51 protein-coding genes and 1 tRNA gene (2 of these 52 running past the window's edge) are annotated in these 57,671 nt (G+C 71.6%); 35 read left to right on the plus strand and 17 right to left on the minus strand.

Annotation, left to right across the window (positions count from 1 at the left end; all coding sequences use genetic code 11):
• The 5 genes in view from EDF63_RS07310 to EDF63_RS07330 are tightly spaced (at most 57 nt apart) and all read right to left on the minus strand, a layout consistent with a single transcriptional unit that may run on beyond the window.
• Nucleotides 1–432, minus strand: partial view of an ABC transporter ATP-binding protein gene (locus tag EDF63_RS07310; protein ID WP_123312369.1) — the 5' portion only. It extends 393 nt beyond the left edge of the window; only the first 432 of its 825 coding nucleotides appear in the window; it begins with the start codon at nucleotides 430–432; its stop codon lies off the left edge, out of view.
• The gene (locus EDF63_RS07315; RefSeq protein WP_123312370.1) at nucleotides 429–1,316 is read right to left on the minus strand and encodes an ABC transporter permease; all 888 of its coding nucleotides are present in this window, start codon (nucleotides 1,314–1,316) and stop codon (nucleotides 429–431) included. The genes EDF63_RS07310 and EDF63_RS07315 overlap by 4 nt, the downstream gene beginning before the upstream one ends.
• A complete protein-coding gene (locus tag EDF63_RS07320) occupies nucleotides 1,313–2,266 on the minus strand; it encodes an ABC transporter permease (protein ID WP_123312371.1) in 954 nt (317 codons plus the stop codon). The genes EDF63_RS07315 and EDF63_RS07320 overlap by 4 nt, the downstream gene beginning before the upstream one ends.
• 28 nt (nucleotides 2,267–2,294) lie before the next feature.
• Nucleotides 2,295–3,848: an ABC transporter substrate-binding protein gene (locus tag EDF63_RS07325; RefSeq protein WP_123312372.1), complete on the minus strand. Its 1,554-nt coding sequence runs from the start codon at nucleotides 3,846–3,848 to the stop codon at nucleotides 2,295–2,297.
• A gap of 57 nt (nucleotides 3,849–3,905) precedes the next feature.
• A complete protein-coding gene (locus tag EDF63_RS07330) occupies nucleotides 3,906–4,847 on the minus strand; it encodes an alpha/beta fold hydrolase (protein ID WP_185021332.1) in 942 nt (313 codons plus the stop codon).
• A gap of 66 nt (nucleotides 4,848–4,913) precedes the next feature.
• Here EDF63_RS07330 and EDF63_RS07335 point away from each other — a divergent pair, with 66 nt between their 5' ends.
• Together EDF63_RS07335 and EDF63_RS07340 are read left to right on the plus strand one after the other, a co-directional pair.
• Entirely contained in the window at nucleotides 4,914–5,846 is a 933-nt protein-coding gene (locus tag EDF63_RS07335; RefSeq protein ID WP_260233012.1) for a siderophore-interacting protein, read from the plus strand.
• 29 nt (nucleotides 5,847–5,875) lie between these two features.
• On the plus strand, nucleotides 5,876–6,652 hold the full coding sequence (locus EDF63_RS07340; RefSeq protein ID WP_395871593.1) for an ABC transporter ATP-binding protein: 777 nt from the start codon (nucleotides 5,876–5,878) through the stop codon (nucleotides 6,650–6,652).
• Nucleotides 6,653–6,827: 175 nt separating this feature from the next.
• Here EDF63_RS07340 and EDF63_RS07345 read toward each other — a convergent pair whose 3' ends face one another.
• The 5 genes from EDF63_RS07345 to EDF63_RS19060 all read right to left on the minus strand — a co-directional run bounded on the left by EDF63_RS07345 (nucleotide 6,828) and on the right by EDF63_RS19060 (nucleotide 12,223).
• Entirely contained in the window at nucleotides 6,828–7,184 is a 357-nt protein-coding gene (locus EDF63_RS07345) for a Fe-S oxidoreductase (RefSeq protein WP_123312375.1), read from the minus strand.
• Between the two features lie 2 nt (nucleotides 7,185–7,186).
• Nucleotides 7,187–8,590, minus strand: a complete 1,404-nt coding sequence (locus EDF63_RS07350; RefSeq protein WP_123312376.1) for an NAD(P)/FAD-dependent oxidoreductase — start codon at nucleotides 8,588–8,590, stop codon at nucleotides 7,187–7,189.
• Between the two features lie 55 nt (nucleotides 8,591–8,645).
• Nucleotides 8,646–9,467 carry an arginase family protein gene (locus EDF63_RS07355; protein ID WP_123312377.1) on the minus strand — a complete coding sequence of 274 codons (822 nt, stop codon included), beginning with the start codon at nucleotides 9,465–9,467 and terminating at the stop codon, nucleotides 8,646–8,648.
• A 42-nt stretch (nucleotides 9,468–9,509) separates the two neighbouring features.
• Nucleotides 9,510–10,235: a PspA/IM30 family protein gene (locus EDF63_RS07360; RefSeq protein ID WP_123312378.1), complete on the minus strand. Its 726-nt coding sequence runs from the start codon at nucleotides 10,233–10,235 to the stop codon at nucleotides 9,510–9,512.
• Between the two features lie 80 nt (nucleotides 10,236–10,315).
• Nucleotides 10,316–12,223: a YgcG family protein gene (locus tag EDF63_RS19060; protein WP_221180541.1), complete on the minus strand. Its 1,908-nt coding sequence runs from the start codon at nucleotides 12,221–12,223 to the stop codon at nucleotides 10,316–10,318.
• A gap of 302 nt (nucleotides 12,224–12,525) precedes the next feature.
• Here EDF63_RS19060 and EDF63_RS07370 point away from each other — a divergent pair, with 302 nt between their 5' ends.
• Both EDF63_RS07370 and EDF63_RS07375 read left to right on the plus strand, forming a co-directional pair.
• Nucleotides 12,526–12,729, plus strand: coding sequence for a hypothetical protein (locus EDF63_RS07370; protein WP_071255966.1), 204 nt, complete (start codon nucleotides 12,526–12,528; stop codon nucleotides 12,727–12,729).
• A gap of 45 nt (nucleotides 12,730–12,774) precedes the next feature.
• The gene (locus EDF63_RS07375) at nucleotides 12,775–13,359 is read left to right on the plus strand and encodes a 4'-phosphopantetheinyl transferase superfamily protein (protein ID WP_123312381.1); all 585 of its coding nucleotides are present in this window, start codon (nucleotides 12,775–12,777) and stop codon (nucleotides 13,357–13,359) included.
• Here EDF63_RS07375 and map read toward each other — a convergent pair.
• Nucleotides 13,343–14,110, minus strand: a complete 768-nt coding sequence (map, locus tag EDF63_RS07380) for a type I methionyl aminopeptidase (RefSeq protein ID WP_123313081.1) — start codon at nucleotides 14,108–14,110, stop codon at nucleotides 13,343–13,345. The two genes, EDF63_RS07375 and map, sit on opposite strands and share 17 nt — an antisense overlap.
• A 32-nt stretch (nucleotides 14,111–14,142) precedes the next feature.
• Between map and EDF63_RS07385 the strand changes: the two genes are divergently transcribed.
• A complete protein-coding gene (locus EDF63_RS07385; RefSeq protein ID WP_123312382.1) occupies nucleotides 14,143–14,412 on the plus strand; it encodes a helix-turn-helix domain-containing protein in 270 nt (89 codons plus the stop codon).
• A gap of 71 nt (nucleotides 14,413–14,483) precedes the next feature.
• On the opposite strand, the gene EDF63_RS07390 is transcribed toward EDF63_RS07385, so the two are convergent.
• The 3 genes from EDF63_RS07390 to EDF63_RS07400 are packed head-to-tail and all read right to left on the minus strand — an operon-like array spanning nucleotide 14,484 to nucleotide 20,824.
• Nucleotides 14,484–15,812 (minus strand): M1 family metallopeptidase, encoded by a 1,329-nt coding sequence (locus EDF63_RS07390; protein ID WP_260233013.1) that lies wholly within the window; start codon nucleotides 15,810–15,812, stop codon nucleotides 14,484–14,486.
• A 26-nt stretch (nucleotides 15,813–15,838) separates the two neighbouring features.
• Nucleotides 15,839–19,723, minus strand: coding sequence for a Pls/PosA family non-ribosomal peptide synthetase (locus tag EDF63_RS07395; protein ID WP_123312383.1), 3,885 nt, complete (start codon nucleotides 19,721–19,723; stop codon nucleotides 15,839–15,841).
• A gap of 42 nt (nucleotides 19,724–19,765) precedes the next feature.
• Complete coding sequence (locus EDF63_RS07400) at nucleotides 19,766–20,824, minus strand: Gfo/Idh/MocA family protein (protein WP_260233014.1); 1,059 nt, start codon at nucleotides 20,822–20,824, stop codon at nucleotides 19,766–19,768.
• A gap of 167 nt (nucleotides 20,825–20,991) precedes the next feature.
• Between EDF63_RS07400 and EDF63_RS07405 the strand changes: the two genes are divergently transcribed.
• Together EDF63_RS07405 and EDF63_RS07410 are read left to right on the plus strand one after the other, a co-directional pair.
• Nucleotides 20,992–21,816, plus strand: a complete 825-nt coding sequence (locus tag EDF63_RS07405) for an alpha/beta hydrolase (protein WP_123312384.1) — start codon at nucleotides 20,992–20,994, stop codon at nucleotides 21,814–21,816.
• A 51-nt stretch (nucleotides 21,817–21,867) separates the two neighbouring features.
• Complete coding sequence (locus EDF63_RS07410; RefSeq protein ID WP_123312385.1) at nucleotides 21,868–22,248, plus strand: VOC family protein; 381 nt, start codon at nucleotides 21,868–21,870, stop codon at nucleotides 22,246–22,248.
• A 56-nt stretch (nucleotides 22,249–22,304) separates the two neighbouring features.
• Here the strand turns inward: EDF63_RS07410 and EDF63_RS07415 are convergent.
• Both EDF63_RS07415 and EDF63_RS18640 read right to left on the minus strand, forming a co-directional pair.
• Nucleotides 22,305–22,379: transfer RNA gene (locus EDF63_RS07415), tRNA-Arg, on the minus strand.
• 416 nt (nucleotides 22,380–22,795) lie between these two features.
• A complete protein-coding gene (locus tag EDF63_RS18640; protein WP_185021333.1) occupies nucleotides 22,796–23,377 on the minus strand; it encodes a hypothetical protein in 582 nt (193 codons plus the stop codon).
• 59 nt (nucleotides 23,378–23,436) lie between these two features.
• Here EDF63_RS18640 and argS point away from each other — a divergent pair, with 59 nt between their 5' ends.
• From argS to prmC, 9 genes are all read left to right on the plus strand, one after another.
• Nucleotides 23,437–25,107, plus strand: coding sequence for an arginine--tRNA ligase (argS, locus tag EDF63_RS07425; protein ID WP_123312386.1), 1,671 nt, complete (start codon nucleotides 23,437–23,439; stop codon nucleotides 25,105–25,107).
• Between the two features lie 189 nt (nucleotides 25,108–25,296).
• A complete protein-coding gene (locus EDF63_RS07430) occupies nucleotides 25,297–26,052 on the plus strand; it encodes an LmeA family phospholipid-binding protein (protein WP_123312387.1) in 756 nt (251 codons plus the stop codon).
• Nucleotides 26,053–26,110: 58 nt separating this feature from the next.
• A complete protein-coding gene (gene lysA, locus EDF63_RS07435; protein WP_123312388.1) occupies nucleotides 26,111–27,535 on the plus strand; it encodes a diaminopimelate decarboxylase in 1,425 nt (474 codons plus the stop codon).
• A 43-nt stretch (nucleotides 27,536–27,578) separates the two neighbouring features.
• Nucleotides 27,579–28,886, plus strand: a complete 1,308-nt coding sequence (locus EDF63_RS07440) for a homoserine dehydrogenase (RefSeq protein ID WP_111083859.1) — start codon at nucleotides 27,579–27,581, stop codon at nucleotides 28,884–28,886.
• Nucleotides 28,887–28,956: 70 nt separating this feature from the next.
• A complete protein-coding gene (gene thrC / locus EDF63_RS07445; protein ID WP_123312389.1) occupies nucleotides 28,957–30,036 on the plus strand; it encodes a threonine synthase in 1,080 nt (359 codons plus the stop codon).
• 77 nt (nucleotides 30,037–30,113) lie between these two features.
• On the plus strand, nucleotides 30,114–31,052 hold the full coding sequence (gene thrB, locus EDF63_RS07450; protein ID WP_111084152.1) for a homoserine kinase: 939 nt from the start codon (nucleotides 30,114–30,116) through the stop codon (nucleotides 31,050–31,052).
• A gap of 193 nt (nucleotides 31,053–31,245) precedes the next feature.
• Nucleotides 31,246–33,516, plus strand: a complete 2,271-nt coding sequence (gene rho, locus EDF63_RS07455) for a transcription termination factor Rho (RefSeq protein ID WP_123312390.1) — start codon at nucleotides 31,246–31,248, stop codon at nucleotides 33,514–33,516.
• A gap of 3 nt (nucleotides 33,517–33,519) precedes the next feature.
• Entirely contained in the window at nucleotides 33,520–34,602 is a 1,083-nt protein-coding gene (gene prfA, locus EDF63_RS07460) for a peptide chain release factor 1 (RefSeq protein WP_111083862.1), read from the plus strand.
• A gap of 14 nt (nucleotides 34,603–34,616) precedes the next feature.
• Nucleotides 34,617–35,492: a peptide chain release factor N(5)-glutamine methyltransferase gene (prmC, locus tag EDF63_RS07465; protein WP_123312391.1), complete on the plus strand. Its 876-nt coding sequence runs from the start codon at nucleotides 34,617–34,619 to the stop codon at nucleotides 35,490–35,492.
• A 36-nt stretch (nucleotides 35,493–35,528) separates the two neighbouring features.
• Here prmC and EDF63_RS07470 read toward each other — a convergent pair whose 3' ends face one another.
• Nucleotides 35,529–36,179 (minus strand): HAD family phosphatase, encoded by a 651-nt coding sequence (locus tag EDF63_RS07470; protein ID WP_185021334.1) that lies wholly within the window; start codon nucleotides 36,177–36,179, stop codon nucleotides 35,529–35,531.
• Nucleotides 36,180–36,216: 37 nt separating this feature from the next.
• Between EDF63_RS07470 and EDF63_RS07475 the strand changes: the two genes are divergently transcribed.
• The 19 genes from EDF63_RS07475 to EDF63_RS07565 all read left to right on the plus strand — a co-directional run.
• Nucleotides 36,217–36,891, plus strand: coding sequence for an L-threonylcarbamoyladenylate synthase (locus EDF63_RS07475; protein WP_123312393.1), 675 nt, complete (start codon nucleotides 36,217–36,219; stop codon nucleotides 36,889–36,891).
• Complete coding sequence (locus EDF63_RS07480) at nucleotides 36,888–38,114, plus strand: MraY family glycosyltransferase (protein ID WP_123312394.1); 1,227 nt, start codon at nucleotides 36,888–36,890, stop codon at nucleotides 38,112–38,114. Before EDF63_RS07475 ends, EDF63_RS07480 begins: the two co-directional genes overlap by 4 nt.
• Nucleotides 38,111–38,602, plus strand: coding sequence for a hypothetical protein (locus EDF63_RS07485; protein WP_260233015.1), 492 nt, complete (start codon nucleotides 38,111–38,113; stop codon nucleotides 38,600–38,602). Before EDF63_RS07480 ends, EDF63_RS07485 begins: the two co-directional genes overlap by 4 nt.
• Before the next feature lie 107 nt (nucleotides 38,603–38,709).
• Nucleotides 38,710–39,570, plus strand: coding sequence for a F0F1 ATP synthase subunit A (gene atpB / locus EDF63_RS07490; RefSeq protein WP_333925860.1), 861 nt, complete (start codon nucleotides 38,710–38,712; stop codon nucleotides 39,568–39,570).
• Between the two features lie 61 nt (nucleotides 39,571–39,631).
• Nucleotides 39,632–39,868: an ATP synthase F0 subunit C gene (gene atpE / locus EDF63_RS07495; protein ID WP_027465781.1), complete on the plus strand. Its 237-nt coding sequence runs from the start codon at nucleotides 39,632–39,634 to the stop codon at nucleotides 39,866–39,868.
• A 9-nt stretch (nucleotides 39,869–39,877) separates the two neighbouring features.
• A complete protein-coding gene (locus EDF63_RS07500) occupies nucleotides 39,878–40,432 on the plus strand; it encodes a F0F1 ATP synthase subunit B (protein WP_123312395.1) in 555 nt (184 codons plus the stop codon).
• Between the two features lie 2 nt (nucleotides 40,433–40,434).
• The gene (locus EDF63_RS07505; RefSeq protein ID WP_123312396.1) at nucleotides 40,435–41,229 is read left to right on the plus strand and encodes a F0F1 ATP synthase subunit delta; all 795 of its coding nucleotides are present in this window, start codon (nucleotides 40,435–40,437) and stop codon (nucleotides 41,227–41,229) included.
• Nucleotides 41,230–41,336: 107 nt separating this feature from the next.
• Nucleotides 41,337–42,965 (plus strand): F0F1 ATP synthase subunit alpha, encoded by a 1,629-nt coding sequence (gene atpA, locus EDF63_RS07510; RefSeq protein ID WP_123312397.1) that lies wholly within the window; start codon nucleotides 41,337–41,339, stop codon nucleotides 42,963–42,965.
• Entirely contained in the window at nucleotides 42,966–43,868 is a 903-nt protein-coding gene (locus tag EDF63_RS07515; protein WP_123312398.1) for a F0F1 ATP synthase subunit gamma, read from the plus strand. It abuts the gene before it with no gap.
• 47 nt (nucleotides 43,869–43,915) lie between these two features.
• A complete protein-coding gene (atpD, locus tag EDF63_RS07520; RefSeq protein WP_065959250.1) occupies nucleotides 43,916–45,370 on the plus strand; it encodes a F0F1 ATP synthase subunit beta in 1,455 nt (484 codons plus the stop codon).
• Between the two features lies 1 nt (nucleotide 45,371).
• Entirely contained in the window at nucleotides 45,372–45,635 is a 264-nt protein-coding gene (locus EDF63_RS07525) for a F0F1 ATP synthase subunit epsilon (protein ID WP_027465776.1), read from the plus strand.
• 5 nt (nucleotides 45,636–45,640) lie between these two features.
• Complete coding sequence (locus tag EDF63_RS07530; RefSeq protein ID WP_123312399.1) at nucleotides 45,641–46,402, plus strand: YaaA family protein; 762 nt, start codon at nucleotides 45,641–45,643, stop codon at nucleotides 46,400–46,402.
• Nucleotides 46,403–46,506: 104 nt separating this feature from the next.
• Nucleotides 46,507–47,085 carry a hypothetical protein gene (locus EDF63_RS07535; protein ID WP_123312400.1) on the plus strand — a complete coding sequence of 193 codons (579 nt, stop codon included), beginning with the start codon at nucleotides 46,507–46,509 and terminating at the stop codon, nucleotides 47,083–47,085.
• Nucleotides 47,086–47,182: 97 nt separating this feature from the next.
• A complete protein-coding gene (locus tag EDF63_RS07540; protein WP_123312401.1) occupies nucleotides 47,183–47,878 on the plus strand; it encodes an FHA domain-containing protein in 696 nt (231 codons plus the stop codon).
• A gap of 3 nt (nucleotides 47,879–47,881) precedes the next feature.
• On the plus strand, nucleotides 47,882–48,703 hold the full coding sequence (locus EDF63_RS07545; protein WP_123312402.1) for a PP2C family serine/threonine-protein phosphatase: 822 nt from the start codon (nucleotides 47,882–47,884) through the stop codon (nucleotides 48,701–48,703).
• Between the two features lie 138 nt (nucleotides 48,704–48,841).
• Nucleotides 48,842–50,254, plus strand: coding sequence for a serine/threonine-protein kinase (locus EDF63_RS07550; protein WP_123312403.1), 1,413 nt, complete (start codon nucleotides 48,842–48,844; stop codon nucleotides 50,252–50,254).
• Nucleotides 50,227–56,139: an Ig-like domain-containing protein gene (locus EDF63_RS07555; protein ID WP_123312404.1), complete on the plus strand. Its 5,913-nt coding sequence runs from the start codon at nucleotides 50,227–50,229 to the stop codon at nucleotides 56,137–56,139. The genes EDF63_RS07550 and EDF63_RS07555 overlap by 28 nt, the downstream gene beginning before the upstream one ends.
• A 69-nt stretch (nucleotides 56,140–56,208) precedes the next feature.
• A complete protein-coding gene (locus EDF63_RS07560; protein ID WP_123294288.1) occupies nucleotides 56,209–57,180 on the plus strand; it encodes a MoxR family ATPase in 972 nt (323 codons plus the stop codon).
• On the plus strand, nucleotides 57,177–57,671 hold the 5' portion of the coding sequence (locus tag EDF63_RS07565; RefSeq protein WP_123312405.1) for a DUF58 domain-containing protein. 918 nt of this gene lie beyond the right edge of the window; 495 of the gene's 1,413 nt are visible here — the first part of the coding sequence; its start codon is at nucleotides 57,177–57,179; its stop codon lies beyond the right edge, outside the window. Before EDF63_RS07560 ends, EDF63_RS07565 begins: the two co-directional genes overlap by 4 nt.

The following is a 57,671-nucleotide window of genomic DNA, read 5'->3' on the forward strand; positions in this document are numbered from 1 at the left end:
GTCCGCCGCCAGCGCGGTCGCCGCCGCACGCGCCGCCCGCCGGTCGAGTCCCCGGTGCAGCCGCAGGGGCTCGGCGATCTGCGTGCCGACGCGACGCAGCGGGTCGAGGGCGGTGCCGGGCTCCTGGAAGACCATGCCGATGCCGGCCCCGCGGAGCCGTGCGCGCTGCCGGTCGGGCAGGCCGACGAGTTCGGTGCCGTCCAGGCGGATGCTGCCGGTGACGGTCGCCCCGGTGGGCTCCAGTCCCATCAGGGCGAGCGAGGTCATCGACTTGCCGGATCCGGACGCGCCGATCACGCCCACGCGTTCGCCGGGAGGCACGGTGAACGTCACGTCGTCCAGGATCGTCCGCCCCGTGATGCGGACGGAGAGCCCCACCACCTCGAGCCCGCCGGTGCCGGTGTCGCTGCGGCTGTGGCTGCGGTCGGTCATGCGGTCACCCCGGGGGCGGTCGTGGCCGCGTCCGGACGGCGGTCGCCGTCCGCTGCGCGGTCGTTCGTCGTCAGACGCGGGTCGGTGGCGTCTCGGATCGCGTCGCCGAGCAGGGAGAGCGCGGCGACGACCAGCGCGATCGCGGCTCCGGGCCAGGTGGCGCTCCACGGGTGCACCCCGATGTAGGTCTGCAGGTCGGACAGCAGGCTGCCCCACGACGCCGTGTCCGACCCGGCGCCGTAGCCCAGGTACGACAGGCCGGCCTCGGCGAGGACCGCGGTGGCCATCGCGAGCGAGAGCTGCACGGTGAACAGCGGCGCGGCGTTCGGCACCAGGTGGCGGAACAGCACCCCGGCACCACCGACACCGGAGGCGCGGGCCGCGGTGACGTAGTCGCTGCGGGCGATGCGGCGGATCTCGCCGCGGGCGACCCGGGCGATCGTCACCCCGAAGGACAGCCCGACGCTGACGATGACGACCCCGAGCGACCCGCCGAACACCGCGGTCAGGAGCATCGCGGTCAGCAGGGTCGGGAACGCCACCAGGATGTCGAGCAGGACGGCCGTGCCCTCGCGCACCCAGCGGGCGGTGAGCGACCCGATCGCGGTCAGGACGATGCCGACGACGCTGGCGATCACCCCGGCCCCGACGGCGACGAGCACGGTGGTGCGGGTGCCGGCGAGCAGGTAGCTCGCGATGTCGCGGCCGGCGGCGTCGGTGCCGAACCAGTGCGCGGCGCTCGGACCCTCCCACTGGTGGAACGGGTCGGCGCGGAACGGGTCCTGCGGCGTCCACACGAGCGACACCGCGGCGAGCACCACGAGCAGACCGAGCACGACGACGGCGAAGACCCCGGTGGGGCGGGACAGCAAACGGCGGATCACCCGGACACCTCGCGTTGGCGTGGGTCGAGGGTGCGGTGCACGACGTCGACGGCGAACCCGACGAGCAGCACCAGTCCGGTGAGCACGAGGAGCTCGGACTGCACCTTGGTGATGTCGCGGCGGCCGACGTCGGTCACGAGCATGCGCCCGACCCCGGGCAGCGAGAACAGCTGCTCGACGACGACGGCCCCGACCAGCAGCCCGGCGATCTGCACCCCGAGCACGGCGAGCACCGTGAGGGCGACCGACGGCAGCCCGTGCCGGAGCAGTGCCTGCGTGCGGGTGAGGCCGATCGCGGCAGCGGTGCGGACGTGGTCCGCGTCGAGCACCGACAGGGTCGCCGACCGGGTGAAGCGCAGGATGACGGCACCCTCGACCGCGCCGATGGTCAGGGCGGGGAGCACGAGCGAGGCGAACGCCCGGCCCGGCTCGGACCAGCCGTCGAGCGGGAAGCCCTGCGTCGGCAGCCAGTGCAGCGTGACGGCGAACAGGGCGACGAGCAGCATGCCGGCCCAGACGACCGGGACGGCGGCGACGGCCTGCGCGACGAACCCGATGACGGCGCCGCCCGGCCGACGGCGGAGCACCGCGGCGACGACCCCGAGGGGGACGCCGATCACGAGCGCGGTCGCGAGCGACATGCCCGCGAGCGGCAGGGTGATCGCCAGTTTCTGCGCGATCTCCGGCGCGACCTGCCCGTTCGTCACGAGGGACCGACCGAGGTCGCCGCGGAACACCCCGCCGATCCAGTCGAGGTACTGCACCACGACCGGCCGGTCGAGGCCGAGCTGCTGCCGGAGCTGCTCGACCTGCGCCGGGGTCGACTGGGTGCCGGCGACGACCTGCGCGACGTCGCCGGGCAGCACCCGCAGGGTCGCGAAGATGATGACGCTCGCGACGAGCAGCCCGACGACGAGCAGCAGCAGCCTGCCGACCAGGAACCGGGTCACGTGCTCGGAGCTCCGGCAGCGGGTCGGCTCACTTGACGGCGAGCTTCGACAGGTCGAGCCTCGAGTTGCCGCCGTCGACGGGGAAGCCCGTGACGCCGGTCCGCACCGCGGTGATCTCGGTGGCCGTGTAGAGCCACTCGCCGGCGGCGTCCTCGCTCACGATCTTCGCGGCCTTGCGCAGGGCCTCGGTCTTGGTGGCCTCGTCGGTCGCCGCGATCGACTCGGCGTAGAGCGACTGCACTTCGGCGTTGTCGTAGCCGAAGTAGTAGTCGGGGTTCGCCCAGTTGCCGAAGTCGCGGGCCTCGACGTGGTCGACCATCGACAGGTCGAAGTCACGTTCGCCCGACTTCGGTGCCTGGAACACCGAGGACAGCCAGGTCGCGAAGTCGACGCGCTTGACGGTCAGGGTGATCCCGACGTCGGCGAGCTGCGACTTCAGCACGTCGCCGATGGTCGCCGGGTAGACGTTCGCGTAGGTGAGCGTGAGCTCGAGGTCCTGTTGCCCGGCAGCGGCGAGGAGCCGCTTCGCGTTGTCGGGGTCGTACGCGTCGATGTCGGTCAGGTCCTCGTACCCGGGGTCGAGTTCCGGGATCGGACCGCCCTGCTCGACGCCCGTGCCGCCGATGGCCTTGATGAGCGCCTTCGGGTCGATCGCCTGCCGGATCGCCTGGCGCACCCGCTTGTCGGTGAACGGTTCCTTGCGGTCGTTGAACGCCAGCGTGTACTTGTCCGTCGTCTTGCCGCTGTGCAGCGCGATGTCGGCGTTCCCCTGGAGCTGGCTCTTCAGCGTGCCGTCGACCGGGTTGAGGACGTCGAGGTCCCCGTTCGCCATCGCGTTGACGGCCGTCGACGGGTCGGTGATGTACCGGAAGACGATCTTCGCGACCTTCGCCTTCGCGCCCCAGTAGTCGTCGTTGCGCTCGAAGGTGAGCGAGTCGCCCTGCTTCCAGCTCGCGACCTCGTAGGGGCCGGTGCCGTTGGCGGTGTCCGACAGGTCGTTCGTCGCGGCCTTCTCGAGCACCAGTCCGGAGCGGCCGGTCAGGTTCCAGAGCAGGTCCGAGTCGGGCTTCGCCAGCTCGAGCTGGACCACACCGGTCGACGGGGAGGTGATCGAGGTGACGCCGGCGAGCTTGGCGGAGTCCACGTAGGTCTCGTTCGACTTGACCTGCTCGAGCGACCACACGACGTCGGCCGCGGTGACGTCCTTGCCGTCCTGGAACGTGATGCCGTCGCGCAGCGTGAACGTGTAGGTCAGGCCGTCGTCGGAGACCTCGTGCTCGGAGGCCAGCACGTCGCGGATGTCGCCGTCGGCGGTCCGGCCGACGAGGCCCTGGTACACGTTGTCGATGAGCACCTGGTCGAGCGCTGCACCGGACTGCGTGCGGATGTCGAGGCTGGTCGGTTCGAGCACCAGGCCGACGCGCACGGTGGCGTCGGCGCCGCCGTTCTCGTTCGACGAGCCGGAGCAGCCGGTCAGCGCGAGGGCGGAGACGACGGCGACCGCGGTGGCGGCGAGGGCAGCACGTCCGATGCGCGTGGTGCGCGCAGCCCGGGCGGTACGGCGGTGCAGGAGCGGACTCATGGGGTGTGGGTTCCTTCCGGACGCGAGGCGATGGTCACAGCTCGCGCTCGCACGAGGTTACCGGGGGCCGGTACGGTCCCGCGACGGTTCATCGATCCGGTGCAACAAACCGTGACGTCCCGCCCATGCCCGGATCGCCGCAGCGAGTTCGAGGGGCGCCTGGTTCTGCACCGCGTGCCGTGCGGTGACCGTCACGATCTCGGCGTCCGGCAGGCGCTCGGCGAACGCGGCGTGCAGCTTCGGTGAGACGTACCCGCGGTCGCCGCGGACGAGCAGGATCGGCACCCGCAGGGCCTCGAGGTCGGGCCAGGCGTCGGCGAAGCGCCCCACCGACGACGTGCGGCCGGCGGGCAGGTGCGGGAAGTGGTGCCGCCGGACGAGCGCGCCGTCGTCGCCGAGCCGCGTGGTGTGGCGAGCCTCGCGGAGCAGCACGTGCCGGTCGTCGCCGACGCGTGCCTCGATCGCCCGGTCGACGACCTGGTCCAACGTGGCGAAGGGCTCCTCGGCCTCGAGCGCCCGGGCGATCCGGTCGACCGCCCGCTGCGCGAAGTCCGGCGACATGTCGACGAGCACGAGCCCGGTGACCCGCTCCGGTGCCGTGGCCGCGAGCCGTGCCGCCAGGATCGCGCCGAGGGAGTGCCCGACGACGATCCCCGGCGGGACCTGCAGGGCGTCGAGCGCGGCGAGCACGGTCGGCGCCGTCACGGACGCCCCGTAGTCCGCGTCGTCCCGCCACGACGACCGGCCGTGTCCCGGCAGGTCGAGGGCGACCGCCGGCTCGCCGACGGCGAGCGCGGTCTGGTCGAAGCTGTGGGCGTCGATGCCGAGCCCGTGCAAGTAGGTGATCCGTGCCTCCCGGTCTCCCCACCGGATGGCGGACGTCTCCTGTCCGTCGTGGGTGCGGACCACCTGCCTGGAGGCGCGGAGCGGCTCCGTCACGCCGCTCGCGCGGGCGAGGGCGGCCAGGTCTGCGAATTCGTCGTCGGGGGCATCGGGCACGGAAGCGATCTTCGCACCGTCCGCGGGCTCTGGAGCTGTTAGGTAAGGCATGCCATACTCGGATCCGTGGCAACCCGGTACCGCGTCTTCTCCGTCCGTGTGGCAGCGGTCACGTCCCTCACCCCGCACTTCGTCCGGGTGACGCTGACGGGCGATGCCCTGGCGGACTTCTCCTCGGTCGGGCTCGACCAACGGATCAAGGTCGTGCTGCCGCTGGACGGCGTGGGCTTCTCCGAACTGCCGGAGGACGAGGACTGGTACGCCGCCTGGCGTGCCCTGCCGGACGCGGAACGGAACCCGCTGCGCACGTACACGGTCCGCTCGTTCCGGCCCGACGCCCGCGAGCTCGACATCGACTTCGTCGCGCACGGCGACGCCGGACCCGCATCGCGGTGGGTGTCGTCCTGCCGCGTCGGTGACGAGCTCCGGATCGTCGGGCCCCGCGTGCCGGAGTCGCCCGAGGACCTGCCGACCGGTGCCGCCGAGTTCGCACCCGGGCACGCGAACCGCATCCTGCTCGCCGGGGACGAGACCGCCGCCCCGGCCATCTGCGCCATCCTCGAGGCGCTCGACGTCTCGACCGTCGGCCACGTCTTCATCGAGGTGCCGACCGACGCCGACCGGCTGCCCGTGACCGCGCCCGCCGGGGTCGAGGTCCGCTGGATCGCCCGGAACGGCGCGACGCACGGCGTCCGCATGACCGACCAGGTGCACGCCTGGGCGTCGACGGTCGTCGCCGGTTCCGCGTCCGTCGCCGGTCCTGCGTCCGTCGCCGGTCCCGCCTGCGGGGACGCCGTCGAGCTGACCGACGTCGACGTCGACGAGCAGGTGCTCTGGGACGTCCCCGCGCCGGTGGACGAGCGTCCGGTGTACGCGTGGATCGCGGGGGAGGCCGGCTGCGTCAAGGAGCTTCGTCGGCACCTGGTGCGCGGCGTCGGGATCGACCGGAAGCAGGTCGCGTTCATGGGGTACTGGCGGCACGGCAAGGCCGAGAACTGAACGCCGCAGCCGAGCTCCCCACGACCGCGTTGGGCGTGCGTGGGCTGACGCTCGCGTACGACGACCGCATCGTGGTGGACGCGCTCGACGTGGACGTCCCCGACGGCGAACTGACCGTCATCGTCGGCCCGAACGCGTGCGGCAAGTCGACGCTGCTGAAGTCGTTCGCTCGCACCCTCAAGCCGCGCGCCGGCACCGTGTACCTCGACGGCGCGCCGATCGACTCGTACCGACCGAAGGCCGTGGCCCGACGGGTCGGCATGCTCCCGCAGACGCCGATCGCCCCCGACGGCATCACCGTCCGCGACCTGGTGTCCCGCGGGCGCTTCCCGCACCAGGACCTGCTGCACCCGTCCTCCGGGTCCGACCGGCGGGCCGTGCAGGCCGCCCTCGAGCAGACCGAGACCCTCGACCTGGCCGACCGCAGCGTCGACGAGCTCTCCGGCGGGCAGCGGCAACGGGTGTGGATCGCGATGGTCCTGGCCCAGGAGACCGACATCGTGCTGCTCGACGAGCCCACGACGTTCCTCGACATCGCCCACCAGTACGACGTGCTCGAACTGGCCTCCGCGCTGCACGCCGCCGGTCGGACGGTGGTCGCGGTGCTGCACGACCTGAACCAGGCGGCGCGCTACGCCACCCACGTCATCGCGATGCGCCAGGGGTCGATCGTGGCCGCGGGGCCGCCGTCGTCCGTGCTCACCGCCGACCTGGTGGAGGACGTCTTCGGTCTGCCGTGCGTGGTCGTCCCCGACCCCGAGACCGGCACGCCCCTCATCGTCCCGCGTCGCCCCGCCGCAGCCTGACGCCCGCCCGCCCCGCCCGGCCCCGCCGCGCCGCGCCCGGCGGGTTCCCCGAGGTTCCGAAATCTCGGCATCTCACCGCGCCCACGAGTCGCCCGTGGAACCTCGGCGGGACGCAGGCCGCATGTCGTGGAACCTCGGCGGCAGGGGGAGCCGTCGCCCTCGCCGACGCAGGGGCTCAGCGGTAGCCGCCGTCCTCCAGACCGGCCTCGACCTCGAAGCGGTTCCGGAGTGGATCACGGCCGGCGGCGGCGTACAGCACGGGCATGAGCATGCCGTACCGCCGCCACTGCGCGACGTGCACCCGCTCGTGCCGGAGCACCCTGGGCCCGTCGTTGTCGCGGGTCAGGTAGACCGAGCCCACGCAGGTGCCACCGCGGCGGAACACCCACCGCGGCAGCCCCGTGCAGACGATCAACCCGTCGACGACCCGGACGGGCCCGGTCGACAGCGGCAGGCCCACCGCGAGGCCGACCGCGGTCGCGAACAGCCAGCCCGCGCGGGACACCGGGGAGTCCAGGAGCGGGTTGCGCACCCCTACTCCGGTCGACCGTAGGTCTCGAGCAGGCGGAGCCAGATCTCGTTCATCGTCGGGTAGGCCGGCACCGCGTGCCAGAGGCGGTCGACCGGGACCTCGCCGACGACCGCGATCGTCGCCGCGTGCAGCATCTCGGCGACGTCCTGGCCGACGAAGGTGACCCCGACGACGACCCCTCGGTCCTCGTCGACGACCATCTTGGCCCGCCCGGTGTACCCGTCGGCCTGCAGTGCGGACCCCGCGACCCCGCCGAGGTCGTACTCCACGGCACGGACGTTCAGCCCCTGCTCGCGGGCGGCACGCTCGGTCAGGCCGACGCTCGCGACCTCGGGGTCGGTGAACGTGACCTGGGGGACCGCGGCGTGGTCTGCCGTCGCGACGTGGGCACCCCACGGCTCGGTGTGCAGCGGCGTGCCCTGGTACCGGGCCGCGATGGCCTCGCCGGCTGCGCGGGCCTGGTACTTGCCCTGGTGGGTGAGGAGCGCGCGGTGGTTGGCGTCGCCGACGGCGTACAGCCAGTCGGTGCCGTGCACGAGCATGGTGTCGTCGACCTCGAGCCAGTCACCGGCGGTGAGCCCGACGGACTCGAGCCCCAGGTCGGCGGTGTGCGGGGTGCGGCCGGTGGCGGCCAGGACCTCGCTCGTGATGACGGTGGTGTCGTCGTCGAGTGTGGTGGTGACGAGCCCGTGCTCGTCGCGGTCGACCCGCACGGGGCTCACACCGGTGCGGACGTCGACGCCGAGTTCGCGGAGCGCGTCGGTGACGAGCTCGCCGGCGAACGGCTCCATGCCGCCGAGCAGCCCGTGGCGGGCGACGAGGGTGACCTTCGCACCGAGCGACGCCCAGGCGGTGGCGAGCTCGGAGCCGGCGACGCCGCCGCCGATCACGAGCAGGCTCTCGGGAACCTGCTGGGCGCTGGTGCCCTCGCGCGTGCCCCACGGCTTCGCGTCGGCGAGTCCCGGCACGTCGGGGAGCGCGTGCAGCGACCCGGTCACGACCGCGACGGCGGCGCGGGCCGTGTGCGTCTCGCCGCCGACCTCGATCGTCTTCTCGCCGGTGATGCGGGCGTGGCCGCGGATCAGGGCGATGTCGGCGGACTCGAGCCAGGACACCTGGCCGTCGTCCTTCCAGTCCGAGGTGAACGAGTTGCGGCGCGCGAGCACGTGGGCCGCGTCGAGTTCGCCGGTGACGGCCTGCTTCGCACCGTCCAGGCGCTTCGCCGCGGCCAGGGCGTGGCCGCTGCGCAACAGTGCCTTCGACGGCATGCACGCCCAGTAGGAGCACTCGCCGCCGACCAGTTCGGACTCCACGATCGCGACCGCCAGGCCGCGCTTGTGGGCGTAGTCCGCCACGTTCTCGCCGACTGCGCCGGCGCCGATCACGATGAGGTCGTAGTCCGTCATGGGCCCGAGCGTACGCGGACCGGCATGGGGTGCGCCCGGCGCGCCGGTTCGGCTCTCAGGCCACCCGGGAGGCGCTGGTCAACGCCCCGACGACGCGCAGGATCACGCCGAGGTCGTCCACTGCACGGTCCGGGTCGACGGGAGCGAATCCGGTGAGCGCGGCGCCGGCCAGGCGCCGGCCGCGGGTCGCGGCCTGGATCCGCTCGACCAGCCCGGCGCCGTCGAGTCCGAACGGCACGGGTTCGAGCAGGCCGTCGACCTCGGACGGGTCGAGGACGTCGAGGTCGACGTGCACGAACACCGACGTGGCACCGGTGGCGTCGACGGCGGCGGCGAGGGCGTCCGGGGTGGCGGCGTCGACGTCGAGCCGGGCGATCCCGGCACGGTCGAGCGCTGCTTCCTCGGCGTCGTCGAGACCCCGGACCCCCGCGACCACGACCGACGAGGCGGGGAGCACGGGCAGGGCGGGGAACAGCTCGTCGGCGCGGTCGACGAGGATCCGCAGGGCTGCGGTCTCGGCGGCGACGGGTTGCGCACGATTGAGTGGCCGGTACCCGCTGGACCCCGCGATCCGCACGAACGCGGTGTCGGGGCCGAGGCCCACGGTCGCGCCGAGGACGCTCGCACCGTCCCCGCCGACCACGAGGACCGGTTCGCTCGCGACGCCGGTCTCCTCTGCCACGCGGTCGGCGACGGCGAGCACGGAGGTGTAGCGGGCGACGGCCGTCTCGAGGCGGTCGCCGGCACCGGTGGGGACGTCGACCACGGTGGTGGACGCTCGGGGGAGGTCGGCCGCGATCGCGGTCGCTCCGTCCCCGAGGCGCATCGCGCGCGACGACGCCGAACCCTGCCACTGACCGACCACGAGGAACTGCATCGTCTCAGTCTGTCAGGTGGGGTCCGGCGTCGTCCGGGAAGGTCAGAGGCTCGACGAGCCGCCGGACTTCAGCGCGGCGAGTCGTGCTTCGACCTCGGCGTCCTTGCCCACGTCCTCGAGGCTCTCGAACTGGGCGTCGAGGCTCGACGACTGCAGCTCCTGCTGCCCGAGGACCTTCGCTTCTTCACGACGGACCTTCTCCTCGAAGCGACCGAGGTCGCTCGTCGGGTCGAGCACGTCGATGTTGCCGAGCGCGTCGTTGACCTTGGACTGCGCTTCGGCCGTCTTGGAGCGGGCGACGAGGTTGTCGCGCTTCGCCCGGAGTTCCTCGAGCTTCTGCTCCATGCCGGCGAGCCCGGTCTTGAGCTTCTCCACCGCTTCGTTCTGCGAGGCGAGGTTCGGCTCGGCGTCCTTGACCTCCTGCTCGGCGGCGATCTGCTTGCCGATCGCGATCTTGGCGAGGTTGTCGAACTTGTCCGCCTCGGCCGTCTTGCCCTCGGCGCGGTACTTGTCCGCGGCGGAGGACGCGTTGGCCGCCTTCTGGCCCCACTCGGTCGAGGCGCGCTTGTCCTCTTCGTGGTCCTGCTCGAGCAGACGGACGTTGCCGATGGTCTGCGCGATCGCCGTCTTCGCGTCGGCGATGTTGTTCGTGTAGTCGCGCACGAGCTGGTCCAGCATCTTCTGCGGGTCCTCGGCGTCGTCGATGAGCTGGTTGATGTTCGCCCGCACGAGGGTGGAGATGCGGCCGAAGATCGTCTGCTTTGCCATTGCTGTTCCCTTTCCTGGAAGGTCTGACGTGGTGTGTCTGGTCTGTCGGGTGTGTGGTCTGTTCGTCGGCTGGGGCGGGGTCAGAAGCGGCCGCCGCCGGAGAACCCGCCTCCGCCGCCTCCGCCGCCCCCACCACCGAAGCCGCCGCCCCCGCCGAAGCCCCCGCCGCCGCCCCCGAAGGAACCGCCGCCGAAGCTGCCGCCGCGGCCGCCGAGCAGGCCGCCGAGCACGATGCCGGTGACGAGGCCGCCGAGTTGTGCCCCGTTGCCGCCGCCACCGCCGAAGCCGCCGCCACCGCCGCCCCAGCCGCCCATGTCGCCGTTCGCGGCGTCCATCGCGGCGGCCGCGTACTGCTCTGCGGCGCGTGCGGCCTGCAGGGCCTGTCCGGGATCGGTCGTGGCGAGCTGCACGGCGTCGTCGAGGGCGCGCTCGGCCTCGGACAACCGGGTGCGGGCGGTCGGTCCGATGCCGCCGCGGTGCAGCGAGATGTACTCCCGCGCCTGGCTGATCCGGTTCCGGGCGTCGCGCAGGGCGTCGTCGAGCGCTCGGGACGCCCGGCGCTGCTGCTCCTCGGCACCGCGGGCTGCGGCGATGGCCTGGTCGATCTCGGTGTTCGCCTTGGTGAGGGCGTCGACCGCGGCGACCGGGTCCTTCGGGTCGAGGCCCTGTCGGAGCACGGTCTGCGCCCGTGTGACGGCGGCGGCGAGGTCGGGACCGCCGACGGTGAGCGTCCGGGCCGCCGCGACGTCGCCCTCGATGTCGATGCGCATCGCCTCGGCGCGCGCCGTTGCCTCGGCGAACGACCCCTCGGCGGCGATCGCGCTGTTCGTGAGCTGTTGCACCTGCGCCAGTGCGTGCTGGGCGTCACGCACGGCGACCACGGCCTCGCCCTTGTCGCCCGCGGCGATCGCCGCGGTGGCCGCGTTCGAGCGCTCGGTGGCGTAGGCGAGGACCTGGTGGGCCTGGTCGACGTTGTCGGACACGGTGGCGAGGGTTCGGCCGGTGTAGCGCGACCGGACGCGGTCGAGGGCTGCTGCTGCCGCGCCGACCGAAGCCGGGGCGGCCGCCACTGCCTGGGCCAGTGCGACCGCAGCGTCGTCGACGCCGTCCTCGAGCGACCGGAGTTGGTCGAAGGCCTCGGTCTGCTCCTCGATCGAGGCGTGCGCCTGCTGGCAGATCGCGATGATCTGGTTCGCCCAGTCGGCCCGCTGCTGGGGGGAGTCGGGGATCTCGTCGTCGAGCTGCTGCCGGAACGTGAAGGCCTTGCGCACGGCCTGCTGTGCTGCGGCGACGGCGTCGGCGAAGGGCTTCGCGGCGTCGGGACCGAACTGCGCCGTGGCGAACCCGACCTCCTGCTCGGCGGTGCGGAGTTCGTCGTCGATGGTGACGAGCGCTCCGCCCGCGGTGCGTTCGAGGTCGGCGAGGGACTCCTGCTGCGCCTTGGTGGCCGCGGCGGTCCTGCGCTTGTTGCGGGTGCGGATGACGATCACGACGACCACCAGGCCGACGACGATGACGAGCAGCAGGACCCAGAGCCAGGTCAGGTCCGGCGGCGCCTGGGTGTCGGTCAGGCCGTTCGCGAACGCCACGGCCGCGCCGGACCAGTCGCCCTGCTTCAGCTCGGGGAGCAGTGCGTCGTTCACGGCGCTCTGCACGTCGGACTCGGAGATGGCGGTCTCGTTGGTCTGCTGGACGTCGTAGTTGCGCTCGTCGACCGCGACGGACAGCAGGATGCCGTCCGTGTCGATCTGGTTCCGGTCCATGACCGCGGAGCCCCATGCGGTGTGGTCCGTCGGATCGGTGAACGTCGGCACGAACACCACGTACAGCTGCGTCTGGGTCTCGGCGTACAGGTCCTGCACCGCCTGTTCGACCTGCGCCTGCTGCGACGAACTGAGGGCGTCGGCTTCGTCGAGGACGTACGCACCACCAAGGTCGACGGGTGCCGTGGCCTGCGCGGTCGCCGCCGGAGCCAGGACGATCAGCATCGCCACGACTGCTGCCGTGACGCGACCCCAGAGCCGCGCTGTCCCCCGTTCCGTGCTCGACCCGCCTGTGCCCGATCCGTGCTGGACCGTTCGCATCCGTCCTCCGTCCGTCACCGGTCGGCGCCGTCGACACCGCACCGAACCGCGCCCTGTGTGCGCCGTCGCCCGGAGTCTATCCAGGCCCCGGAGCGCACGGACAGACTCCCGGTGAACCCTGTGGACAAGCCGATCCATGGGTGTCTTGTCCCCCGAGCCGGGGTATGCTGACGGCACTGTTCGACGACGAACGGAAGGGAACAGCAATGGAGCGAACCACGAGTACCGAGGTCGTCCCGCTCGAGGACGGCTACCACCGCGTGTCGACGCCGGCGACCGGCGTGATCGGTTTCGTGCGCGAGCACGACGGCCGCTACGAGGTGCTGCGCGGACGCGTCCGCCAGGCGACCCGATCCGAGGGTCTCTACAGCACCATGAACGTCGCACTCATCGCGCTCACGCACGCGTAGCGACACGGCTCTGGACCGGCCATCCGCGCACCGTAGGCTGCGTGCGTGGGTGAGTCGGGCCTCCAGACCGTCGTCGTGACGCTGTGCGCGCCCGGTCCGGACCGCGCTGCCGACGGGGAGGCCCTGATCGCCGCCGTCGCGTCGGCGTCCGGTTCCGAGACGGCCGAGGTGCGCGCGGGGCGCGTCTGCCCGCACTGCGGCGGGACCGACCACGGTCGTCCGTGGGCCACGGTGCGCGGCACCGGCTACGGCGTCAGCTTGTCGCGCACGACCGGGGCAGTCGCCATCGCGGTCGCTCCCGGCTCGGTCGGCGTCGACGTCGAGCGCGTGTCCCGCGTCGCCGCGGCGCCGCTCGACGCCTTCACGTCCGGTGAACGCGATCGCTCGGCGGGTGACGTCGGCCTGCTCGCGGCCTGCTGGGCGGCGAAGGAGGCCGTGCTGAAGCGCGACGGCCGGGGCCTGCGCGTCGACCCGAGCTCGGTGGACGTCGACGTCGCGGCCGGGTCCGCGCGCTTCGAGGGGGTCGACCACGCCGTCACGGTCCTCCGACCGGCAGCCGACCTGGTGCTCGTCGTGGCGGCCGGCGGGCTGCCCGTCGTGGTCGAGGGGACGGTCAGCGGGGGAGCGTGAGCACCGCTGCGCCGTCCTCGGTGATCGCGATGGTGTGCTCGGTGTGGGCCGTCCGGGCTCCGGTGGCGCTGCGCAGCGTCCATCCGTCGGGGTCGGTGACGAGCACGTCGGTGTCGGCCATCACCCACGGCTCGAGCGCGAGCAGGAGCCCCGGCCGGAGCGTGTAGCCGCGACCCGCGCGGCCGGTGTTCGACACGTGCGGGTCCTGGTGCATGGTCGAACCGATGCCGTGGCCGCCGAACTCGACGTTGACCGGGTAGCCGGCGGCCTCGAGCACGGTGCCGATGGCGTGCGACAGGTCCCCGGTGCGCGCACCGGGTCCGGCAGCGGCGATCCCGGCGGCGAGGGCGCGCTCGGTGGCGTCGATGAGGGCGAGGTCCTCGTCGCGCGGGGTCCCGACGACGAAGCTGACGGCGGCGTCGGCGGCGATGCCGTCGAGGGACACCGCGAGGTCGAGGGTGAGCAGGTCGCCGTCGGCGAGGGCCCGGTCGTGCGGCAGCCCGTGCAGAACGGCGTCGTTCACGGCGGTGCAGATGTGGTGGCCGAACGGACCGCGGCCGAACGAGGGTGCGTAGTCGACGTAGCAGGAGTCGGCACCGGCGTCCTCGATCATCTGCTTCGCCCACCGGTCGATCTCCAGCAGGTTCGTGCCGACGCGGGTCCGTTCGCGCAGGGTCTGCAGGATGGTGCCCACGAGGGCTCCGGTGGCGCGGGCCTTGTCGACCTCGGCGGGCGTCAGGATCTCGATCACGCGGATGATCATACCGGTATTACTATGTGGGAATGGTCCGTCTCCCGCTCAGCCCCGACGAGGTCGCGCGCGGCCGCCGCCTCGGTGCGCTGCTCCGTCGTGCCCGTGGTCCACGGTCGATCGTCGACACCGCCCTCGCTGCCGGGATCTCGCCCGAGACGCTCCGCAAGATCGAGACCGGGCGCATCGCGACGCCGGCGTTCTCGACCATCGCGTCCGTCGCGGGCGTGGTCGGACTGTCGCTCGACGCGGTGTGGTCCGAGGTCAGCTGCGACCCGGCCGACGGCGAACTGGCGGGCTAGCCGACCGGGCAGCGGAGCCCGCTCACCGACCGGGCGGCGGAGCCCGCTCACCGACCGGGCAGCGGAGCCCGCTAGTCGACGCGCGGCGCGGGCAGCGCGGGAACCGACGTCTGGTCGATCCACGGGCCGGTGACCGCACGGACGTCCGCGACGGGACGGCCGGCGGCGTCCGCGAACGCCCCGAGCACGTCGGGCACCGTCACCGAACCGTGCCGGTGCCGTTCGGTGATGCTGCGCAGCCCGGTGAAGAACGCGTCGTCGCCGAACGTGCGGCGGACGGCGTGCAGGGCGAGGGCGCCGCGCTTGTAGACGCGGTCGTCGAACATGTCCTTCGCACCGGGGCCCCCGACGACGAGGTCCTCGGGCTGGTCGAGCAGGCCCTGCCGGTACTCCGCCGCGAGCGCGTCGGCGGTGTCGCCACCGCGTTCCTCGGACCAGAGCCACTCGGCGTAGCAGGCGAACCCCTCGTGCAGCCAGATGTCCTGCCAGCGCGCGACCGTCACCGAGTTGCCGAACCACTGGTGTGCGAGCTCGTGCGCGATGAGTCGGTCGGTGCCGTGCTCGCCGTCGACGTGGTTGCGGCCGAACACCGCCAGCCCGTGGGCTTCGAGCGGGATCTCGAGCTCGTCGTCGGTGACCACGACGCCGTACGCCGCGAACGGGTACGGGCCGAAGCGGTCGGAGAACAGCGCGAGCATCTCCGGCACCTGACCGAAGTCGGTCTTCGCGGCGGTCGCAAGGTCGGCGGGGTGGTGCAGGGTGACGGGGACGACGGCGCCGCGGAGCCTCGTCGTGCGGTACCGGCCCATCTGCACCGTCGCCAGGTACGTCGCCATCGGCTCGGTGGTGGCGTAGGTCCAGCGGGTGCCGATCCGGTCGCGTTCCTTGCCGAGCAGTTCGCCGTTCGCCAGGACGTCGTACGCGGCCTCGGCGGCGATCTCGAACCGGTAGGTCGCCTTGTCGTCCGGTCGGTCGTTGCACGGGAACCACGAGGGTGCCCCGGTCGGCTGGGCCGCGACGATGACGCCGTCGGTGAGCTCCTCCCACCCGACCTGACCCCAGGCGCTGCGCACGGGGCGCGGGTTGCCGCGGTACTTCAGGTGCACGGTGAACGTCGTGCCGGCCGCGATCGGGGACGCCGGGGTGACGGTGACCTTGTGCACGGCGTTCGACACCTTCTTCGCGCGGGCACCGTCGACGTCGGCGCGCTCGACGCTCAGGCCGTGCAGGTCGACCACGATCTTGTCCAGCGGCTCGAGGGCGCGCGCGGTGATCGTCGCGGTGCCGTCGAGGCGGTTCGTGGCGACGCGGTAGTCGAGGCGGAGGTCGTAGTGCTCGGCGCTCCAGCGTCGGTCGCCGCTGTGCGGGGTGTACGGGTCGGCAGCGGAGGTGTTCGGCACGGTCTCAGTCAACCCCATGGCGCCGGTCAGTCCGCCACGGTGGCCGGTTCGGCTGCCCACGGAGCGATGGGGTTGCCGGACCAACGCGACCCGGTGGGCACCTGCTCGCCGCGCATCACGAGCGAGGCCGGACCCACCGTCGCGCCCGTGCCGATGCCCGCGGCGGGCAGGACGACGCTGTGCGGGCCGAGGGTCGCCCCGGCGTCGAGGCGGACGGTGTCGAGCTGCATCACGCGGTCGTGGAACAGGTGGGTCTGCACGACGGTCCCGCGCGCCACCGAGGCGCCGGCGCCGATGGTCACGAGGTCGGCCTCGGGGAGCCAGTAGGTCTCGAGCCAGGTGCCGCGGCCGATCGTCGCACCGAGGCTCCGCAGCCACGCCGCCAGGGCCGGGGTGCCGGTGGCCTGCTCGGCGAACCACGGCCGGGCGACCGTCTCGACGAAGGTGTCCTGCACCTCGTTGCGCCAGACGAACGACGACCACAGCGGGTGCTCGCGGGCGGTGATCCGGCCGACGAAGACCCACTTCGCGATCGTCGACACCACCGCGGCGACGGCACCGGCGACGATCAGCACCGGCCCGGCGAGCAGCACCGTCCACCCGACACCGACCGCGGACCACAGGGCGAGCAGCGTGCCGGCCACGCCGAGGGCGACGCCCGCGGACACCATCGGCGCCACGAGCCGCAGCAGCTCCCAGCAGCCGCGGGCGACCTTGAGCCGCACCGGCGGACGGAAGGTGCGCTCCTCGTCGAACTGCGTCGCCGCACGGCGGAGCCGCACCGGGGGCGAGCCGAGCCACGACGACCCGCGCTTGGCCTTCTTCGGCACGGCGGACAGGACCGCCACCAGGGCTTCGCGCGGCACGGAGCGTCCGGCGCCCGTCATCCCGCTGTTGCCGAGGAAGGCCCGCCGGCCCACCTTCGATCGGCCGATCCGCACCCGGCCCCCGCCGAGCTCGTACGTCGCGACCATGGTGTCGTCGGCCAGGAACGCCCCGGACGCGATCTGCGTCAGCGCGGGGATGAGCAGGACCGTGGAGATCTCCGTGTTCCGGCCGACCTTCGCTCCGAGCAGCCGCAGCCACACCGGCGTCACGAGCGAGGCGTACAGCGGGAACAGCAGCGTACGGGCCGCGTCGAGCACTCGCTCCGTCGACCACGCCTGCCAGCCGATCCGCGAGCGCACGGGGTGGCGTCCCTCGTGCAACCCGATGCCCAGGAGCCGCACCGACCCCACCACGAGCAGGGCGTACACGGCCCCGGCGACCACGGTCGCGAGCGGCACCGTCGCGAGGGCGCGCAGGACGGCGTCACCGAGCGTCGGCGCGCGCCCGACCAGGGCGGCGGCGACCAGCAGCCCGACCGCGACACCGATCACCGGCAACCCGGCCACGGCCACGGAGCCGGCCCCGTACGCCAGCAGCCAGCGTCGACGCGACGGGGGACGGGCCTCCCGGCCGTGCCTGGCCGAGCCGATGCGCTCGGCGGGCGAACCTGCCCAGCGTTCACCGGCGGGCACCCGGCCGGCGACGGCCGAACCGGCCTCGACCTCGGCGCCCGCGCCCACGTGCGCACCGGGCAGCAGCGTGGTGCGGCTGTGCACGACCGCGTCGTCCTCGACGCGGACCCGACCCAGTCGGAACACGTCGCCGTCCACCCAGTGCCCCGCGAGGTCGACCTCCGGCTCGATCGACGCACGCTTGCCGATCGTGAGCATCCCGGTGACCGGCGGGAGCGTGTGCAGGTCGACGTCGGCGCCGATCCGCGCCCCCAGCGCACGGGCGTAGTAGCTGATCCACGGCGCCCCGGCGGTCGAGGGGCCGTCGACCGCCTCGGCGATCCGCTCCGCCAGCCAGACCCGCAGGTGCACCGAACCGCCGCGGGGGTGCTCGCCCGGACGGACCCCGACGAGCAGCAGCCGGGCGAGCACGACCGTCAGCGCCATCTTGCCGATCGGCGTCACGAACACCAGCAACGCGACGACGAGTGCCGGCCAGGGGAGCACCGGCAGGAACGGCAGCGTGGTCGCGTGCAGCACCGCCGCGACCGACGCCGTCCACGTCAGGACCCGCAGCCCGCGCAGCACCTGCACCGGCAGCCCGAGCACCGTCATCGCGAGCCCCGTCGCCGGCGGGACCGGGGTCACGTCGCGCGACGCCGCTGCCACCGGACCGGACTCGTCCAGCGCGGCCGCCAGCGCACCGATGCGCGGGTGGTCGTACACGTCCGCCACCGTCGTCGTCGGGAACCGCTCGCGGATCGCCGAGACGAGCTGCGCCGCCGTCAACGACCCGCCGCCGTGCGCGAAGAAGTCGTCGTCGACGCTCGACACCGGCACCCCGAGGATCGCCGCCCACCGCTCCGCGATCCAGGCGACGGTGTCCGGCAGCATCGCGGCGTCGGTCGCCCCGGGCAACGGCCACGGCAGGGCGGCACGGTCGACCTTGCCCGACGTCCGCGTCGGCAGCGCGTCCACCACCGCGACGAGCGGCACGAGGGCAGCGGGGAGCTCCTGCCGCAACCGGGCGTTCGCGAGCGCGACGTCGACCGTGGCCCCCGCGACCGGCGCCACGTACCCGACCAGCACCTGGTTCCCCGCAGGGGTCCGCTGCACCGCCGCCGCACCACCCGCCACGTCGTCGAGCGCCTGCAGGGCCGCGTCGATCTCACCGAGCTCGATCCGCCGGCCCCCGAGCTTCACCTGGTCGTCCGCACGTCCCTGGAACACGAGTCCCTCGGGGTCGTACCGCACCAGGTCACCGCTCCGGTACGCCCGCGCCCACCCGAGCTCCGGGAACGGCGCGTACTTCTCCGCGTCCTTCGCCGGGTCCAGGTACCGACCCAACCCGACACCACCGATCACGAGCTCACCGACCCCACCGGGCTCCACCCGCTGCCCGGCAGCGTCCACCACCGCCAGGTCCCACCCGTCCAGCGGCAGCCCGATCCGGATCGGCTGGCTCCCGTCGAGCAGGGACCCGCACGCCACCACCGTCGCCTCGGTCGGCCCGTACGTGTTCCACACCTCACGGTCACGACTCGCGATGCGCGCCGCCAGCTCCGGCGGGCACGCCTCACCACCGAAGATCACCAGCCGCACCTGCTCCAACGCGTCGTCCGGCCACAACGCCGCGAGCGTCGGCACCGTCGACACCACCGTGATCGTGTGCGCGATGAGCCACGGCCCCAGGTCCACCCCCGTCCGCACCAACGACCGCGGCGCCGGCACCAACGCGGCACCGTGCCCCCACGCCAACCACATCTCCTCGCACGACGCGTCGAACGCCACACTCAGCCCCGCCAGCACCCGGTCGCCCGGACCGATCGGCGCCGACTGCAGGAACATCCGCGCCTCGGCGTCCACGAACGCCGCAGCACTGCGGTGGGTGACCGCCACGCCCTTCGGCACACCCGTGGACCCGGACGTGAAGATGATCCACGCATCGTCGTCCTCGTGGGGGAGTGCGGCGCTCGCCGCGGGGTCCGTCACGGGCAGTTCGCCGCCGTCGCGGTCGCGCAGGACGCCGCCGGCTCCGATGACGCCCACGACGCCGGCCTCGCCGAACACCAGGGTCGCGCGTTCCTCGGGGTCGTCGGCGTCGACGGGCACGTACGCGGCTCCGGCGGCGAGGACGGCGAGGATCGACAGGTACAGGTCGCGTCCGCCGGAGGGGATCCGCACGCCGACCCGGTCGCCCCGTCGGACACCGCGACGGGCGAGGTCGTCGGCCTGTGCGCGCACCAGGTCGAGCAGCGCGGCGTAGTCGACGGTGCCGGCGGGGTCCTCGAGCGCGGTGGCGGTCGGGTGGGTGGCCGCGGTCGCCGCGAGGACGTCGAACAGCGTCCGTGGCGCGGGGGCGTCCCCGCCGCGGGCGAGTTCGAGCTGCGCGTTCCCGGTGCCGGTGGTCATCGGTTCCCTCTTCCCGGCCGGGTGGTCGACCGGCCCGTGATCCTAGGGGGTCGAGGTGTCGCGCTCGGAAACAGACGCCACGGCCCCTGTGCCGAGGTCCGCACGCGCCGCGTCGAGCGCCCGCGCGATCCCGATCGAGTCGTCGAGCGAGTGCACCGGCGACTCCGTCCGGCCGTCCGCCACGTACCGGGCGAGCGCCGCCGCCTGCCAGACGAGCCCCTGTCGACCCCGCAGCCCGGTCGGCTCCGACCAGCGGTCCTCCCCACCCCGGTGGTGCACCGCGAACGACGCCGGGAACACGAAGTGGTCGGTGTACCGCACGGTGGCCCGGCTGCCCGCGATGGCCGCCAGCCCCGGCGTCCACGCCGTCATCGACGTGGCCACCACGGCCTGTGCGCCACCGTCCGCCGTCGACACGGTGACGGACTGGAGGTCGACCCCGCGATCCGAGACCGCTCCCGTCGTGCTGCTGGTCACCGGGGCGCCGGTGGCGAACCGTGCGAACCAGTGCCCGTAGACACCGGCATCGAGGAGTGCGCCGCCGCCGGCGGCGGGGTCGAACATGCGGTCGGCCGGGTCCGGGTCGTGCGGCCAGCCGACGTCCACGGTCGCGAGCCGGACGTCGCCGAGGGCGCCGTCCGCGAGCAGACGGGCGATCACCGTGGAGCCGGGCAGGTACCGGGTCCACATGGCCTCCATCGCCAGGACGCCCTCGGCCCGTGCGGCGTCGGCGAGGGTGCGGGTGTCCGCGGCCGAGGTCGTCATCGGCTTCTCGACGAGGACGTGCTTGCCCGCGGCGATCGCGAGCAGCGCGTGCCCGAGGTGCTGCGGGTGCGGGGAGGCGACGTAGACGACGTCGACGGTGGGGTCCGCGACGAGGGCCTCGTACGAGCCGTGCACCCCGGGGACGCCGTGGCGGGCGGCGAAGGCGGCGGCACGCTCGGGGGAGCGGGACCCCACGGCGACGACGCGCTGGTCGGAGTTCGCGTGCATCGTGGCGGTGAAGTCGTTCGCGATCTCCCCGGGGCCGATCACGCCCCACCCGAGCGTCGGCCCGCCTCGGAGCGCGTGGACCTCGGGCTCGGGGAACGTCATCGTCATGCCGGCACGCTACCGGGCGGACCCGACCGTCGTCGCGCGGCCTGGCGCCCCGGATCCGACCCGCATCGAGTCATCTGACACAACCGTCCCGTGCCGCAGTCGATCACAATCGGATTCCGTCCCCCTGCCCGATCGGGCGTCGGGAGCTCGAGGAAGGTCGTCATCGGATGCCCGCACAACAGCCGCCACGCATCGACCGCGACGTGCGGTACTCGGACCAGCACGAGTCGCTGGTCCTCGACGTCCACCGTCCTGGCCCCGGATCGCCCGCGAGCGTCGGCGCCGTCGTGCTGGTGCACGGGGGCGGCTGGTTCCGCGGGGACAAGGCCAAGGAGGACGGACTGGCCGCGCGGCTCGTGCACGCTGGGTACACCGTCTTCGTGCCGGACTACCGGCTGGCGCCGACCGACGTGTTCCCCGCGAGCAGGGACGACGTGCTGGCCGCGTACGAGTGGGCGCTGCAGTCCGACGTCGCGTTCGACCGGAACAAGGTCGCGTTCTTCGGGGGATCCGCGGGCGGGAACCTCGCCGTCGAGGGCGGCATCGCGACCGGCCGACCCTCCGTGAGCTGGTCGGGGATCTTCGGCCTCGCGGACATAATCCGAGCAACCGACGGCACGGTCGACGCCGCGCCGACGACGCAGGACCTCAACGCGATGCGCAGCGCGGACATCGACCAGACCGGGCGGGACGACGCATTCCTCCGCTGGGTGATCCTGCAGGAGGTCGGCGGCGATCGATCGGCGCTCGACGGAGCATCCACGGTCGGGCACGTGACGGCGTCGACCGGCCCGGTCTACCTCGCCAACTCCCTCGAGGAGTGGGTCCCACGGTCGGACCCGATCGCCCTGCAGGCAGCGCTCGCAGCGGTCGGCGTGCCGAGCACCCTGCAGCTGATCCCGGGTCTCCGGCACGCCGAGGGGTACACCGACCACGCCCTTCCCGGATCGCTCGCGTTCCTCGCGCAGGCGCTCGAGGTCGAGCACCGGTGAGCGGAGCGCCGACGCCATCGCCGCACCAGCCCACGACGAAGGAGAACCCGCATGCCTGACGACCCCGCACCCCCGCTCACGATCGGTCCCGTCGGCAACGTCTTCCTGTTCGTGGACGACCTCGACGCCGCGGTCGCCTGGTACTCGGCCAGGCTCCGCCGCGAACCGGTCGTCCGCGGTGGCGCGCTCGTCGCGTTCGACATCGGGAGCGTCCGCTTCACGCTGCACCGGGCCGACGAGCTGAACACACCGGGGCCCTCGGGCACGGTCCCGTACTGGACGGTGCCGGACGTCGATGCCGTCGTCGAGGACTGGGTCGCGAACGGAGCCGTCGCGCACCGGGGGCCGAAGACGGTGTTCACAGGGGAGCGGCTCTGCCAGCTGCTCGACCCGTTCGGGAACCTGTTCGCGGTGCGAGCGGAGCCCCGGTGACGACCCCGTCCGCGCCCGTCGCGTGGTCTGCGTCACGCGGCCCTGCGGCGTTGTTCTGGTGCCCCCAGGAGGATTCGAACCTCCGCCCCTGCCTCCGGAGGGCAGTGCTCTATCCCCTGAGCTATGGGGGCCAAGGGGTGCAACAACCGTAGCAGGTCCGGCGCGCGGTCCCGGACAGCGCGTGTCGCGCAGGGGACGCGACTGCAGGGCGGACGGGAGGCGCGGTGTGGGCCCGCCGCGGGCCTCCCGTCCGCACGGTGCGCGCGTTGCGGGCCGGTGCGAGGTTGCGTGTTCCGTGAGGCGCTGTAGGCGCGCACGACGTGTGCAACCTCGCACCGGATGGCGGACCCGGCGCCGTGCGTGGTCGCCGCTGGACGGGAGGCGCGGTGCGGGCCCGCCTCGGGCCTCCCGTCCGCACGGTGCGCGCGTCGCGGGCCGGTGCGAGGTTCCGTGTTCCGTGCGGCGCTGTAGACGCGCACCACGTGTGCAACCTCGCACCGGACGACGGACCCGGCGCCGTGCGTGGTCGCGTCAGCCCGCGGCCGCGTCAGCCCGCGGGCGTCGCCGTCGCCGTCGCCGACGCCGTCGGCTGCAGCGCGGCGCGGACCGCGTCGACGACGGGCTGTGCACCGCCGGGCTCGGTGAACAGCGTCGACTGCGTGGTGATCCAGTACGGGTCCGCGAAGGCGTCCGCGCGGCCGACGTCGTCGTTCAGCGCGAAGTAGCCCTCGACGCGGTAGGTGGGGACCGAGCCGCCCCGGTCGTACAGGGCGTCCTTCAGGTTGGTGAGCGACTTCTCAGGCAGGTGGGCGACGGCGAGGGTGATCGTCTCGGTGTCGTCGTCGGTGGCGACGAACTGGCAGACGCGGCCCCGCTGCTTCGCGATGGTGGCGGCGGGGGAGCCCTTCGCCGGGGTGAAGGAGTCGTCGAGCGCGAAGGTCGTGCCGTACACCGACAGGGCCTCGGTCGGCAGGAGCTCGGCGCACGTCTGGGCCACCGCCGTGCCGACCGGGGTCGCACTCGGCGTCGGGTCGCTGTCGCCGCCGCTCGAGCAGGCCGACAGGGCGAGTGCTGCTGCGGCGGTGACGACGGCGACGGAGCACGCCCGGGCACGGCTTCGGGTGGTCATGCCGACATGATGGCCCATCGTCCGGCGTGCACCTGGGTGTCCCGGTAGACTCGTCCGCCGTGACTCCTGCCGAACTCTCCGCCGCGTACCTGTCGATCCTGACCGGGATCGTCGAGCGACGAGGCGCGTCCGAGACCGTGACGATCGGGGACTCCCACGTGGTGCTCGAGCGGCCGAAGAACCGCGCGCACGGCGACTGGGCCTCGAACGCCGCCATGCAGCTCGCGAAGCGCATCGGCACGAACCCGCGCGAGCTCGCGACGGAGATCGCCGGTGAGCTGACCGAGCTCGACGGCGTGGCCTCGGTCGACGTCGCCGGCCCGGGGTTCATCAACGTCACGCTCGAGGCGGCGGCGGCCGGCGAGATCGCGCGCACGATCGTCGAGGGCGGCGAGTCCTTCGGGCGCGGCGACCTGTACGACGGCGTCCGGATCAACCTGGAGTTCGTGTCGGCGAACCCAACCGGCCCGATCCACATGGGCGGCGTGCGCTGGGCCGCGGTGGGCGACAGCCTGGCCCGCGTGTTCCAGGCGCAGGGCGGCCTCGTCACCCGTGAGTACTACTTCAACGACCACGGCGCGCAGATCGACCGCTTCGCCCGCTCGCTCGTCGCGTCGGCGCTCGGTGAGCCCACGCCGGAGGACGGCTACGGCGGCGCGTACATCTCCGAGATCGCTGCGCGTGTGATCGCGACGCTCGACCCGTCGACCGACGTCAAGGACCTGCCGCGCGACGAGGCGCAGGAGGTCTTCCGGCGTGAGGGCGTGGACTTCATGTTCGCGGACATCAAGTCGTCGCTGCACGACTTCGGTGTGGACTTCGACGTCTACTTCCACGAGAACGCCCTCCACGAGTCGAAGGCCGTCGAGCGCGCCATCGCCCGTCTGCGTTCGGCCGGCGTGATGTACGAGGCCGAGGGTGCCGAGTGGCTCCGCACGACCGACTTCGGCGACGACCGCGACCGCGTGGTCATCAAGTCCGACGGCGAGCCCGCGTACATCGCCGGCGACCTGGCGTACTACCTCGACAAGCGCGAGCGCGGCTTCGAGCGCAACCTGATCATGCTCGGCGCGGACCACCACGGCTACGTCGGCCGGATGATGGCGATGTGCGCGGCGTTCGGTGACGAGCCGGGCACGAACCTCGAGATCCTGATCGGGCAGATGGTCAACCTGCTCAAGGACGGCGAGCCGATGCGCATGTCGAAGCGCAACGGCACCATCGTCACGATGGAGGACCTCGTCGACGCCGTCGGGGTCGACGCCGGCCGGTACTCGCTCGTCCGGTTCGCCAGCGACACCGCGATCGACATCGACCTCGACCTGCTCACGAAGCGGACGAACGACAACCCCGTCTTCTACGTGCAGTACGCCCACGCGCGCACCCAGTCGGTGGCCCGCAACGCCGAGGCCGCTGGCGTCGACCGGTCCGCGTTCGATGCCTCGCTGTTGACGCACGACTCCGAGGGCGCGCTGCTCGGTGCCCTGGCCGAGTACCCGCGCGTGGTGCGCCACGCCGCAGAGCTCCGTGAGCCGCACCGCATCGCCCGGTACATCGAGCAGCTCGCGGGCCTGTACCACCGCTGGTACGACGCCTGCCGCGTGACCCCGCTCGGCGACGAGCCCGTCACCGACCTGCACCGCACGCGCCTGTGGCTGAACGACGCCACCGGCCAGGTCGTCCGCAACGGCCTCGGCCTGCTCGGTGTGAGCGCTCCGTCCCGCATGTAGCGGAGCGGCGTCGCTGAGCAGACGGCCGAGCCGTTGTCGTGACGCGCCCCCTGACGGTCATCGCGCCCCCGTGTGCGGGGGCGCGATGACCGTGGCGGGGCGCGATCGAGCGGGCCCGCGCCCCGCGCACGCCCCCGCCGCCCCCCGCCTCCAGGCAGGCTGACGGGACCACCTGGCAGGGTGGGCGGCATGTCCGCCGCCACCGAACGCCCCCGCAAGCGCCGCCGCTGGCCCGTCGTCCTGATCGTGGTCGTCGTCGTGCTCGCCGCCCTCGTCGTGATCGCCGAGTTCGTGCTCCGCGGGGTCGTCGACCGCATGATCGCGCAGCAGGTCGAGCAGTCGCTGCCCGACGGCACCACGGGCCAGGTCGAGGCGCACGCCGACGGCATCGTCATCCCGCAGCTCATCGGCGGCACGCTCGACCGGGTCGAGATCTCCTCATCGAAGCTCACCGTCGACGGCATCCCGCTCGCCGCCGACGTCACCGCGCGGGACGTCCCGGTGGACGGCAAGGGCGACGTGCGCGACGTGGACGGCACCGTCACGCTGGCGTCGTCGAGCGTGAAGGACCTGTCGAAGTACAGCCCGCTGTTCGACCGGCTCTCCCTGGTGGACGGCGGCGTCGAGCTGTCCGGCTCCACCGCGGTGCTCGGCTACGACATCACCTACGCGGCGAAGGGCGACGTGGTCGCGCAGGACGACGGCCGCGGCATCACGATCACCCCGAAGAGCGTGCGGATCACCAACTCGGACCTCGGCCTCAAGGTGGACTCGATCCCCGGCGTCACGAACGTGCCGGTGCAGGTCTGCACGGCGCAGTTCCTGCCCGAATCGCTCCGCGTGCGCTCGCTCGACGTCTCGAAGGCCGACGCGACGGTCCGCGTCACCGCGGACGCGCTGCCGCTCAACGAGGAGGGTCTGCAGACGGTCGGCAGCTGCGGCTGATCCCGTGGCTGCGTAACGCGGCCGGGAGGCCCGTCCAGCGTCGGTAGGATCGGGTCCCGTGAGCGAGAACCCCCTTGCACCGCCGCGACTGCGGTTCCCGACGGACGCCTCCGAGCTGGTGGACCGGATCTGGCCCGCGTCCGCGACGCGGACCGACGACGGCGACCTGGCCATCGGCGGTGTCACCGCGACGGACCTGGTCCGGCAGTACGGCACCCCGCTCTACGTCGTCGACGAGCGCGACGTGCAGTCCCGTGCGGTCCGGGTGCGCAACGCGTTCACCGAGGCGTTCGAGGGCATCGGCACCCGCGCCCACGTCTACTACGCCGGCAAGGCGTTCCTGACGACCCAGGTCGTGGCGTGGATGGCCGAGGCCGACCTGCGCGTCGACGTCTGCACCGGCGGGGAGCTCGCGGTCGCCCTGGCCGCCGGCATCGACCCGGCGATGCTCGGCTTCCACGGCAACGACAAGTCCGACGCCGAGATCGCCCGCGCGGTCGAGGTCGGCGTGGGCACGATCGTGCTGGACAGCCACGAAGAGGTCCAGCGTGTCGCCCGTGCCGCGGCGGACGCCGGGGTCGTGCAGCGCGTGCGCATCCGGATCAACAGCGGCGTGCACGCGTCGACCCACGAGTACCTGGCCACCGCGCGCGAGGACCAGAAGTTCGGCATCCCGCTCACCGAGGCCGTGGCCGCGGCCGAGGCGGTGCGCGCCGAGTCGTCGCTCGTGTTCGTCGGACTGCACTCGCACATCGGTTCGCAGATCTTCGACGAGTCCGGGTTCCGTGAGGCCGCCCGACGCCTGATGGACGTGCACGCGACGCTGGTCGAGACCGGTCCGGTGCCCGAGCTGAACCTCGGCGGCGGCTGGGGCATCGACTACACCGAGGCCGACTCCGCCTTCGCGCCCGAGGACGTCGCCGACGCCCTCGCCGCGATCATCGCCGAGGCCTGTGCCGAGCGGGACATCCCCGTGCCCAAGGTCGCGGTCGAGCCCGGTCGCTACATCGTCGGCCCGGCGGGTATCACGCTCTACCGCGTCGGGACGATCAAGCCCGTCACGCTCGAGACCGGCGACGACGCGGGTCACGCGACGCGCACGTACGTGTCCGTCGACGGCGGCATGAGCGACAACGCCCGCCCGGCCCTGTACGGCGCGGACTACACCGCCCGGCTCGCCCGGACGTCCGAGTCGCCGGCCGTGCTCACCCGCGTCGTCGGGAAGCACTGCGAGAGCGGGGACATCGTGGTCAACGACGAGTACCTGCCCGGAGACGTCCAGCGCGGTGACCTGCTCGCCGTCGCGGCCACCGGCGCGTACTGCTGGGCGCTGTCGAGCAACTACAACCACGTGGGCCGCCCGCCGGTCGTCGCCGTGGCGGACGGCGCAGCCCGTATCCTCGTGCGGGGCGAGTCGATCGACGACCTCCTCGCCCGTGACACCGGGGTCGTGCCCGTACCCCACGCCGGCACCGGCCACTGACCCGATGAACAGGGCTCACCCCCACCGACAGGAACCACACCAGATGATCGAATACCGCAACGTCCGCGTCGCGCTGCTCGGGGCCGGCTCGGTCGGGTCCCAGGTCGCTCGGCTCCTGCTCGAGCACGCCGACGAACTCGCCTCCCGCGCGGGTGCCGGCCTCGAACTCGTCGGGATCGCCGTGCGCGACGTCGACGCCCCGCGCGACGTCGACCTGCCCCGTGAGCTCTACACGACCGATGCCGGATCGCTCATCCTCGGTGCCGACATCGTCGTCGAGCTGATCGGTGGCATCGAGCCGGCGCGCACGCTCGTGCTGCAGGCGCTGCAGTCCGGCGCGGACGTCGTCACGGGCAACAAGGCGCTCCTGGCGACCCACGGTCCGGAGCTCTTCGCGGTGGCCGAGCAGGTCGGCGCGCAGCTGTACTACGAGGCCGCCGTCGCCGGTGCGATCCCGATCATCCGACCGCTGCACGACTCGCTCGCCGGTGACCGCATCGAGCGGATCATGGGCATCGTCAACGGCACCACGAACTTCATCCTCGACCTGATGGACCGGCAGGGGAGCACGTTCGAGGACGCCCTGGCCACCGCGACCGACCTCGGGTACGCCGAGGCCGACCCGACCGCCGACATCGAGGGCTACGACGCCGCGCAGAAGGCCGCGATCCTGGCCTCGCTGGCGTTCCACACCTCGGTGCCGCTGGCTGCGGTGCACCGCGAGGGCATCACGTCGGTGACGATCGAGCAGGTCCGTGCCGCGCGCAAGGCCGGCTACGTCGTGAAGATCCTGGCGACCGCCGAGCGGCTGACCGACGAGGACGGCCGCGAGGGCGTCAGCGCCCGGGTGTACCCGGCCCTCGTGCCGGAGTCGCACCCCCTGGCGAGCGTGCACGGTGCGAAGAACGCGGTGTTCGTCGAGGCCGAAGCAGCTGGCGACCTCATGTTCTACGGTGCCGGTGCCGGTGGCGTCGAGACGGCCTCCGCCGTGCTCGGTGACCTCGTGTCCGCCGCACGTCGGCACGTCATCGGCGGCCCGGGCGTCGCGGAGTCGACCCAGTCGGACCTGCCCGTCTTCCCGATCGGCACCGTCCGCACGCGCTACCAGATCACGTTGCACGTCACGGACGCCCCCGGCGTGCTGTCGACGGTCGCCGGCGTGCTCGCGAAGCACGGCGTGAGCGTCGAGACCGTCGAGCAGACCACCGCGGGCGCCTCCGAGGGGACGGCCGCGCTCGTCATCGGCACGCACCTGGCGCGCGAAGCCGACCTGGCGGACACCGTCCGCACGCTCCGCGGCGAGGACGTGGTCCTGGATGTGACCAGCGTCCTGCGCTTCGTCGGCGCCTGACGCACCACGGGCCTCCAGGCCGACCCCGAACCGAAACCAGACCGACCCACCGGACAGAGAGAGAAGCCTGATGGCCCACCAGTGGCAGGGAGTCCTGCGCGAGTACGCCGACCGACTCGACGTGACCGAGGCGACGCCGATCGTCACGCTCGGTGAGGGCGGTACGCCCCTCATCCCGGCTCGTCGGCTCTCCGAGCGCACCGGCGCCGAGGTCTACGTCAAGTTCGAGGGCATGAACCCGACCGGGTCCTTCAAGGACCGCGGCATGACGATGGCGATCTCGAAGGCCGTCGAGCACGGTGCGAAGGCCGTCATCTGCGCCTCGACCGGCAACACGAGCGCCTCGGCCGCCGCGTACGCCACGCACGCCGGCATCACCGCCGCGGTGCTCGTGCCCGAGGGCAAGATCGCCATGGGCAAGCTCAGCCAGGCCGTCGCGCACGACGCGCAGCTGCTGCAGGTCCAGGGCAACTTCGACGACTGCCTCGACATCGCCCGCGACCTGGCGGCGAACTACCCGGTGCACCTCGTCAACTCGGTCAACAACGACCGCATCGAGGGCCAGAAGACCGCCGCGTTCGAGGTCGTCGACGTGCTCGGCGACGCCCCGGACTTCCACTTCCTGCCGGTCGGCAACGCGGGCAACTACACCGCGTACTCGCGCGGCTACCGCGAGGACGTGGCCGCTGGCCGCACGACGAAGCTCCCGCGCATGTTCGGCTTCCAGGCCGCCGGCTCCGCGCCGATCGTCCGCGGCGAGGTCGTCAAGAACCCGGACACCATCGCGTCGGCGATCCGCATCGGCAACCCGGCCTCGTGGCAGTTCGCCCTCGAGGCCCGCGACGAGACCGACGGCTACTTCGGCGCCATCTCGGACGAGGCCATCCTCGCCGCGCACCACATCCTGTCGGCCGAGGTCGGCGTCTTCGTCGAGCCCGCGTCGGCGATCGGTGTCGCCGGGCTGCTCGAGCGCGCCGACGCCGGCGTCGTGCCGAAGGGCGCGAAGGTCGTCATCACCGTCACCGGCCACGGCCTGAAGGACCCGCAGTGGGCCCTGCGCACCGAGGACGGCAGCGCGGTCACCCCGACGAGCGTGCCGGTCGACACCAAGTCGATCGCGGACGTGCTCGGACTGGTCTCGGCGCAGTGAGCCTCGACCGCTCGTCCGGACCGGGGGAGGGCGTCACCGCCCACAGTGCTGTACCGGCCGGACGGGCGGTCCACGCTGTGCCCGCCGGACGGGCCGTGCGCGTCCGCGTGCCGGCGACGTCCGCGAACCTCGGCCCGGGGTTCGACTCGCTCGGCCTCGCGCTCTCGCTGTACGACGAGGTGGTCGTCCGGGTCCGCCCGGAACCCGGCGCCACCGTCACGGTGCAGGGCGTCGGTGCGGGCGAGGTCGCCACCGACGACACGAACCTGGTCGTGCGTGCCGTCCGCCGCGGCCTCGAGCACGCCGGTGTCGACCAGCCCGGCCTCGAACTGCACGCCACGAACGCCATCCCGCACGGCCGTGGGCTCGGTTCCTCGGCGGCCGCGATCGTCGCCGGCCTGATGGCGGCCCGCGGGCTGCTCGAGGGCGTCGTCGACCTGGACGCCTCGACGCTGCTCAGCCTGGCCACCGAGATGGAGGGGCACCCGGACAACGTCGCCCCCGCACTGTTCGGTGGGCTCACCATCGCGTGGATGACGGCCGAAGGACCCGCCTACAAGCGGCTCCTGGTGCACCGCGGTGTCGCACCGGTCGTGTTCGTGCCGACGTCCACGTTGTCGACGAAGCTGGCCCGCTCCCTGCAGCCCGAGAACGTCCCGCACGCCGACGCCGCGTTCAACGTCTCCCGCTCCGCACTGCTCGTCGCCGCGCTCATCCAGAGCCCCGAGCTCCTGCTCGCCGCGACCGAGGACCGTCTGCACCAGGCCTACCGGGCCAGTGCGATGCCGGAGACCGACGCACTGATCGGACTGCTCCGTCAGCACGGGCTCGCGGCCGTCGTGTCCGGGGCGGGACCGAGCCTGCTCGTGCTCGGCAGCGACCCGGCGCAACGGCTCACCGCCGCGGATCTCGTCGCCCGGCACGGGGAATCCGACTGGCGGGCGCTCATGCTGGCCGTCGATCTCGGTGGTGCTACAGTGGTGGCGCACTCGGCGCTCGAAGCCGAACCCGCGTAGTCGCCCGGACTGCTCGTGCCATGGGGTCCATCCCGTGGCCAGCTCCGACGCAGCGCAGGGTCCGGTGCGCGGGGGCACTCTCTTTCTGATCACCGAATCCCGGTCCGTCGTCTGAACGGCGGTCGATGCATACCCGTGCATCCGGGACGGTGGAAACTCTCCGCGTTCTGCGGTTCGAAAGGAAACACCGACCTTGACCGACAACAACTCCGCCCAGGTGGAGATCCCCAGCGACCTGCGCGCCCTCCGACTGCCGGAACTCCAGCGCATCGCCTCCTCGCTCGGCATCACCGGGCTCTCCAAGCTCCGCAAGGGCGACCTCATCGCCTCGATCGAGGACAAGCGTCCCGTGACGGACGACGCCCCCGCCGCGGCAGCGCCCGCCGCGACCCCCGTCACGGCCCCGGTGACCGAGCAGCCGACGCTGCCGGAGCCCGCAGCCGAGGCGCCGACCGCTCCGGTCGCCGACCCCGAGGCCCCCGCCGTCGAGTCTGAGCCGGCCGCGCCGTCGCGTGCCCGCCGTTCGCGTCGTGCGTCGTCCGGGGGCACCGTGAACGCCGGCCCGACCTCGGCCGCCGAGCACACCAACGCCGGCCACACCGGCACCGAGGACCTGCTCGCGGGCCTCGACCAGGTGCGTGCCGAGAAGGACGCCCAGGAAGCCGCCCAGACGCAGACCGGTGGGCAGCGTCGCGGCCGTGGCCAGCGCGGTTCCGACCAGCAGGCCCAGCAGCCGGACGAGTCGGCCGACCAGCAGACGCCGACCTCGGCACCTGCGCAGGACGACCAGCAGGCGCGGAACGACCAGCAGAGCACCGAGGGTGCGTCGCAGGACCAGTCCGCTGCCGCCGACTCCGGCGAGCAGAACGACCAGAACGACCAGCAGGGCGAGAGCGGTTCGCGTCGCGGCCGTCGCAGCCGTGGTCGCGGTCGTGGCCGTGGGCAGAACGCCGAGAACGGCGAGCAGAACGCTGACCAGCAGCCGCAGCAGGACGGCCAGCAGCACCAGCAGGGCGGCCAGCAGAAGCAGAACGGCGGCGACCAGCAGAAGCAGGCCGACGCCAAGCAGGCCGACGCCAAGCAGAACGACGCCAAGCAGCGCGATCAGAAGCAGGACGACCGCGCCGAGCAGAAGCAGCAGGCGGCCAACCAGCAGAAGCAGAACGGTCAGCAGAAGCAGGGCCAGCAGGCCCAGCAGAACGCCGACGACTCCGAGGGTGGCCGCAGCCGTCGCCAGCGGGACCGCAAGCGCGGCCGTGGTGGCCAGAACGACGACTTCGAGCCCGAGGTCACCGAGGACGACGTCCTGATCCCGATCGCGGGCATCCTCGACGTCCTCGACAACTACGCGTTCGTCCGCACCACGGGCTACCTGCCCGGACCGAACGACGTCTACGTCTCGCTCGGCCAGGTGAAGAAGTACCACCTGCGCAAGGGCGACGCCGTCGTCGGCTCGATCAAGCAGCCCCGTGACAACGAGCAGCAGAGCCGTCAGAAGTACAACGCGCTCGTGACCGTCGACTCGGTCAACGGCCAGACCGCCGAAGAGGCAGCGGCCCGCGTCGACTTCTCCGACCTCACCCCGCTGTACCCGAACGAGCGCCTGCGCCTCGAGACGGAGCCCGGCAAGCTGAGCACGCGCATCATCGACCTCGTGTCGCCGATCGGCAAGGGCCAGCGCGGCCTGATCGTCTCGCCGCCCAAGGCCGGCAAGACCGTCGTGCTGCAGGCCATCGCCAATGCGGTCGCGAAGAACAACCCCGAGGCGCACCTCATGGTCGTCCTGGTCGACGAGCGGCCCGAAGAGGTCACCGACATGCAGCGCACGGTGAAGGGCGAGGTCATCGCCTCGACCTTCGACCGTCCGGCAGAGGACCACACCACGGTCGCCGAGCTCGCCATCGAGCGCGCGAAGCGCCTGGTGGAGCTCGGCCACGACGTCGTGCTCCTGCTCGACTCGATCACCCGTCTGGGCCGTGCGTACAACCTGTCGACCCCGGCGTCGGGCCGCGTGCTCTCCGGCGGCGTCGACTCGGCGGCGCTCTACCCGCCGAAGCGCTTCTTCGGTGCGGCGCGCAACATCGAGGACGGTGGCTCGCTGACCATCCTCGCCACAGCGCTCGTCGAGACCGGTTCCAAGATGGACGAGGTCATCTTCGAGGAGTTCAAGGGCACCGGCAACATGGAGCTCCGCCTCAACCGTCACCTGGCGGACAAGCGGATCTTCCCGGCCGTCGACGTCAACGCCTCCGGCACCCGTCGCGAGGAGCAGCTGCTCTCCGCCGACGAGGTCAAGATCACGTGGCGTCTGCGTCGGGCCCTCGCCGGGCTCGACCCGCAGCAGGCCCTCGAGATCGTGCTGCGGAACCTCAAGGAGACGCAGTCGAACGTCGAGTTCCTGGTGCAGGTGCAGAAGTCGGTCCCGACGACCGGCGGCGCCCACCACAACGGTCACCAGGAGTAACGCGTGTTCGAGTCGGTGGCAGGGCTGCTGGCGGAACACGAGGACCTGACGCAGCAGCTGTCGGACCCCGCGCTCCACGCCGATGCGGCCCGGGCGAAGAAGGTGAACCGGCGCTACGCCGAGCTCAACCAGATCAAGTCCGCGTACGAGTCCTGGCAGGCGGCGGGGGACGACCTCGCCGCCGCCCAGGAGCTCGCGCGCGAGGACTCGGCGTTCGCGGACGAGGTCCCCGGGCTCGAGGAGCAGTTGGCGGAGCGTCAGGAGCGTCTCCGCCGGCTGCTCATCCCGCGCGACCCCGACGACGGACGCGACGTGATCATGGAGATCAAGGGCGGCGAGGGCGGCGAGGAATCGGCGCTGTTCGCGGCCGACCTCCTGCGCATGTACTCGCACTACGCCGAGACCAAGGGCTGGAAGGTCGAGCTCCTCGAGCGCACCGAGTCCGACCTGGGCGGCTACAAGGACGTCCAGGTCGCGATCAAGTCGAACACCACCGACCCGTCGCAGGGCGTCTGGGCGCACCTGAAGTACGAGGGCGGCGTGCACCGCGTGCAGCGCGTGCCGCAGACCGAGTCGCAGGGGCGCATCCACACCTCGACGACCGGCGTGCTGGTGTTCCCCGAGGTCGACGAGCCGGAGGAGGTCGCGATCAACCAGAACGACCTCAAGATCGACGTCTACCGGTCGTCCGGCCCCGGCGGCCAGTCCGTCAACACGACGGACTCCGCGGTCCGCATCACCCACCTGCCCACGGGCATCACGGTGGCGATGCAGAACGAGAAGTCGCAGCTGCAGAACCGTGAGGCCGGCATGCGCGTGCTCCGCGCACGTATCCTCGCGCGGCAGCAGGAGGAGCTCGACGCGATCGCCTCGGACGCGCGCAAGTCGCAGATCCGCGGGATGGACCGTTCGGAGCGCATCCGGACGTACAACTTCCCGGAGAACCGGATCGCGGACCACCGCACCGGCTACAAGGCGTACGACCTCGACCGCGTCATGAACGGTGCGCTCGAGCCCGTCGTCCAGTCCGCCATCCAGGCGGACGAAGAGGCACGGCTGGCCGCCATCGGCGACCAGGACGCGTAGCCCCGGAGGCACCGATCACCTCCGACACGCCCGTCACGTACGCCGCGGATCGCCTGCTCGAGCAGGCGGCCGCGGCGCTCGTCGCGTCCGGCGTCCCGACACCCCAGGTCGACGCCGAGCTGTTGCTCGCATGGGCGACCGACACGTCGCGCGGCGCCGTGCAGGCCCGGGCGATGACCGGTGGCGCCATCGCGGCGGAGCACGTCGAGCGCTTCCGGCACGCGATCGCGCGTCGGAGCACCCGCGAACCCCTGCAGCACATCACCGGGCAGGCGTACTTCCGCGCGCTGACCCTGGCGGTCGGGCCCGGGGTCTTCGTGCCCCGCCCCGAGACCGAGGGCGTCGTGCAGTTCGGCATCGACGCGCTCCGGACGGTCGCGGTGCCGGCGCCGATCGCGGTCGACCTCGGTTCGGGCAGTGGTGCGATCGCCATCGCGATGGACACCGAGGTGCCGAACGCCGTCGTCTACGCGGTCGAGGCCTCGCCCGAGGCACTGCCCTGGACCCGTCGGAACGTCGATGCCCACGGCGGCACGGTGCGACTCGTCGAGGGTGACCTGGCCGACGCGCTGCCCGAACTCGACGGCACGGTGTCCGTCGTGGTCTCGAACCCGCCGTACGTGCCGGACGACGCGGTCCCGATCGATCCCGAGGTGCGCGACCACGACCCCGCGATGGCGCTGTACGGCGGACCGGACGGCCTCGACGCCGTGCGTGCCCTGGCCGAGACGGCGTGGCGGCTGCTCGTGTCCGGCGGGGTGCTCGTCATCGAGCACGCCGAGCCGCAGGGCGCCGGCGTCCGCGACGTGCTCGCGCGCCGGGGGTTCCGGACCCCGGAGACGCACGTCGACCTGACGGGACGCGACCGCACGACCACCGCGACGCGGTAGCCGGACGCACCACGGGCCTCCCGGTCGGTGTGTCGGTCAGGCGACGGGGGAGGCCTCGCGCTGCTGCGCGACGAACGCGCGGACGTGCTCGCGCAGATCGGTGTCGCGCTCGACCAGGACGGCGTGGATGCCGACGCTCCGGGCGCCCGCGATGTTCTCGGGCATGTCGTCGGCGAAGAACGTGCGCTCGGCGGGCACGCCGTGGTGCTCGACCGCGCGGAGGAAGACCTCGGGCTCGGGCTTGCGGGCGCCGAAGTTGCTCGACGTGTCCAGGTGCTCGCCGAACAGCCCGGGCAGCGAGGGGGCCCACTGGTGGATCCACCGACCGGCGAGCGGCCCGTTGTTCGTGAGCAGGCCGACACGCCCGTGCTCGCTCGCGATGCGGACGGCCTCGATGCGCTCGGGCAGCTCGGTCATGGCAGCACCGCGGATCCGCGCCCACTCGGACTCGGGGACGTCGCACTCCATGGCCCGCTCGAACGCGGCGAGGTACTCGTCACCGTCGGCGAAGCCACCGGCCTCGGCACGCATCTCGTGGCCGCAGTCCCACCAGCGCCGGCGGAGCTCCGCGAACTCGTGTCCGGTGAACTCGGAGAGTGCGGCCATCCGCACCTGCCAGTCGTACCGGACCAGGACGTCGTCCATGTCGAAGAGGAACAGGAGGTGGGGCGCAGGGGTCTCGTTCACGATGTCCTCCATTGTGTCGCACTATCATCGTCGAGTCATGGCATCCCGATACGACTGCACCGACTCCGACGGGCTCCTGACCGGGATGCGGCTCGCACGTGCCGCCCTCGGGCGCGGAGACCTCGTCGTCGTCCCCACCGACACCGTCTACGGCCTCGCCGCGGACGCCTTCAACGCTGCCGCCGTCCAGCGGCTGCTCGACGCGAAGGGCCGGACGCGGCAGTCGCCGCCGCCGGTGCTCATCCCCGGCCCGCCGACGCTCGACGCGCTCGCGAGCGACGTGCCGCAGCAGGTGCGCGACCTCGTCGCCGAGTTCTGGCCCGGCGGGCTGACCGTGATCCTGCGTGCACAGCCGTCGCTCGACTGGGACCTCGGCGAGACGCGGGGCACGGTCGCCCTGCGGATGCCGGACTCGCGGATCGCGCTCGAGCTCCTGCAAGAAGTGGGTCCGCTCGCGGTCTCCTCCGCGAACTCGACCGGTGACCCGGCCGCGATGGACGTCGACGCCGCCGAGCGGATGCTCGGGGACAGCGTCGCGGTGTACCTGGACGGTGGCGCCATCGGGGAGCACGAGGGCTTCGAGGCCTCGACCGGGTCGACGATCGTCGACGCGACGGGGCTGTCGGACGGCGGGAAGCTCCGCATCGTCCGGCACGGGGTGATCTCCGACGACGAGATCACCCGGGTCGTCGGAGCCGACCTCGTCGGATGAAGTACTACCTGCTGGCGGGGGCGATCGCCGCGGTCGTGAGCTTCCTGGTCAGCGTGCTCGTCTGGAAGCTCGGGCTGAAGTACAAGTGGTACCCCCAGGTCCGCGAGCGGGACGTGCACCGCACGCCCACGCCGCGCCTCGGCGGGATCGCGATGTACATCGGCGTCATCGTGTCGCTGCTGGCGGCGTGGTTCCTGTTCCCCTCGATCGCGGGGACCGACTACTTCCGGCTGGTGTTCTCCGAGCCGGGCCGCGTGTTGGCGGTGCTCGGGGGAGCGACGATCATCGTGGTCCTCGGGGTCGCGGACGACATCTGGGACCTCGACTGGATGACGAAGCTCGCGGGCCAGATCATCGCCGCGGGCATCCTCGCCTGGCAGGGCGTGGCCATCGTGTCGCTGCCGATCGGGAACACCCTGGGGGTCGGCTCGTCGTACATGAGCCTGATCTTCACGGTGCTGGCGGTGGTGCTCGTGATGAACGCGGTGAACTTCATCGACGGACTCGACGGTTTGGTCGCGGGGGTCGCGATCATCGCCGGCGGAGTGTTCTTCCTCTACACGTTCTTCATCAACCGCGTGGTCGTGCAGACCGAGTTCTTCTTCAACCTGCCGTCCCTGCTGACGGCGGTGCTCGTCGGGTCCTGCTTCGGGTTCCTCATCCTCAACTGGCACCCCGCGAAGCTCTTCATGGGTGACGCCGGAGCCCTGCTCGTCGGCTTCCTGATGGCCACGAGCGCGGTGTCGGTCACGGGCAACATCGATCCGGCAGCGGTGCAGACACGCCAGGCACTGCTGCCGGCCTTCATCCCGATCCTGCTGCCCTTCGCGATCCTGATCGTGCCGATCCTCGACTTCGGCCTGGCGGTCACCAGGCGGCTCAGTGCCGGGAAGTCCCCGTTCTCGGCCGACCGCAAGCACCTGCACCACCGCCTGCTCGACATGGGGCACTCGCACTTCCACGCCGTGCTGATCTTCTACGCGTGGACCGCCACCGTCGCGGTCGGGTGCCTGCTGTTCCTGTTCGTCGACTGGTACTGGGTGGTCACCTTCGTCGCGGTCGGCTTCACCGTGTGCGCGGTCGCCACGTTCGCGCCGCTCGGCCGGAAGCGGACCGAGATCGCCGCCCAGACCGCCAACCGCTCCGCCGCCGTGGTGGACGCCAGCCTCGACCCGCTCGACCGGGCCGCCAACGACCGCACGATCCCAGGAGACATCACGTGACCGCACCGAACGCGCTCGACCACGTCCGGCCGGTGTTCCGCCGCATCATCACCTGGGGAGCGATCCTCGCCGTCGCCCTGGCGATCGTCGGGGGAGTCGTGGGACTGCTCGTCGCCGACACTCCCGGGCTCGTCGGCGGCCTGCTCGGAGCCGTGCTCAGCGTCGTGTTCCTCGGGCTGACCGCCGTCAGTGTCCTCGTCGCGCTGCGCGTCTCCAAGGGACAGATGATCTCGGGTGCCTTCTTCGGCATCGTGATGGGCACCTGGCTGCTCAAGTTCATCGTCTTCATCGTGCTGCTCGTGGCGCTGAAGGACCGCACCTGGGTGGACTTCCCGGTGCTCGCGATCGTGATCATCGCGGGTGTCGTCGGGTCCCTGGTCATCGACGTCGTCGCGGTGGCGAAGGCCCGCATCCCGATCGGCGTGCAGCTGCCCGGCGACGGGGCCGATGGCTCCGCGGACGCTGAGAACCCGACCCCCCGCAACTGAGAAGCCGGGAAGCCTCTCGCACCTGATAGGCTTCTCGGAGTCCGCCACCGGAGCCTTTCGCTCGGAGCGGGCAAGCCTCCACAACGTCCACCATCGCGTGCCATGATGTGCGCGCGCCGACACAGGAGACAGCGCTGCTATCCCACGCTCTTCCCCTGTCCCTCTCTGCTGCGGTTGACACCGTTGCGGCGGGGAGCAGCAAGGCCGCCGAGTTCCATGGTCCGTCGATCAACGAGTTCTTCCCGGATGCGATCTTCTTCGCCGGGACGCCGTTCGAGATCGATCGGGTCGTCCTCATCCGCTTCTTCGCCGTCGCCGTGCTCCTGGTGTTCGCCTTCGTGGGAACACGCGCGCTGAAGCTCGTCCCGAACCGCGGTCAGGCGTTCATCGAGTACGCGTTCGACGTCGTTCGTCGCAACACCTTCGACAACCTCGGAGAGAAGGACGGCAAGCGATTCCTGCCGCTCCTGGCGACGATCTTCTTCGGCGTGCTGTTCATGAACCTGACCGGTCTGATCCCGGGCATGAACCTCGCCGGCACCAGTCGCATCGCGATGCCGATGATCCTCGCGATCGTCGCCTACGTCGCGTTCATCTACGCCGGCCTCCGCAAGCACCCGGGCACGTTCCTCCGGAACTCGCTCTTCCCGCCCGGGGTGCCGTGGTTCCTCTACATCATCGTGACGCCGATCGAGCTCGTCTCGACGTTCGTGCTCCGTCCGGTCACGCTGACGCTGCGACTCCTGATGAACATGGTCGTCGGGCACCTGCTGCTCGTCCTGTTCTTCTCGGCCACGCAGTTCTTCTTCTTCGACGCTTCGCTCGGCTTCAAGGCCTTCGGCGTCGGGACGCTCGCGTTCGGCATCGCGTTCAGCTTCTTCGAGATCCTCGTCGCGCTGCTGCAGGCCTACGTCTTCATGCTCCTCACCGCCGTCTACATCCAGCTGGCGCTGGCTGACGAGCACTGATTCCTCACTGACCCCCTACGGGACCGGCGACCGTCGGACCCGCACCTCGAAAGGAAAACACGTGGACGCAACGACCGTTCTCGCGGAGATCAACGGCAACATCGCGACGGTTGGCTACGGCCTCGCTGCGATCGGCCCGGCCATCGGTGTCGGCATCGTCGTCGGCAAGACGATCGAGTCCGTCGCTCGCCAGCCCGAGCTCCAGGGCCGCCTGACGACCCTCATGTACATCGGTATCGCCTTCACCGAGGCCCTGGCCTTCATCGGCATCGCCACGTACTTCATCTTCACCAACTAAGGTTCCTCGATGCACAACGCACTCATCATCGCGGCGGAGGAGACGCACAACCCCCTCATTCCGCCGGTGTACGACATCGTGTGGTCCGCGGTGGCCTTCCTCATCATCCTCGTGGTGATGTGGCGTGTCGTCACGCCGCGCATCACGAAGATGCTCGATGAGCGCACTGAGGCCATCGAGGGTGGCATCAAGAAGGCAGAGGCTGCTCAGGAGCAGGCCGCTGCTGCGCTCGACGAGTACAACAAGCAGCTCGCCGACGCCCGCTCCGAGGCGTCCCGCATCCGCGAGCAGGCCCGCGCCGACGCCACGGCGATCGGCAACGAGGTCCGCGAGCAGGCAGCGGCCGATGCAGCACGCATCACGGCCAACGCCCAGGCGCAGATCGAAGCCGAGCGCCAGAGCGCTGTCCAGTCTCTCCGGTCCGAGGTGGGCACCCTTGCCCTCGACCTCGCGTCCGGCGTGATCGGCGAATCGCTCAAGGACGACGCCAAGTCGTCGGCAGTCGTCGACCGCTTCCTCGCCGACCTCGAGGCCTCGCAGGCCACGAAGACGGGGGAGCACTGAGCATGCGCAGCGCTACCAGAGAAGCACTCGCGTCCACCAGGGCGGTGCTCTCGGACCTCGGTTCGAGCGCCGACCTGGCCGCGGGTGCCGAGATCCTCGCCTCCGGGCGTGCGATCGCCGGTGCGCCGCAGCTGCTCGGGCTGCTGTCCGACCCGACGGCCGACCCGGCCGGCAAGAAGGTCCTCCTCGACCGCGTCTTCGCCGGTCAGTCGAACGCGACGCGCGCGGTCCTGACCGCGGTGGCCGGCTCGCGCTGGTCCTCGCAGCAGGATCTGCTCGCAGGCATCGAGGACGCGGGTATCCGCGCCGTCGCCGCCACCGCGGGTCCGGGCTCGCCGATCGAGTCCGAGTTGTTCGCCTTCGAGACCGCCGTCCGTTCGGACGCCGGCCTCGAGCTGGCACTCGGCACGAAGCTCGGTAGCCCGGCGCAGAAGGGCGCGCTCGTCGAGCGGCTCCTCGGCCCGAAGGCGTCGCAGCAGACCGTGACCATCGTCTCCGCGCTCGTGCAGCAGCCTCGCGGCCGCCGCATCGGTGAACTCGTCCGCGATGCCTCGCGCATCGTGGCCGAGCAGGACGGCAAGCTCGTCGCGACCGTGGTCACCGCCACGGCACTCACGACCGCCCAGTCGGCACGCGTTGCACGCGGTCTGGCCGAGCGCTACGGCAAGGACATCAGCATCAACCAGGTCGTCGACCCCACGGTCGTCGGCGGGGTCCGGGTGCAGATCGGCGGCGACGTCATCGACGGCACCGTGTCCACGCGGCTCTCGGAGCTCCGGCTCCAGCTCGCCGGCTAGGCGTACGGTCGAAGCCGCTCCTCCCAAGTCCACAACGGGAACTGCCGAGTCCGGCAGCGTCACCCTCTCGGAGCCGAAGGGCCCCGGAAAACCACAAGGAAAATCCCATGGCAGACATCACCATCAGCCCCGATGAGATCCGTGATGCCCTGAAGGACTTCGTCTCGAACTACGAGCCGACGAAGGCCTCCACGGCCGAGGTCGGGCACGTCACCGACGCCGGTGACGGCATCGCGCACGTCGAGGGCCTCCCCGGCGTCATGGCCAACGAGCTCATCCGCTTCGCGGACGGCACGCTCGGCCTGGCCCAGAACCTCGACGAAGACGAGATCGGCGCGATCGTGCTCGGCGAGTTCGCCGGCATCGAAGAAGGCATGGAAGTCACGCGTACCGGTGAGGTCCTCTCGGCCCCCGTCGGTGACGGCTTCCTCGGCCGCGTCGTCGACCCCCTCGGCGCCCCGATCGACGGCCTCGGCGAGATCGCAGCCGAAGGGCGTCGTGCCCTCGAGCTCCAGGCTCCCGGCGTCATGTCCCGCAAGTCGGTGCACGAGCCGCTGCAGACCGGCATCAAGGCCATCGACGCGATGATCCCCGTCGGCCGTGGTCAGCGTCAGCTGATCATCGGCGACCGCCAGACCGGCAAGACGGCCATCGCGATCGACACGATCATCAACCAGAAGGCCAACTGGGAGTCCGGCGACGAGGACAAGCAGGTCCGCTGCATCTACGTCGCCATCGGTCAGAAGGGCTCCACGATTGCCTCCGTCAAGGGCGCGCTCGAGGATGCCGGTGCGATGGAGTACACCACCATCGTCGCCGCTCCCGCGTCCGACCCGGCCGGCTTCAAGTACCTCGCCCCGTACACCGGTTCGGCCATCGGCCAGCACTGGATGTACTCCGGCAAGCACGTCCTCATCATCTTCGACGACCTGTCGAAGCAGGCCGAGGCATACCGTGCCGTGTCGCTCCTCCTGCGTCGTCCGCCGGGGCGCGAGGCGTACCCGGGTGACGTCTTCTACCTGCACTCCCGTCTGCTGGAGCGTTGTGCGAAGCTGTCCGACGAGCTCGGCGCCGGTTCGATGACGGGTCTCCCGATCATCGAGACCAAGGCGAACGACGTCTCGGCGTACATCCCGACCAACGTCATCTCGATCACCGACGGCCAGATCTTCCTGCAGTCGGACCTCTTCAACGCGAACCAGCGTCCGGCCGTCGACGTGGGCATCTCGGTGTCCCGCGTCGGTGGTGACGCCCAGGTGAAGTCGATCAAGAAGGTCTCCGGCACGCTGAAGCTCGAGCTGGCGCAGTACCGCTCACTCGAGGCTTTCGCGATGTTCGCGTCCGACCTCGACCAGGCGTCGCGTCGTCAGCTGGACCGTGGTGCCCGCCTGACCGAGCTCCTCAAGCAGCCGCAGTACTCGCCGTACCCGGTCGAGGAGCAGGTCGTGTCCATCTGGGCCGGCACCAACGGCAAGCTCGACACCGTTCCGGTGCCGGACGTGCTGCGCTTCGAGTCCGAACTGCTCGACCACCTGCGTCGCAACTCCGAGGTCCTCACGACCCTGCGCGAGACGAACCAGCTCAGCGACGAGACCGTCGCCGAGATGTCGAAGCAGATCGACGAGTTCTCGAAGAGCTTCCAGACGAGCGACGGCAAGACCCTCGGCTCCGAGCAGTTCGACGCGGCAGACGCCGAGGACGTCGACCAGGAGCAGATCGTCAAGGGTCGTCGCTAGATGGCAGCGCAGGTCCGGGTCTACCGACAGCGAATCAAGTCCGCGAAGACCACGAAGAAGGTCACTCGCGCGATGGAACTGATCTCGGCGTCGCGGATCCAGAAGGCGCAGGCCCGCATGGCTGCGTCCGGCCCGTACTCGCGAGCCGTGACGCGTGCGGTGTCGGCCGTGGCGACGTTCTCGAACGTCGACCACGTGCTGACCACCGAGCCGGAGTCCTCGACCCGCGCGGCCGTGGTGCTCTTCACCTCGGACCGCGGCCTGAACGGTGCGTTCAGCACGAACGTCCTCAAGCAGGGCGAGGAGCTCGCCTCCCTGCTCCGCAGCGAGGGCAAGGACGTCGTCTACTACCTGGTCGGTCGCAAGTCCGTCGGGTACTTCGCGTTCCGTGAGCGCGCGTCGGAGCAGCAGTGGGTCGGCAACACCGACCAGCCGGAGTTCTCGACGGCCAAGGAGATCGGCGACGCCGTCGTGGCGAAGTTCCTCCAGGACACCGCAGAGGGCGGCGTGGACGAGATCCACATCGTGTTCAACCGGTTCCTCAGCCTGGCGACGCAGGAGCCGCAGGTCGTTCGCCTGCTGCCCCTCGAGGTCGTCGAAGGGGTCGAGGAGCCCGAGGGTAACGAGCCCCTGCCGCTCTACGAGTTCGAGCCGGACGCCGATGCGGTGCTCGACTCGCTGCTCCCGGTCTACATCGAGAGCCGCATCTTCAACGCCATGCTGCAGTCGGCTGCTTCCGAGCACGCCGCCCGTCAGAAGGCGATGAAGGCGGCCAGCGACAACGCGGACTCGCTGATCCGTGACTTCACCCGACTCGCGAACAACGCGCGTCAGGCGGAGATCACGCAGCAGATCTCCGAGATCGTCGGCGGCGCCGACGCCCTCTCGTCGAAGAAGAAGTAGTCCGCGTCGTTCGCGGACAGATACCCACCCTCAGGAAGGCACCAGCCATGACCGACACCGCAACCACCGCGGTCGAGACGTCGTCGGCGCCCGGTGTCGGCCGGATCGCCCGTGTCACGGGTCCCGTCGTCGACATCGAGTTCCCCCACGACGCAATCCCGGAGATGTACAACCTCCTGTTCACGACCATCACCATCGGTGACTCGTCGCAGGAGATCGGCCTCGAGGTCGCCCAGCACCTGGGCGACGACCTGGTCCGTGCCATCTCCCTGAAGCCGACCGACGGCCTGGTCCGTGGCCAGGAGGTCCGTGACTCGGGCGCTCCGATCTCGGTCCCCGTCGGCGACGTCACCAAGGGCAAGGTGTTCGACGTCCTCGGGAACGTGCTCAACACGGACGAGAAGCTCGAGATCACCGAGCGCTGGCCGATCCACCGCAAGGCCCCGGCCTTCGACCAGCTCGAGTCGAAGACCTCGATGTTCGAGACCGGCATCAAGTCCATCGACCTCCTCACCCCGTACGTGCAGGGTGGCAAGATCGGCCTCTTCGGTGGTGCGGGCGTCGGCAAGACCGTCCTCATCCAGGAGATGATCCAGCGCGTCGCGCAGGACCACGGCGGTGTGTCGGTGTTCGCCGGTGTCGGTGAGCGCACCCGTGAGGGCAACGACCTCATCGGTGAGATGGAAGAGGCGGGGGTCTTCGACAAGACGGCCCTCGTGTTCGGCCAGATGGACGAGCCGCCGGGAACGCGTCTCCGCGTGGCCCTGTCGGCGCTGACGATGGCGGAGTACTTCCGCGATGTCCAGAAGCAGGACGTGCTCCTCTTCATCGACAACATCTTCCGCTTCACGCAGGCCGGCTCCGAGGTCTCGACGCTGCTCGGTCGCATGCCGTCCGCCGTGGGCTACCAGCCCAACCTCGCCGACGAGATGGGTGTGCTCCAGGAGCGCATCACCTCGACGCGTGGTCACTCGATCACCTCGCTGCAGGCGATCTACGTGCCGGCTGACGACTACACCGACCCGGCTCCGGCCACCACGTTCGCGCACCTCGACGCGACCACCGAGCTCTCGCGTGAGATCGCGTCGCAGGGTCTGTACCCCGCGATCGACCCGCTGACCTCGACGTCGCGGATCATGGACCCGCGGTACCTGGGCGCCGACCACTACGAGACGGCCACGCGCGTCAAGCAGATCCTCCAGAAGAACAAGGAACTGCAGGAGATCATCGCCATCCTCGGTGTCGACGAGCTCTCCGAGGAGGACAAGATCACGGTCGAGCGCGCTCGTCGTATCCAGCAGTTCCTCTCGCAGAACACGTACATGGCGAAGAAGTTCACGGGCGTCGAGGGCTCCACGGTGCCGCTCAAGGACACCATCGAGTCCTTCCGCGCCATCGCCGACGGCGAGTTCGACCACGTTGCGACGCAGGCGTTCTTCAACGTCGGTGGCATCAACGACGTGGAAGAGAAGTGGGCACAGATCCAGAAGGAGAACCGCTGACATGGCGGGTCTCAGCGTGAGCGTCGTCTCGGCCGACCGTGAGGTCTGGTCGGGCGACACCACCATGGTCGTCGCACGCACGACAGAGGGCCAGATCGGTATCCTCGCGGGACACGAGCCGATGCTCGCGATCCTGGCGCAGGGTCAGGTCCGCATCACGCGGGCCGACGGGTCGACCGTCGCGGTCGACGCCGAAGACGGCTTCCTGTCGGTGGAGCACGACACGGTGACGATCGTCGCGCGGCAGGCCGCGCTGGCGTCCTGACCGGACTGACCGTCCTCCTCCCGCCTTCGGAGACGAAGCGGGAGGGTGGGGACACGAGCCGCACGCTCGATCTGCGTGCACTCTCGTTCCCGGAACTGGCCGATGAGCGGGCCGCGGTGATCACCGCGGCCCGCTCTGTCAGTTCCGAGGAGTCCTCGGCCAGGACGGCTCTCAAGCTCGGCCCGAAGTCGATCGCCGAACGGTTCCGGAACCTCGAGCTCGACACGTCGGGGACGATGCCCGCGATCGAGCGCTACACGGGAGTGCTCTACGACCCGCTCGGCGCGCAGACGGCCGACGACTCGACGCGGTCGTGGTGGTTCGACCACGTGGTCGTGCAGTCGGCGATGTTCGGTCCGATCGGCGCGGGCGACCCGATCCCGGCGTACCGGCTGTCGCACGACTCCCGGCTCGGGAACCTCCGGCTCGCGTCGCACTGGCCGGCGGTCTCGTCCCGGGTCCTGGACGAGCGGGCAGACGGCCTGGTCCTCGACCTCCGGTCGGAGGGCTACCGCCAGCTCGGTCCCGTCCCGGGCTCGGTCGCCCCGCGCGTCGTGAGCGTCGACGGCTCCGGTCGACGGCGAGCGTTGAACCACTGGAACAAGACCGCGAAGGGTCGGCTGGTCGCGCTGCTCGCGCGCACCGGAGCGGTCGTCGTGACCATGGACGAGCTGGTCGACTGGGCCGCGGCCTACGGCGTCGTCGTCGAGCGAAGCGACTCCGGGTGGGACCTGGTCGCCGAGAGCCTCGAACCCGTCACCGTCTGACCATCGCCCCGGTCCGTCCTCCACAGGTCGGGCCGGGGCGGTGCTGTCCACAGGTGGTTGGCTCGTGCCTGCCGGGAGGCCCGGATCACGCTTCGATGGCGTGCATGATCCCCTCGACGGTACGTTCCCCCGACCAGACCGCAGTCCGTTTCCCTCGCGAGATCGCCGCGGCGGTCACACTGCCCGCGGCCGCGGCATCGCTGGTCGCGCCCGGCGCTGGCCCCTGCACCAGGACCGGGGCGATCGCGATCGTCACGGCGTGTGGTGCCCTCGCGACACGTCTGGCCCTCGTGCCGTTCCTGGTGGCACGCGATCTGCCGGATCCACGGTCGGTCCGCGGGTTCGACCCGTCCGACGGCCCCGTGCCGCCAGCGCTGCTGGGTCTCGGGCCCGGACCGGATCGCGACCGTGTGCGGAAGGCTGGCGACCGGTGTGCCGAGGCGTGGCGGGTCTGGCGCGCCGAGGACCGGCTGGGGGACAGCGCGGCCGGAGCCGCCGGTGCGCTCGCGCTCGGAGCCTGGTGTGCGTGGGCGCTCGGGTCGTCGGCCCGAGCGGAGACCCGTGCGCGCTACGCCCTCGAGACCTGCGCAGACGACCCGCTCGCCGGCCTGGTCCTGCGCTCGGTGCTGGCCGGTAGCTCCCCGACGTGGGGTGACCCCCGTCGTGACCGGCGCCGATCGTGACCGGCCCCGGCCCCGGTCACCCGCACGTCGGACGACACGGTGTGACGGGTCGACCGGATCGTCTACGGTGGATGGGACCACATCCGAAGGGCTCCGGTTGCGCGACGACGACATCGACGACACCGTCATCCGTCGACCCCACGGTACGGGCGGCGGCGACCGTGTCGACGACCTGTTCGGCGACACCGTCATCCGGCCGCGCACGGAGCCGCCGGCGCCCGACGGCGAGCCGGCCGTCGACGGAGCCGACCCGGAGGACACGATCGTCCGCGCCCGTGTCCGGAGCACCGCCGGACCGAGCGTGCCCGTCGGAGCCGTGCCGGGCCTCCCGCCCGTCCCTGCCGCGCCCGCGGCGCGTGTGCCGTCCGTCCGCATCGGCGACCGCACCTTCCGACTGGACCACCCGGTGATCATCGGGCGGCGCCCGTCGCTGCCGCGGATCACCAGCGGCCCCGAACCGGAACTCGTGACGGTGCGCTCCGCCAACGGGCAGGTGTCGTCCTCGCACGTCCGCATCCACGCCGAGGGCGAAGCCGTGGTCGTGCAGGACCTCCGGTCCACGAACGGCACCGTCGTCCGACCGGCCGGCGCGCCGGTGTACCGCATGGCATCGGGTGCGTCGATCGTCGCACTGACGGGTACGGTAGTCGAGGTCGGTGACGGCAACGCCATCGAGGTCCTGTCGCCGTACCTCCGGGTCGCACCGACGGCGGACGGGTTCCCACCGGTTCCCCCGTGGCCCACCGACCAGACAGCACCCGGCACGCCCCGACCCCCCAGAGAGCGATCCTGAAACGTGACCGAACTCGGCCGAGCAGCGACTGCGCACGCCATCGACGTCCCCGGTGCCGACGGTGCCACCCTGACGCTCTCGTGGGGAGCCGCGACCGACGTCGGTCGTCGGCGTGACCACAACGAGGACAGCTACATCGTCGGGGCGCCCTTCTTCGTCGTCGCCGACGGCATGGGCGGTCACCTCGCCGGTGACCGCGCGAGCGACGCCGTCGTGCGTCGGCTCGAGCAGGTGACGCAGGAGTCCTTCACCTCGCGGCAGGGCATCCAGCGGGCGCTGCTGCTCGCCACCGCCGACATCGAACGCGCAGCCGGTGGCAATGCGATCGGCGCCGGGACGACCGTCACCGGCATCGCACTGGTCGCGTCGCTCGGCCAGCCGGCCGCACTCGTCTTCAACGTCGGCGACTCCCGGACCTACCGCATCGAGGACGGCGTCCTGCGACGCGTCACCGTGGACCACTCCGTGGTGCAGGAGATGGTGGACGCCGGCCTGCTGCGCGCCGAGGACGCCGAGCAGCACCCGGACAGCAACGTCATCACCCGCGCGGTCGGGTTCGGTGAGCCACCGGCACCGGACTGGTGGACGCTGCCGCTCCGCGCGGGTGACCGCTACATCGTCTGCTCCGACGGACTGACGAAGGAACTCGGCGACGCCGGCATCGCACGCATCGCCGCGCGGGAGGCCGGCGCGCAGGAGCTCGCCGAACGCCTGGTCGGCGACGCGGTCGTCGCCGGCGGTCGGGACAACGTCACCGTCGTCGTGCTGCAGGTCGATGCCGCGCCCGACGACGGCGACCTCGAGGACACGCTCCCGCGGCACTGACCGCTGCCAGGACCCCCCGAACTGGGGGAGTGCACCCGTCCACAGGCGGTCGGTGCGCGGATCGACGGTCACCGGCGCTTCGTACAATGACTGTGCCACGACGAGAGAGTTGGCCGCTCGGCCGGGGAGGAGACGACGATGGCTCGACGCCTGCCGTCCAACCCGCCGGTGATCGGCGGGTTCAGCCCCCTGCACGTCCTCGGCTCCGGTGGCTTCGCCGACGTCTTCCTGTACGAGCAGGACATGCCGCGCCGTCAGGTCGCGGTGAAGGTCCTGCTCGACGAGGTCGTCGACGACCGCGTCCGACAGATGTTCCAGGCCGAGGCCAACCTGATGGCCCGGCTCAGCACCCACCCGTCCATCCTGACCGTGTTCCAGGCGAGCGTCGCGGCGGACGGCCGTCCGTACCTGGTGATGGAGCTCTGCTCCTCGTCGCTCAGCGAGCGCTACCGGCGTGAGCCGATCCCGGTGTCCGAGGTGCTCTCGATCGGTGTCCGGATCGGGTCCGCCCTCGAGACCGCGCACCGCGAAGGCGTGCTCCACCGCGACATCAAACCGTCGAACATCCTGCTCACGGCGTACGGCAACCCCGTCCTGTCCGACTTCGGGATCGCGGCCACCATCGGCGGGACCGACCCGGACGAGCCCGTCGGCATGTCGATCCCGTGGTCGGCGCCCGAGGTGCTCATCGACGAGTCCCGCGGCACGATCCAGTCCGAGGTCTACTCCCTCGCCGCCACCGTGTACTCGCTGCTCGCCGGCCGCAGCCCCTTCGAGGTCCGCGGCGGCAAGAACGGTGCGAGCGACCTGATGGCCCGGATCGACAAGGGCGGCGTCAAGCCGACCGGTCGCACCGACGTGCCGCCGTCGCTCGAACGTCTGCTCGCCACCGCGCTGTCCCGCAAGGTGCCGTCGCGGCCGACGACCGTGCTCGAACTGGTGCGCGGGTTCCAGCAGGTCGAGGCCGAGCTCGGGATCCCGCAGACCGCCGCCGACGTCGCGGTCGAGGCCTGGGCCATCGCGACCCCGGCGCCCGAGGGCGACCGGACCATCATCCGCGAGCTCCAGCCGCCGTCACGGGTCGGTGCCCGGCGCCGAACACGTCGTGCGGTCCAGGGCGGGGTGGTCGCCGGCGGCTCGCAGAGCGTCGGGACGGTCCACCGCACCGGGTCGGTCACGCGTGCGCGTCGCCGCACCCGTTCGACGCTCGTCTGGGCGACGTCCCTGACCGTCGTCGTGGTCGCCGCCCTGGCCATCGCCACCGTGGTCGTCGTCGGGCGGCTCGGCGCCGGGGCCATCCCCGTGGTGGCCGACGTCCGCGCGCAGACCTCGGCGGAGTCGGTGTCCTTCTCGTGGGCGGACCCCGGGCTGCGGAGCGGCGACACGTACGTCATCTCGTCGAACGGGTCGTCCAGCCAGCAGACCGGCACGACGTTCGTCGTCTCCGGCCAACGCGGTGACGAGGAGTGCATCGCGGTCGCGGTGAACCGTGACGGCAAGACCGGCGCCGCGAGCGCGCAGAAGTGCGCGACCGTCGGGAGCGCCGGGTGATCCGCGCGCTCGTCGCGAAGCACCGTTCCGCCGCCGTCACCACCGGGGTCTCCGTCCTGGTCGCCGCGGTCGTCGCGACCACGGCGATCGTCTCGACCGGGTACCACACGCAGCGCGTCGACCTCGGCGACGGCACCGTCTGGGTGCCCTCTGCGGAGTACGGAGCGGTCGGCCGGGCCAACACCGGGGTCCTCCAGCTGAACACCGCCGTCGAGACCGCGAGCGACGACCTGTCCGTGCTGCAGCGCGGGTCCATGGTCTACAGCGTCGACCAGACCAAGGGGACCGTCGCGAAGGTCGACGTCGCCGACGCCACCGTCGGCGATGCCGTGACGCTGCCCGCCGGGACACCCCAGGTCTTCTTCGCGGGCGACACGGCGGTGATCGGCAACCAGGACACCGGCGAGCTCTGGGCGACGCCCGCGGCGGACCTGACCGAGTTCGACGCCTCGACCAAGGCCGACCTGACGCTCGGGGCGGACACCGTGTTCGACGCCTCGGACGGACACGTCGCCGTGTACTCGGCGAAGACCGGCACGGCGTCGCTCGTCGACGTCGGGTCGACGCTGTCCGTCGACCAGCGGTGGAAGGTCGACATGGACCGCACCGACGACTTCCAGGTGGCGACCTTCGACGGGCACCTGGCCGTGCTCGACCGCACCAGCGGTGCCCTGTCGATCGACGGCCGCACGGTCGAGCTCGGCGACCGGGTGGGGGCGTCGCCCGCGCTCCAGCGATCGTCCGACACCTCGTCGGACGTCACCGTCGCCGGGACCGCCGGGCTCGTGCGCGTGAGCGCCTCGGGCTCCGTCGACGCCACGGCCCTCCAGGTGTCCGGCCGTGCGGCGCGACCGTACGTCGTTGGGAGCTGCACCTACGCGGCGTGGGCCGGCGGTCAGGCGATCGACACCTGCGACGGCAACGCGCTCCAGCGGCTCGCGAGCACCGGCGGGACCAGCACGCTGCAGATCCTGCACAACGGGCAGACGATCGTCGCGAACGACCCCGCGAGCGGGCGGTCCTGGGCGATCGACCGCAGCGGCCAGCTCATCGACAACTGGGCCGACCTCATCAAGCAGGACGACGAGCAGCAGCAGGAGCAGGTCTCCGACGACGACCCCGAGGTCGACAAGGACCAGAAGCCGCCGGTGGCGGTCGACGACGACCTGGGCGCTCGTCCCGGACGCACCACGAGCCTCCCGGTCCTGCTGAACGACTACGACCCGAACGGTGACCCGATCATCGTGAGCGAGGTCGGGTCCTTCCCGGAGTCGGCGGGTCGCGTGGCGATCGTCGGGGACGGCCAGCGGCTGCAGGTCACGCTGTCGTCGCGGGCGAGCGGCACGGTGACCTTCCCCTACACGATCACCGACGGCAACGGCGGATCGGACACCGCGACCGTCCGGGTGAGCGTCCGGCCGGAGTCGCAGAACGAAGCCCCGCGGCAGGTGCGCGACACCTCGGCGGACGTGGTGCAGAACGGACACGTCGTCAGCAGCGTGCTCGGCGACTGGGTCGACCCCGACGGTGACCCGGTCTACCTGAAGTCCGCGACCGCCTCCGACGGCGACCGGGTGTCCACCACACCGGACGGTCTGCTGGACTTCCGGGCGGACAGCGGACGGACCGGCGACCGCGCCGTGCAGCTCGTCGTGAGCGACGGACGCGCCGACGGCCGCGGCTCGGTGACCGTCCACGTCGCGAAGCAGGGCAGCGTGCCCCTGCGTGCCGACCCGTTCCCGGTGCAGGGCTACGCCGGCAAGGCGTTCACCGTGGAACCGCTCGACCACGTCCGCGGCGGCAACGGCACCGTGACCCTGACGAGCGTGTCGTCGGCGTCGGGCCTGACGGTCACCCCGAGCTACGACGCGGGCACCTTCCGGGTGCAGGGTGCGAGTGCCGGCGACCACCAGCTCGAGTACACCGTGACCGACGGCGTGAAGACGTCGAGCGGCATCGTCCGCGTCACGGTGCTCGCGCCCCCGGACGCCTCGACCGCCCCCATCACGACCCCGAAGACGGTCTTCGTCAACACGCTGTCGACCAAGGACACCGACGTCACCGCGACCGACATCGACCCCGCGGGCGGCGTGCTGCTCGTCACCGCCCTCGACGGTCCGGTCCGGGGGAGTGGCGTGCAGGCGAGCATCCTCGACCAGCACACCGTGCGCGTCACGCTGACCGCACCGCTCGACGGGCCGGTGTCGTTCGGCTACACCGAGACGAACGGCCTGGCGTCGTCCACCGGCACGATCACCGTCGTCGAGATCCCCAAGCCCGACCGGATCCAGCCGCCCGTGGCCCAGCCCGACAGCGCCACCGTCCGGGTCGGTGACGTCGCGAACATCGACGTGCTGGACAACGACACCCAGCCCGAGGGCGAACCCCTGACCCTCGAGCCCGAACTCGTGCAGAACGTGCCCGGCGACGGCGGTCTGCTGTTCGCCTCGGGCGACCACCTGCGCTACCTCGCGCCGAAGACCCCCGGCAACTACACGGCCGTCTACCGCGTCGCGGGTCCGGACGGCCAGTACGCCGACGCGGCCGTCTCGATCTCGGTGCGCGAACGGGACGCAGCGACGAACAACCCGCCGGTGCCGCAGACCGTCACCGCCCGGGTCGTGGCCGGCTCGTCGGTGCGGATCACGGTGCCGCTGAACGGGATCGACCCGGACGGCGACTCCGTGCAGCTCGTCGGCGTCGGATCCAACCCCGACAAGGGCTCGGTCACCGACGTGGCCTCCGACGCACTGACCTACGAGGCGGGGGACTACTCGGCCGGCACCGACGAGTTCACCTACACGGTGGTCGACGCCCTCGGCGCACGCGCCACCGGCACCGTTCGCGTGGGCATCGCGCCACGGGCCGAGCAGGCGTCGAACCCCGTCGCCGAGGCCGACCACGTGACGATCCGACCCGGCGGCTCAGTGACCGTGCGGGTGCTGCAGAACGACTCCGACCCCGAGGGCGGCCAGCTCACCGTGTCGGCGGCCGAGCCCACCGCCGACGACGTGTCGGCGAAGATCCTGCGGAAGCAGCAGATCCGGGTGACACCCCCGAAGGCCGCGAGGTCGGGCGACTACGCCGTGCTCTACACGGTCGCGAACGCCAGCGGGGGGTCGAGCACCGCGTTCCTCACCGTCACCGTCGACCCGGACGCGCAGCCCCTCCGTCCCGAGGTGGACGACACCACCCTGGACCTGCAGGACATCCTGCGGCGTGAGAGCGTGACCGTCGACGTGCTCGACAACGTCTTCTTCGCCGAGGGCACCGCCGCCGATCTGCAGGTCGGGGTCGTCGACGGCTACGGCGACACCGCACGGCTCACCGACGACGGACGGATCACGGTCCGGCTCACCGACGAGTCCCAGGTGATCCCGTTCTCGGTCGCACGGGTCGACCACCCCGACATCGTGTCCTACGGCTTCATCAACGTGCCCGGGTTCGACGACGCCCTGCCGCAGATCAACCGCTCGGCCGGTGCCGTCACCGTGAAGAGCGAAGCCACCGTCCGGATCCCGCTCGAGGACTACGTCGTCACCGCGAACGGCGAGACGGCGACGATCACGGACCGCGGCACGGTGAAGGCGACGCACGCGAACGGCCAGAGCCTGGTCGTGGACTCGTCGACGCTGCAGTTCACGTCGTCGAAGCTCTACTACGGCAACGCGTCCATCTCGTTCGAGGTCACGGACGGGTCCGCCGCCAACGGCGGGAAGGGCCGCGTGGCGACCCTCGTGCTGCCGGTCACCGTGACGCCACGGTCGAACCAGCCGCCGGCGTTCACCGGCTCGGCGGTCGAGATGCAGCCGGGCGAGACCCGCACCGTCGACCTGACGAAGCTCACCGACTACCCGTACCCGAAGGACCTGCCGGAGCTGCGCTACTCCGTCCTCGGTCGTCCCACGGCCGGCACCACCGCGACGATCTCCAAGCAGCAGCTGACCATCACGGTCGCCGACACCGCGAAGAAGAACACCACGGCGTCGATCGGCATCGGCGTGCAGGACGACGCGAACGCCGGTCGCGCCGGCACCGTCACCGTCGGGGTGGTGGCCTCGACCAGGCCGCTCGTGCAACCCGGCGCCGACCGCTCGATCACCAAGCGCGGCGCGACGACCACCATCGACGTGCTGACCAACGACCAGCCGACGAACCCGTTCCCCGGGCAGCGGCTGCGCGTCGTGAACATCCGCGGTCTGTCCGGCGGACTGCCGAGCGGCGTCTCCGTGACGCCGAGCGCCGACCGCACCCGCCTGCAGGTCCGCGTGTCCGACAGTGCCAAGCCCGTGGACGCCCACCTGCAGTACCAGGTCGCCGACGCGACGAACGACCCGGACCGGTACGTGTGGGGCGACGTGACGATCTCGGTGCAGGACGTCCCCGACGCTCCGGGGACACCGACCCGTACCGGGTCCTACGACGGCGGGCAGGCCACGCTGACCTGGTCCACCCCGCAGGGCAACAACTCGCCGATCACCGGGTACCGCGTCACCGGCACCAACGGCGTGTCGAAGAACTGCGGTACCGCGACGGTCTGCACCCTGACCGGGCTCGACCCGAAGGCGTCCTACCGGTTCCAGGTCATCGCCACCAACGCCATCGGCGACTCGAAGCCGTCGGGCCGCTCCGCCCCGATCAGCGCGGACTTCGTGCCGGCACCGCCGAAGGGCATCACCGTCACGCCGAGCAAGTCGACGCCGAACCAGCTCGACGTCAAGTGGAACGCCGTGGCTGCTCCGAACCGGGGGAGCGCGGTCGACGACTACATCGTGACCATCGAGGGGCCGGGTCTGTCCGGCACCCGGCACACCGGCACGGCGACGAGCACCTCGTTCACCGGAGCCCAGAGCGCCGCGCAGTACAAGGTGACGATCTCGGCCCGGAACGACGCCGACCGCAACGGCACGGTCGTGCAGTGGAACTCGGGGTCGGCCACGGGCACGGCCGTCGGGACCCCCTCGGTCCCGACGCTGCACGCGACGCGGGACCAGTCCCCGGGGAAGACGACGGTCGCGCTGAGCGCGTCCGAGAGCGACTGGGCCGGCAGCGGTCGTACGCTCACGATCGTCCGCTACCCGCCCGGCGTCGACATCCCGGGCGGCTGCACGACGACGGGCTCGGACAAGAAGTGGGACGGCAGCAGCGCGACGGACACGTTGAGCTCGAACGGGAACTTCCAGTACGTCGCACTGGCCGACAACGGGCTGTTCTGCACGCCGAGCCGTGCGGCGTCCGTCCAGGGCTACGCGGCACCGGGTACCGCGTCCGCCGACATCGCCGTGGAGAAGTTCAGCGATGACGACGGCACCTACGCGATCCGGATCCGCAACCCGCGCGCCCAGGCGAGCCCGAACGGATCGATCGACCACTACGCGTACTCGGTGAACGGCGGCGGCCTCGTGTCGTTCGGCGCCAACGGTTCGTGGGTGAGCGGCGTGGCCTTCGGCTCTGCGGTGAACGTGACCGTGGTGGCGTGTGCCGACGGCACCTCGAACTTCTGCGGAGACGGCACCACGGTCAACGGGCTCCGTCCGGTCCAGACGCGGGCAACGCTGCCGGATTCGATGACCGCTGGCACCCAGGTGACGGTGAGCGCGGCGCCGCAGAACGCCGGTGTCCAGCCGACGGCCTACAGCGTCACAATCTGCACACGCACGTTGCTTGGTTCGCTCGACTGTGGGACCGCGGCCGACTACGACCCCCAGAATCTCCCCGTGATTGACAGCTCCATCAGTTCCGGCCTCGTGTACGTCGCCGCGATCGTCGATGGACACAAGGACCCGAACCCGCCGAGCGCACGGATCGCAGCGGCGCCGGCACCCGACCCCGAGCCATCGCAGCCCGTTCCGGGTGAGCCCGATCCGGAACCCGCGCCCGGCTGACCCGGTTCCGCGGCCCGCGGACCGTACGCTGCACACACCGCCATCCCCGAGAACGAGGAACGACCACGCATGAGCATGACCCCGGAGCAGGCCACCTGGTTCGCCGACGTCGCAGGCCGCATCGTGACCAACGTCGAGCAGGTGCTCCTCGGGAAGACGTTCGTGATCCGCCTCGCGGTGACGGCGATGCTCAGCGAGGGGCACCTGCTGCTCGAGGACGTCCCCGGCACGGGCAAGACGAGCCTGGCGCGGGCGATGGCGCAGAGCGTGCAGGGGACCACGAACCGCATCCAGTTCACCCCCGACCTGCTGCCCGGCGACATCACCGGCATCAGCGTCTACGACCAGCGCACCCAGGAGTTCGACTTCCACCGCGGCCCGGTCTTCGCCAACATCGTCCTCGCCGACGAGATCAACCGTGCGAGTCCGAAGACGCAGTCGGCCCTGCTCGAGGCGATGGAGGAGTCGGCGATCACCGTCGACGGCGTGAACCACCGCCTGGCGGCCCCGTTCATGGTCATCGCGACGCAGAACCCGATCGAGCAGGCCGGCACGTACCGCCTGCCCGAGGCGCAGCTCGACCGCTTCCTCATGAAGACCTCGATCGGCTACCCGGACCACGCCGCCACGGTGAAGATCCTCGAGACCTCGTCGGCGCCGTCGGCGTCGGTGCCGCTCGCGAGCGTGGTGCCCGCGGCGACGATCACCGAGATGGCCGCGCTGGCGCGCACGGTGCACGTCGACGCCGTCATCGCCGACTACGTCGCACGGCTGGTCGACGCGACGCGTTCGGCCAGCGAGGTCCGCCTCGGCGTCAGCGTCCGCGGCGCCATGGGCCTCATCCGGTCGGCACGTGTGCTCGCTGCGCTGAGCGGCCGCCACTACGTCACCCCGGACGACGTCAAGGCCCTCGCCGTACCGGTGCTGGCGCACCGCCTGGTGCTCGACGCCGAAGCGGAGTTCGACGGTGTCAGCGCGCCGAGCGTCATCGCGCAGCTGCTGGTGGAGACGCCGCCGCCGGCCGACCGAGTCACGACGTGACGGACCGCCGGCCCGTCTCCACGCGCTCGCGCCGTCCGTCCTCGACGCGGTCGCGTCGCGGGACGACGGCGTACGAGCGCACGGGGACGGTCGCCGGCCTGACCAACGTCCGCTCGCGGATCGTCGGTGACCGCGAAGGCGTCGCCGCGGATGCGGTCGTCGGGATCGTCCGGATCTGGGCGACGGCCTGGAGGCTCGTCAAGCGTTCCTGGGGCGAGGTCTCGTCCGTCGTCACCGGGCTCGGTTGGACGGTCGCCGCGCTCACGCTCGTCGCGTTCGTCGCCGGCTACCGGTTCGGCCTGCGCGAGATCGTCGTCGTCGGGTTCGCGGGGGCGGTGCTGGTCGTCGTGGCGGCGATCGCGCTCATCGGCCGGACTCGTCTGGTGATCCGGATGCGCCTGCCGCAGCACCGGGTGGCGGTCGGCGACGAGGCCGGTGTGGTGGTGACGGCGGAGAACCCGACGCGCCTGCCCTCGGTGCCGACGACGGTC

Source organism: Curtobacterium sp. JUb34 (assembly GCF_003755065.1).
Lineage (GTDB): Bacteria > Actinomycetota > Actinomycetes > Actinomycetales > Microbacteriaceae > Curtobacterium.

Coding starts and splice junctions, on each gene's coding strand:
- EDF63_RS07505 (WP_123312396.1), top strand. CDS start 40,435: ATGCGCAGCGCTACCAGAGAAGCACTCGCGTCCACCAGGGCGGTGCTC.
- EDF63_RS07325 (WP_123312372.1), bottom strand. CDS start 3,848: ATGAGTCCGCTCCTGCACCGCCGTACCGCCCGGGCTGCGCGCACCACG.
- EDF63_RS07350 (WP_123312376.1), bottom strand. CDS start 8,590: ATGACGGACTACGACCTCATCGTGATCGGCGCCGGCGCAGTCGGCGAG.
- EDF63_RS07475 (WP_123312393.1), top strand. CDS start 36,217: ATGGCATCCCGATACGACTGCACCGACTCCGACGGGCTCCTGACCGGG.
- EDF63_RS07560 (WP_123294288.1), top strand. CDS start 56,209: ATGAGCATGACCCCGGAGCAGGCCACCTGGTTCGCCGACGTCGCAGGC.
- EDF63_RS07525 (WP_027465776.1), top strand. CDS start 45,372: ATGGCGGGTCTCAGCGTGAGCGTCGTCTCGGCCGACCGTGAGGTCTGG.
- EDF63_RS07360 (WP_123312378.1), bottom strand. CDS start 10,235: ATGGCAAAGCAGACGATCTTCGGCCGCATCTCCACCCTCGTGCGGGCG.
- EDF63_RS07550 (WP_123312403.1), top strand. CDS start 48,842: ATGGCTCGACGCCTGCCGTCCAACCCGCCGGTGATCGGCGGGTTCAGC.
- EDF63_RS07355 (WP_123312377.1), bottom strand. CDS start 9,467: ATGCAGTTCCTCGTGGTCGGTCAGTGGCAGGGTTCGGCGTCGTCGCGC.
- thrC (WP_123312389.1), top strand. CDS start 28,957: ATGGCCCACCAGTGGCAGGGAGTCCTGCGCGAGTACGCCGACCGACTC.
- EDF63_RS07515 (WP_123312398.1), top strand. CDS start 42,966: ATGGCAGCGCAGGTCCGGGTCTACCGACAGCGAATCAAGTCCGCGAAG.
- EDF63_RS07405 (WP_123312384.1), top strand. CDS start 20,992: ATGCCCGCACAACAGCCGCCACGCATCGACCGCGACGTGCGGTACTCG.
- EDF63_RS07500 (WP_123312395.1), top strand. CDS start 39,878: ATGCACAACGCACTCATCATCGCGGCGGAGGAGACGCACAACCCCCTC.
- EDF63_RS07430 (WP_123312387.1), top strand. CDS start 25,297: ATGTCCGCCGCCACCGAACGCCCCCGCAAGCGCCGCCGCTGGCCCGTC.
- EDF63_RS07385 (WP_123312382.1), top strand. CDS start 14,143: ATGGTCCGTCTCCCGCTCAGCCCCGACGAGGTCGCGCGCGGCCGCCGC.
- EDF63_RS07480 (WP_123312394.1), top strand. CDS start 36,888: ATGAAGTACTACCTGCTGGCGGGGGCGATCGCCGCGGTCGTGAGCTTC.
- atpD (WP_065959250.1), top strand. CDS start 43,916: ATGACCGACACCGCAACCACCGCGGTCGAGACGTCGTCGGCGCCCGGT.
- EDF63_RS18640 (WP_185021333.1), bottom strand. CDS start 23,377: ATGACCACCCGAAGCCGTGCCCGGGCGTGCTCCGTCGCCGTCGTCACC.
- EDF63_RS07440 (WP_111083859.1), top strand. CDS start 27,579: ATGATCGAATACCGCAACGTCCGCGTCGCGCTGCTCGGGGCCGGCTCG.
- EDF63_RS07370 (WP_071255966.1), top strand. CDS start 12,526: ATGGAGCGAACCACGAGTACCGAGGTCGTCCCGCTCGAGGACGGCTAC.
- EDF63_RS07410 (WP_123312385.1), top strand. CDS start 21,868: ATGCCTGACGACCCCGCACCCCCGCTCACGATCGGTCCCGTCGGCAAC.
- EDF63_RS19060 (WP_221180541.1), bottom strand. CDS start 12,223: ATGCTGATCGTCCTGGCTCCGGCGGCGACCGCGCAGGCCACGGCACCC.
- EDF63_RS07395 (WP_123312383.1), bottom strand. CDS start 19,723: ATGACCACCGGCACCGGGAACGCGCAGCTCGAACTCGCCCGCGGCGGG.
- EDF63_RS07400 (WP_260233014.1), bottom strand. CDS start 20,824: ATGACGATGACGTTCCCCGAGCCCGAGGTCCACGCGCTCCGAGGCGGG.
- atpA (WP_123312397.1), top strand. CDS start 41,337: ATGGCAGACATCACCATCAGCCCCGATGAGATCCGTGATGCCCTGAAG.
- EDF63_RS07535 (WP_123312400.1), top strand. CDS start 46,507: ATGATCCCCTCGACGGTACGTTCCCCCGACCAGACCGCAGTCCGTTTC.